Source organism: Streptomyces minutiscleroticus, from assembly GCF_014650875.1.
Classification (GTDB): domain Bacteria; phylum Actinomycetota; class Actinomycetes; order Streptomycetales; family Streptomycetaceae; genus Streptomyces; species Streptomyces minutiscleroticus.
Genome location: NZ_BMVU01000047.1, coordinates 1 through 57671, shown reverse-complemented (window position 1 = coordinate 57671; position 57671 = coordinate 1). Strand labels below are relative to the sequence as shown.

Genomic DNA, 57671 nt, shown 5'->3' with positions numbered 1-57671 from the left:
GAGCCGGCGACCGGGGAAGGTGCGTCCCCGGCCGGCGCACCGGTCGCGGGGACGGCGGCCAGGGCGGCCAGGACCAGGGAGGCGGCGGTTCCGCGGACGGCGACGGCGGCTCTCATCGCGTGGTGGTGTCCCTTCGGTGCGCGGTGGCGACCAGAGGGATGCTCGGGCGGCGGACCGGGCTTGTAAAGCACCGTGCGGCCGGTGTCGGCGCGGTGAACACCAGTGCGCGGGCCGGCGCCTGCCGGGCGGGGGTCCGGGCGGGGGTCCGGGCGGGGGTCCGGGCGGGGCCGGGAAGGGCGGAGGCGGCGGGGGAGGAGGAGAGGCCGGAGCCGGCCGCTCAGTCCCGCTGGTCGCGGTGGGCGAAGGCGGCGCGCAGGTCCGGCTCGCCGATCGCGCGGACGCCGTGCAGGGCCACCGACGCGAGGTACGCGCGGTCGTCGCCGCCGGCCCGCGCGAGCCGCGGCAGGGCGCCGAGCAGCCGCTGCCCGGCCGGCGAGGCCCAGCGGGTGTAGGGGTGCGCCTCGACGCGGGCGATCGCCAGGCAGCTCAGGGCCAGGACGAGCGGGAGCGCGAACCACAGGGCGATCGGGCCCTGCGTGTCGTTGGCCTGATGGGGCATCAGCAGTGCGAGGACGCCCAGGCCCGCCACGGCCACGGCCGCCGCGCGCACCTGCCGGACGGCGCCCGCGACCGTCGTGCGGGCGCCGTCCGGGACGGCGAGGCCCGCGGCGACGAGCCGGTCGGCCAGCGCGCGCACCGCGTCCGCGGTGGCCGCGGCCGTCCGCACCGGCGCGATCCGCGACTGCCCCCCGGGCCCTATCGCCCCCAGTACCGAGCGCTCCATGTCGTCCCGGCCGCGCGGGTCCACCACGGTCGCCCAGCCCGTGTGCGCGAGCAGCAGCCGGCGCTGCCGCGCCATCGCGACGAGCGTCAGGTCCGCGACCCGGGCGGGGCCGCCGGACAGGAACGCCGCCTCGTAGAGCGTGAGATCGCGGGGGCCGGCCGCCCGTCTGCCGGCGGCCGCGGCGCGCACCGCGGCGAGACACAGACGCGTACAGGCCGTACCGGCCACGGCCCAGGCCAGAAGCAGGAGAACCACCCAGAGCATGTCCGTGTTGTATGCGACACCACGCGCGTGCGCCACGGTTCGTCCACGATGCGGACGAAGTGTTGCGAGTACGTGACGTGCCGGTGGACGGCCGCCGTGCGCGGTGCGTCGTCCCTGGTCACCTGCTGCTCAGAGGGCATCGGCCGACTCGTCCGTCACGGCCGGCGGCCGGGACCGCCGGCCGCCGCGGTCCCGCCGGGCGGCCCCGACCCTGGTGGCGCGGGGTGCAGCCCCGGCCGGGCGCCTCAGCGGCGGAGCAGGGTCCGGCGCGCGGCCCGGGCGAACCGTGCGGCCGGGCGCCGGGACAGCGGGGCGGGCCCGGAACGCTCCCGCCACCACGCGTCCAGCCGGCGCCGCACCCTCGCGTCCTCGATCCGCCCCGCGCCCCCGGCGCCGTTCCCCTCCTCGTCGCCGAACAGGAGCCGTTCGGCGAAGGTCAGGGCGTCGCGCCGGTAGCCGCCGGTCATCGGGTGGCTCTGCGCGTACGCGAGGAAGGCCGGCCGGTAGGCGTCCGCGAGGATCTCCGGCAGCTCCGGGGCGACCTTGGCCACGACGTCGGCCCGCTTGCCGGCCAGCGCGCGGGCCTGTACGCGCAGGCGCGCCCGGTCGAAGCCCTCGGGGGCGGGCGCCCCGGCGACCAGCGCGGACAGCAGCGCGGCCTGCGCCAGCCCGAGCCGCTGCCGCGCGGCGGCGGTACCGGCGTCGCCGCCGGCCCCGGACGCACCGGCCGGGCCGCCGTCGGCGGCGGACGTGCCCGCCGGGCCGCCGTCGGCGGCGGGGGACGGACCTGCCTGGTCGTCGCCGGTCACGGGACGCGGAGCCGTCGGGGCGGTGGCCGGCGGCCCGCCCGCCCTGAGGGGCGCCGGTGCGGCGCTGCCGGTCGCGTCGGCGCGGCCGGTCCCCTCGGGACGTGCCCCCGCCAGCGTCTCCCGGATGGCGTTCAGTTCGCCCTCCAGCTCCCGGGGGGAGGGGAAGTTCTCGTCGCGTTCCAGGAGCACGCCGGGCGGGGTCGCCCGGGAGGCCAGGTCCGCGAGGATGCCGAGGACCTGGGGCGGCACCGGGTGGGCGTGGCTGTCGTGCCAGACACCGTCGCGCTCGAAGCCGCCCGCGACGTGGACGTAGGCGATGGCCTCCACGGGGAGTTCGTCGAGCGCCTTCGCGGGGTCCTCGCCGCGGTTGACGTGGTTGGTGTGCAGGTTGGCGACGTCGATGAGCAGCCGTACGCCGGTGCGGTCCACCAGGTCGTACAGGAACTGGCCCTCGGTCATCTCCTCGTCGGGCCACGAGAACAGGGCCGCGATGTTCTCCACCGCGAGCGGCACCGGCAGCGCGTCCTGCGCGACGCGGACGTTCGCGCACAGGACGTCCAGCGCGTCCCGGGTGCGCGGGACGGGCAGCAGGTGGCCCGCCTCCAGCGGCCCGGAGGCGGTGAGCGGGCCGCCCGCGCGTACGAACGCGATGTGCTCGGTGACCAGCGGGGACCCCAGCGCCTCGGCCCGCTCGGCCAGGGCGGCGAGCCGGCCCGCGTCGGGGCGGTCCGCGCCGCCGAGGCCCAGCGACACCCCGTGCGGCACCACCGTGACGCCGCGCTCGCGCAGCCGCAGCAGCGACTCGGGGAGGTGCCCGGGGCACACGTTCTCCGCCACGGCCTCGACCCAGTCGACGCCGGGCATCCGCTCGACCGCCTCGGCGATCTCCGGCCGCCAGCCGATCCCCGTCCCCAGCCGGACGGACCGGTCCGAGGTGTGCGTGTTCCGCATCGTCCCCTCCTTCCGCGCGGCGGTTCCCCCGCCCGCCGCGTGACGGTGTCATCGCCGGTCCGCCGCGCGCCGAACCCACTGCCCGGGACCTTCAGAGCAACATCTGAGGTTCCCGCGGCCCGCTGCGCACCGTGCGCCTCCTGCTCGCCGCTTCCCGGACCCCGCTCACCGCGACGGGGCGGCCGGGTCCCCGCCGGGCCCGGGACGGTCGGTGGCGACCGGGGCCGCGATGGCGAGGGCCGAACCGTCGGCACGCCGCCGCACACGGACCTCCCGGGGAGAACGGACCGCCGCCGGGCCCGGACGACACCGCCGGACCGCCGCCGGAAGATACGCACCCGGCGGCGGTGATGTTCAAACGGCCCGGCCGGAGGCGCGCCCTGGCACGGCACGGGCCGGAGAGGCCGCGCGCCCGGTCCGTCCGCCCGGCCCGGCGGTCAGGCGGCCGCGCCGCGGCGCAGGGCGGGGTGGTCGGCGACCACCGTGCAGGAACCCGGGGCGATCTCGGTGAAGCCCGCGTCGCGGACCACCGGCAGGCCGCTCGCCACCAGCTCGGCCCACCGGCCGGGCTCGGCGGTGCGCACCGCGAGCGGGAAGCCCGCCGCGCGCCAGGCCGCGCGCTCCTCGTCGGACAGCTCCCACCACGCCAGCTGGGCGCCGTGCCCCGCCTGCGCCATGGCCTTGCCCGCCGACATGTCGAGGTCGGGGCTCAGCCAGAGCACCGGCGCGGCCGGGTCGGCGGGCGCGGGCGGCTCCGGGTCGTCGAGGTCGGTGCCGGAGACCTGGAGCCGGGCCAGGTCCTTGGGCCAGCCGTCCAGCGGGACCGGCGGGAAGACCCGCACCTCGGCGGCGTTCTCCGCGCTCCCGGTGACCGTGATGCCGGGCAGGGCCTCCGCGCGCCGCCACTCGGCGCCGCGCGCCCGCCGCACCACCTTGCGGATGCGCGCGTCCTGCCAGTCGCGCATCGCCCGCGCCCACTCGCCCTCGCCCAGCGACCGCTCGTCGCTCAGGACGACCAGGACGGCCCGGGCTGCCGTCTCCAGCGCGTCCGTGCGCGCCGGGGGAGCGGCCCGCTCGATCCGTACGACCAGCGGCAGCACGAACTGCGGCGCCTCGTCGCGCGCGGTGCGCCCGTCGCGGAACGGGCTGTCCTGGGAGGGGCCGTCCTGGGAGGGGCCGTCGCCGGGGGCGGAAGCGGCGCCGGGGGCGTCGACGGCGGGAGTCTGCTCGCTGCTCACCCCTCCAGTCTGCCAGTCGCAAGATCGGTCCGGTCCGCCGCCCGGAGCGCCCGGTCCCCTCACCCGGAGCAGGCGCTGCGCTGGGCCTCCTGCCACGCGCAGGCCGGGCACAGCGTGATGCCCTTGTACGACTCCGGGTACTCGGTGGGCTCGCGGCACAGCACGCACTCGGCGTGGGGCGGCCCGTCGTCCTCCGCCGCCCGGACGGCGCGGGGGGACCCCCACGGCGGCGCCGGGACGCCGGCGGTGCCGCAGTAGTCGTGGTCGCCGCGGGCGTCGCGTCCACCGCGCTCGTCGTGGTCGCGGGTGTCGTGCTCCTCGCTCATGTCTCCAGCGTAGATCCGCCGCCGCGGTACCGGCCGCCGGGCGGAACGGGGCCTCACGACGCCGTGTGACGGCCCCGGCGGTCCCGTCGGTCCCGGTCCGCCGCCCCGATCAGCTCGGACACCTTCACGAACCGGTACCCGCGCTCGCGCAGCTCGGGCACGACCGTCCGCACGGCGCGCTCGGTGGCGGGCGCGGCGCTGCGCGTGCAGTGCATGACGACGACCGAGCCGGGGCGCACCCCGTCCAGCACCTGTTGGGCCACCGCGTCGGCGTCCTTCGCGAACGCGTCCCCGCTGACCACGTCCCACTGCACGGCGGTCACGCCCGCCGTGCCCAGCCTCCGCAGCGCCCGCCGGTCGTAGCAGCCGCCGGGGAAGCGGAAGTACGGCATCGCGTGCTCGACGCCCGCCGCGCGGAAGGCGGCGAAGGCCCGCTCCACCTCCGAGCGCATCCGTCTCCCCGGCACGGTCGGCAGCCCGTGGCAGTCGGCGGTGAAGGCGTAATGGCTGTACGAGTGGTTGGCGACCTCGAAGAGCGGGTCGCGGCCGATGGCGCGGGCCTGCTCCGGGTACTCCTCGGCCCACCGGCCGGTCATGAACACGGTCGAGGCGACCTTCAGCCGCCGCAGGGTCGCGACGAGCCGCGGGTTGTCGAAGCGCTCGCCGGCCGCGGCCCGTGCCCCCTGGCCGGCGGTCATGTCGGCGTCGAAGGTGAGCGCGACGGCCTTCTCCCGGCGGGGGCCGTGGGCGAAGACGGGGGCGAGGCCGGTGGGGCCGGGCGCGAGCGAGGGCGCCGGGCCCGCGGCGGTGGCGCGCCGCTCCGGCCGCTGGGCGGGGGCGGTGGTGCCGTGGCCGCCGCACGCGGCGACCGCGGCACCGAGGAGGCAGGCGGCGGTGACTCTTCGGACGAGACTGTTCACCGAGTGACATTAACCGGACGAAAAGGGATATCCGGGCAGGTCGCGGCTCCGGTGTCGCCCGGCTCCCGTCCTGCCCGCCGTCCCGCCCCCGGCCTCGATCCGCCCCCCCGCCGCGGCCGGGTCCCGCCTCCGTTCGTCCGTCCGTGCCGGTCCCTCGTCCGTGCCGGTCTCCCGGCCGGCTACCTCCGCCAGGGGCCCGTCACCGCGAACGTCGTGCCGGGCTTGTAGCAGTTCACGAACATCGTGTGGCCGTCCGGCGAGAACGTGACGCCCGCGAACTCACCCCACTCCGGGGCCTCCTCGGTGCCGAGGTTCTGCCGGCCGCGGGCCATCGCGTACACCTCGCCGCGCCGGGTCACGCCGAAGACGTGCTGGGCGCCGTTGCCGTCCTCGCAGACCATCAGGCCGCCGCTGGGGGCGAGGCAGATGTTGTCGGGGGACTCGCCGGGCAGTTGCACGTCGGTGTCGGGGCCGAAGACGATCACCAGGGTCAGCCGGCGCCGCCGCGGGTCGTAGCGCCAGATCTGGCCGTAGTGGTCGGCGGCCGAGCCCTCCGCGCTGCGGGCGAAGGAGGAGACGAAGTACACGCACGAGCCGCCCCAGTAGCAGCCCTCCAGCTTCTGCGCGTGCGTGATGCCCTTCGGGCCGAAGTCCTGGAGGCGGATGGGGGTCCCGGCGGCCAGCGGGTCCGGTACGTCCACCCACTCGACGCCCTCGAAGGACGCGCCGGTCTCCTGGATCGAGGACAGGTCGGGCACGTCCGGGACGCGCATGGCCTGCAGCCGGCCGCCCGCCCGCAGCGAACCGGGCCCGCCCCCGGGGCGTTCGGGCAGGAAGCGGTAGAAGAGGCCGAAGGGCCGCTCGAAGGCGTCCTCGGTCTCGTAGACGACGCCGCGCTCGGGGTCGACGGCGATCGCCTCGTGCTGGAAGCGCCCCATCGCGGTCAGCGGTACGGCGCCGCTGCGGCGCGGGTCGACGGGGTCCACCTCGAAGATGAAGCCGTGGTCCTTGGTGTAGCCGTTCGTGCCGGCCTTGTCCTCGGTCTCCTCGCAGGTCAGCCAGGTACCCCACGGGGTGGGGCCGCCCGCGCAGTTGACGGCCGTACCGGCGATCGCGACCCGCTCCCCGAGGACCCTGTTGCGCCCGTCGAGCGTCAGGGCCGTACAGCCGCCCTTGCCCGCCGGGTCGTAGGTGAGGCCCTCGACGGCCGGGACGGGGATCTTCGCGGTGTTGCGGTTCTCGTGGTTGCGCACCAGGTGGACGCGGCCGTGTCTGCCGGCGAAGGCCGCCATGCCGTCGTGGTTGCTCGGGACCGGTCCCTCGCCGGAGCGCAGTGGGTCGCCCTCGCGGGACAGGACCGTGTAGCGGAAACCTTCCGGCAGATCGAGCAGGCCCTTCGGGTCGGTCACCAGGGGGCCGTATCCGGAGCGGCCCAGCGCGCTCGCCGTCCCGGCGAACAGCTCGGACAGGGCTCCGGTGAACGCGATGCCCACTCCCAGGGCGCCGGAGCGGGCGAGCACTTGACGTCGTGTTGTGGACATGGGGCGACCTTCCTGCTGGCGGACAGGACTGTGACCCGGCTGTGTGTATCACGCAGTGGAACTCGGGGGAACCGCGCGCGCAACGCGGCGTCCCCGTCCCCGCGCGGAAACGGGAACGCCCGCGGAGCGCATCGCTCCGCGGGCGTCCCGCGATCCCGCGGTGCTCCGACCGGTGACCGGAGGCCATCCGCGTCCGTCACACGGTCGTCCGCGCCACGGTCACACGGTCGTCCGCACGCCCGTCGCACGGTCGTCCGCACGCCGGTCGCACGGTCGTCCGTGCCACCGGCCGTACGGTCGTCCGCGCACCGGTCACACGGTCATCTTCACCGGTCCCACCTCGGAGCGGCTGTGCCGTTCCGCCCAGTTCTCCAGGGCGGTGCGGCAGGCGTGGTCCAGGTGGTGCAGGCCGGACAGGTCCAGCTCCACCGGGCGGTCCTGCGGCAGGGCCTCCAGGCTGTCCAGGATCTTCGGCAGCCGCAGGAAGGTGGCGTTGCCCGACAGGTGGGCCGTGATCGGGCCGGTACCCTCGTCGGTGACGTCCAGGCGGACGTGCGAGGCATCCCAGGCGGTCTTGACCACCGACAGGGCCAGACCGATCAGGACGCCCTCGAACATGTTGACCGCGACGATGGACACGGCCGTGACGACCAGGATCAGCGCCTCGCCCCGGTGCTCGCGCCACAGCTTGGCGATCGAGCGCAGCGGGATGAGCTTCCAGCCCGCGTGCACCAGGATGCCGGCCAGCGCCGGCAGCGGGATCAGTGCCAGCGCGCTCGGCAGCAGCGCCGCGAACAGCAGCAGCCACACACCGTGCAGCACGCGCGAGGCCTTGGTGCGCGCGCCCGCCGCCACATTGGCCGAGCTGCGCACGATCACCGCGGTCATCGGCAGCGCGCCGAGCATCCCGGACACGGTGTTGCCCGCGCCCTGGGCCATCAGCTCCTTGTCGTACTCGGTGCGCGGACCGTCGTGCAGCCGGTCCACGGCGGCCGCGCTGAACAGGCTCTCCGCCGAGGCGATCAGCGTGAACGCCAGCACGGTCCCGATCACGCCGGGGTTCGCCAGCTCGCCGAAGGCGTCGAGGCCCGGCGGCTGGATGGAGCCGAGGAGGCCCTGCACCTCCACCTTGGCCACCGGCGGGTCCAGCAGCAGCGTGACGAGCGTGGCCAGGACGACCGCCGCGAGTGCGCCGGGGACCGCCCGCCACCTGGCCGGCAGCTTGTTCCACAGCACCATCACGGCGACCGTGCCCGCGCCGATGGCGAGGGACCACAGCGCCTCGCCGCTCCCGGCGGCCTCGACGAGCGCCCCGGGCAGGCCCGTGATCTTGTCGATGCCGGAGGCGGGCGCCTCCATGCCGGCCGCCGAGTACAGCTGCCCGGCGATGAGCACGAGGCCGATGCCGGCCAGCATGCCCTCCACGACCGAGACGGATATGGCCCGGAACCAGCGCCCCAGCCTCAGGGCGCCCATGGCGAGCTGCAGCAGGCCGGTCACCAGGACCAGCACGCCGAGCATGGCCAGGCCGTAGGACTGCACGGCCTCGAAGACGAGCACGGTCAGGCCCGCGGCCGGGCCCGAGACCTGGAGGCTGCTGCCGGGCAGCATGCCGACGACCAGGCCGCCCACGATGCCGGTGACCAGGCCGACCTCGGCCGGGACGCCGGAGGCGACGGCGACGCCCACGCACAGCGGCAGGGCGACGAGGAAGACCACGAGCGAGGCGGCGAAGTCCTGCCGCAGGTGGGGGAACCGCATCTCCCGGCTCACAGCTCGAGGAAGGAGTCGGACGGGCCGTCGTGGGCCAGTACGGAACCGGTGTGGACCTCGTAGAACCAGCCGTGCATGCGCAGCCGGCCGTCGTTCAGGCGCTGTTCGACACAGGGGTAGGAGCGCAGCCGCAGCAGCTGCGTCAGGACGTGGCTCTGCACGGCCTCGGCCACGGCCGGGTCCCCGGGGGCGCCGTCGGGGCGGGGCGCCGCGTGCGCGAGCCAGTCCCGCACGGCGGGGACGGCGGTCAGGTCGTCGCCGCGCACCAGCGCGCCGACGGCGCCGCAGTGCGAGTGGCCGCACACGACGATGTCCTGGACGCCGAGGACCTCCACGGCGTACTCGATGGTCGCGGCCTCGCCGGTGGGCTGCTGCGAACCGTAGGGGGGAACGATGTTGCCCGCGGTGCGCAGTTCGAAGAGCTCACCGGGCCGGGCCCCGGTGATCAGGGCGGGGACGACCCGGGAGTCGGAGCAGGTGATGAAGAGAACCTGCGGGGACTGGCCCTGCGCGAGGCGGGCGAATTCCTCGGGACGCTCTGTGCACTGCTTGCGGAAGGAGCGAGCGTGATCGATGAGGGGCTGCATTGTCAGTTCCTCCTGGCGCGCCTCTGGCGGCGCGTCGGTGTACGAGAACATGGCAGATGCACGGGCACGCGGACACGACTCCACGTCGACGCGCTCGGCTGACGTGGCGTGGTGTGGGGGAGTCAGGTCGGCCTGCCCGGCGAGGGGCAGCTCAGCAGCGGAACACCTGAAGTGCCGCGGGGGTGCGGTCCGTCGACGATCTCGACGGCCGATGGGCGTCGTCGTGGGCGACGAGCGCCAGGGGTACCGGCCCGCACGCCGGATCACGTGTCAGCAGCGGGCGCACCGGCGCGCCGGAGGCCGAGTCGGCCGAGGCGCGGTGCCGGTCACGGGTGCGCAGCGGGCCGTTGGGCCCCGAGTGGTGGCCGCTCTCACCGCAGTTGACGACCTCGCGCCCGGCGTCGGGCGCGGCGGAGTCCGAGGCCGAGGCCACGGGCGGCGCGTGCGCGGACGCGAAGGACGCGGTCGGGGCGAGGAGTTGCAGCGCCAGCAGGACGGCGGCGAGGAAGGGGAACAGGGTCCGGGCCGTCGTGCCGCGTCGCATGCGCCCCCCTCCGGTCGTGTCCGGTCGCTCGTCCGGCGTCACCAGTGTCGCTCATTAAGATAATGCCCTTAGGTGTTTGCAGGGTTAACTTAACGTTTCAGCCTTAAGAGAGCCTGAAGGGAGCGGTCAGTGGCGAAATTCCGCCCATCTGCGGGCATTCCCTCGCACGGGCCGCATCTCCGCGCACCGAACGCAAAGGCCCGTGTACGTAACGCTGCGCCTTTGGCATATGCACAAGCAATGGGGCGAAGGTGACCGGACGGCGGCCCGGGCCGGGCCCCGCCGCCGGGGGTTCCGTCCTCGGTGCGAACGCGGGCAGCCATGGGGAAGCCCTGCTCCGGGGCCGGCGCCGCGCGGGCTCTCCGGGCCTTGAAGCAGGGCTGTGCGCGGGTCTCCCCGGGTTCTAGTGCCGTGACCGGAAAGGTTTGCCGTGGGCTCGCGGCGTCCGGTGCGGTGCATCGCAAGGCGGAGGATCGCCCTCGTACGGGCGTACTCGGGTGGCTCCGACAACGCGGCGAGGTGCCGTGCCGGGCGTCGTGAGCCGGTGAACCCTTCCGGTCACGGCACTAGTCGCCCACCAGGCCCTTGGCGTCGCGGGCCAGGGCGGTGAGGCGGGAGATCGCGCGGAAGTACTTCTTCCGGTAACCGCCGTTGAGCATCTCCTCGCTGAACAGCCGGTCGAAGGGCAGTCCCGAGGCCAGTACCGGCACCTCGCGGTCGTACAGCCGGTCGGCGAGCACGACCAGCCGCAGGGCCGTCGACTGGTCCGGCATCGGCCGGACGTCGGTGAGGCACACGGCCGCGATCCCGTCCGTGAGCGCGCCGTAGCGGCTCGGGTGCACCCGGGCGAGGTGGTCGAGGAGGTGCGGGAAGGCGTCGAGCGAGGCGCCCGCGGTGGCGTGCGCGGCCTTCGTGACCTGCTCGTCGGTGAACGGGGCCGGCGCCTCGGGCAGCCCCCGGTGCCGGTAGTCCTCGCCGTCGATGCGCAGCGTGCGGAAGTGCGCGGACAGCCCCTGTATCTCGCGCAGGAAGTCGGCGGCCGCGAACCGGCCCTCGCCGAGCTTGCCCGGCAGCGTGTTGGACGTGGCCGCGAGCGCCACGCCCGCCTCCACCAGCCGGCCGAGGAGCGTCGACACCAGGACGGTGTCGCCCGGGTCGTCGAGCTCGAACTCGTCGATGCACAGCAGCCGGTGGCCGCTCAGGGTGCGCACCGTCTCCTGGAAGCCCAGCGCGCCGACGAGGTTGGTCAGCTCCACGAAGGTGCCGAACGCCTTCAGCTCCGGCTCGGCCGGGGTCGCGTGCCACAGCGAGGCGAGCAGGTGGGTCTTGCCGACGCCGTACCCGCCGTCGAGGTAGACGCCGCGGGGCCCGGCCGGGGCGGCCGCCTTCCTGCCGCCGCCGAGGCCGAAGAACCTCCGCTTCCCGGAGCCCGCGCCGCGGTGCGCGTCCAGCCCGGCCGCGAAACCCTCGAGGACCCCCACGGCCTCGGTCTGGCTCGGCCGGCCCGGGTCCGGGATGTACGTCGAGAAGCGGACCGAGTCGAAGCGCGGCGGCGGCACCATCTCGGCGACGAGCCGGTCCGCGGGGACGTGCGGCTCGCGGGCGCACAGCGACAGCGGGGCCGCGTCGGCTATCGGGCGGGGGCCTGAGGCGGCGGTGTGGGACGACACACCCCCATGCTAAGCGCCGTGCCACACTGCACCCCATGCGACGCCTGTTCCCTGTGACCGACGAAACAGCAGCCCAGGCCCCGAAGGGCGGTTCCGGGCCGGACGGCGCGGACCGTGCGGCGGACCGCGAGTGGAGCCTGCGCGAACTGGCCGAGGCGTACGCGTACCCCGACGGGCCGGAGCCCTGGCTGCGCGCCAACATGGTCTCCACGCTCGACGGCGCGGCCCAGCACGACGGCCGTTCCCAGCCCCTCTCCGGCGCCGCCGACATGCGGATCTTCGGCGTGCTGCGCGCGCTCGCGGACGTCGTCGTGGTCGGCGCCGAGACCGTGCGCCGGGAGGGGTACCGCCCGGCCCGCGCGCGGGAGGAGTTCGCCGGGGCGCGCGCGGCGGCCGGGCAGGGGCCCGCGCCCGCGATCGCGGTCGTCACCGCCGGTCTGGACCTGGACTTCTCACTGCCGCTGTTCACCTCGCCCCTGGTGCCCACGCTGGTCCTGACGGGGGCCGGCGCGCCGCGCGACCGGGTGGCGGCGGCCGAGGCGGCCGGGGCCGAGGTGGTGGTCGCGGGCGACGGGACCGGCGTGGACCCCGGCCGGATCACCGGCGTCCTGGCCGGCCGGGGCCTGCGCAGGCAGCTGACGGAGGGCGGCCCCCGGCTGCTGGGCCCGCTGATCGGGGCGGACGCCCTGGACGAGATGTGCCTGACGCTCTCCCCGACGCTCACGGCGGGCGACGCCCAGCGGATCGCGGGCGGGCCGCGGGTGGCCGTGCCGCAGCGGTTCGAGCTGGCGGCGCTGCTGGAGGAGGAGGGCTTCCTCTTCGGCCGGTACCGCAGGCGCCGCGCGTGACGCGGCGGCGTCCTGGGCACCCGGGACCACCGGGGTGTCGAGGACGGCCGATGCGCCCAGGACGGCCGGTGCGCTCGGGCCGGACGAGGTGCCCAGGGCGGCCGGTGCGTTCGGGCCGGACGAGGTGCTCGGGGGCGGACGAGGCGTAGCCGCGGCGGTTATGTGGAACTATCCGTTCCGTTTGGTTCCCGCCGGGCACACTGATTCTCGCTGCCTCCGCCCGGTCACGGGGCAGGATGGTTTCCGCAGGGGCCTACCCACGGCCCACGAAGGAGAGAAGGGCGCCTGGTGTCGTGTTCAGAAGCGTATTGATGATCGAGAAGGCCCTGACGTCCGCGGACGTGGAGTTCGTCACCACCCTGCACGGGGACGAGCCGGTCTCCTTCCACGTCCTGCTGCAGCCCCGCGGCGACCAGGCGGACCGGCTGCTGCGGGCCATCGACGACGTGGCGCTCGGCGAGCTCGACGAGGCGGCGCGCGAGCGCGAGCGGCCCGAGGGCGACGAGGCCGCGGCCCCGGCGCAGCGGGCCCTGCAGGTCTCCCTCGCGGCCCTGCGCGCGGCCGGGAGCGAGGCCGAGGGCCGGCTGATCGAGGACCACCCCCTGGACGCGCTGAAGGCGCTCGTCGGCGAGGTCAAGGCCGACGAGGTCATCGTGCTGACCGACCCGCACTACGTGGAGGAGTTCTTCCACCGGGACTGGGCGTCCAGGGCGCGGCACAAGGTGGGGGTGCCGGTGCTGAAACTGTTCTCCCACAGCAAGGCATAGGCTAAGGGCCCGCGCTCCGGCGGGGGCCCCGCCGACGGGCGGGGCCCGCCCGTCGGCGGGGCCCGCCCGCGTACGCCGCACCACCCCGCGGCGGACACGGCGCGGGGGCCGCCCGGACCGGCCGACGACGGGCCCGGCGACGGGGCGCCGTCCACCGGCCGCCCGCGGACGACCGGCACCCGACCACCGTTCACCTCGTACTCCTGGAGACACACGCATGGCACCCGGCCTCCCCACCGCCATGGACCGACCGCACTTCATCGGCATCGGCGGCGCCGGAATGTCGGGCATCGCCAAGATCCTCGCCCAGCGCGGGGCGAAGGTGGCCGGCAGCGACGCCAAGGAGTCCGCGACCGCCGAGGCGCTGCGCACCCTGGGGGCCACGGTGCACATCGGGCACGCGGCCGAGCACCTCGCCGACGACGCCAGCTGCGTCGTCGTCTCCTCCGCCATCCGCGCGGACAACCCGGAGCTGGCCCGCGCCGCCGAGCTGGGCATCCCGGTCGTCCACCGCTCCGACGCGCTCGCCTCCCTGATGGACGGCCTGCGGCCGATCGCGGTGGCCGGCACGCACGGCAAGACCACGACCACGTCGATGCTGGCCGTGTCCCTGTCCGAGCTGGGCCTCGCCCCGTCGTACGCGATCGGCGGCGACCTGGACGCGCCCGGCACCAACGCGCTGCACGGCGACGGCGAGATCTTCGTCGCCGAGGCCGACGAATCGGACCGCAGCTTCCACAAGTACGCGCCCGAGGTGGCGATCGTGCTCAACGTGGAGCTGGACCACCACGCGAACTACGCCTCCATGGACGAGATCCACGAGTCCTTCGAGACGTTCGCCGACCGGATCACCGAGGGCGGCACGCTGGTGGTCTCGGCCGACCACGAGGGCGCCCGCGAGTTCACGCGCCGGGTGCGCGCCCGCGCGGCCGGCCGGGACCTGCGGGTGGTGACGTACGGCGAGGCGCCGGACGCCGACGTGCGGGTCCTGTCGATCGTCCCGCAGGGCCTGCGGAGCGAGGTCACGGTGGTCCTGGACGGCGCCGAGCTGACCTTCGCGGTGTCGGTGCCCGGCCGGCACTACGCGCTCAACGCGGTGGCGGCGCTGACGGCGGGCGCGGCGCTCGGCGTCCCGGCCGCGGAGCTGGCCCCCGCCCTGGCCGCGTACACGGGCGTCAAGCGGCGCCTGCAGCTCAAGGGCGAGGCGGCGGGCGTGCAGGTGATCGACTCCTACGCGCACCACCCGACCGAGATGACCGCGGACCTGGAGGCGATGCGCGGCGCGGTGGGCGACGCGCGCATCCTGGTCGTCTTCCAGCCGCACCTGTTCTCGCGCACCCAGGAGCTGGGCGAGGAGATGGGGCAGGCGCTCGCCCTGGCCGACTCCTCGGTCGTCCTGGACATCTACCCGGCCCGCGAGGACCCGATCCCGGGGGTCACCAGCGAGCTGATCGTCGAGGCCGCCCGGGCGGCGGGCGCGGACGTGCGGGCCGTGCACGACAAGGCCGAGGTCGCGCAGGTCGTGGCGGGAATGTCCGGACCCGGCGATCTGGTTCTCACCATGGGCGCCGGCGACGTCACGGACCTCGGACCCGAGATCCTGGCCCGCCTGGCCCGGTAAGCGAAGCTGTTGGACGAGTAAGGGGTTGAGCTTGATGTCGTACGACGTCGAAAAGCCGGACGAGCAGTGGCGCGCGGAGCTGACCCCGGCGGAATACGCGGTGCTGCGCCAGGCCGCCACCGAGCCGGCGTTCACGGGTGAGTACACGGACACGAAGACCAAGGGCGTGTACTCCTGTCGCGCCTGCGGTGCCGAGCTGTTCACCTCGGACACGAAGTTCGAGTCGCACTGCGGCTGGCCGAGCTTCTACGACCCGAAGGACGCGGACACGGTCGAGCTGATCGAGGACCGCTCGCACGGCATGGTGCGCACGGAGGTGCGGTGCTCCCGGTGCGGTTCGCACCTGGGCCACGTCTTCGAGGGTGAGGGCTACCCCACCCCCACGGACCAGCGGTACTGCATCAACAGCATCTCGCTGCGGCTGACGCCCGCCGAGGGCTGAGACGGGACGGCGCGGACGGCACGAGGTGCCGTCCGCGCCGTTGGCGGGCGTGCTCGGTCCGAGTCCGCTCCGTACGTGCGCCATCGCGCGGGTGTCGCCCCGTACGCGCTCCCGTGGGCGACCCCGTGGGTCTGCCATGCTCGGGGGACGAAGCCGTGAGGGGGCGCCGTGCTGTCGAAGCTGGTCCCGAGCCTGGAGAGGGAACTCGCGCACGCCGTGCCCCTGCGGCGCAGGCTCCACACCTGCCCCGAGCCGGGCGGGCGGGAGTCCGCCACGGCCCGCCTCCTCACCGAGGCGCTGCCCGTGCCGGTCCGGCGGCTGGGGGACAGCACGAACCTGGTGGTACGCGTGGGCGGGGAGGGACCCGGCGTCCTGGTCCGGGCCGAGCTCGACGGGGTGGAGCTGCACGAGGAGACCGGCAGCCCGCACGCTGCCAGGAACGGCCTCATGCACGCCTGCGGCCACGACGTGCACTGCGCGGCTCTCGTCGCGCTGGTCCGGGCGGCTCTTCCGCTGGCGGACGAGCTGCCGGCCCCGCTGGTCGCGGTGTTCCAGGCCAGTGAGGAACGCACACCCTCCGGAGCCGAGACCGTCCTGGCCGACGAGGAGCTGACGCGTACGGTGCGCGCCGCGGTCGGCGTCCATGTGCATCCCGGCATCGTCTGGGGGCGACTCGGGGCGGATCCCGGCACGGTCAACGCGGCCACGTACGGGTTCGAGGTCCTCGTCGAGGGGCGGGCCGGGCACGGGGCCTACCCCCACACCACGCGCGACCCCGTGCTCGCCCTCGCCCAGACGGTCGTCGCCCTGCACACACTGACCGGACGCAGGGCCGATCCGCTGAACCCGTCCGTGCTCAGCGTGTGCGCCCTGTCCGCAGGAGCGGGCGACAACGTCATCCCGGGCACCGCCCGTGCCCTCGGCACGCTGCGCACCATGGACGGGGACGACACCGCCGGACTGCGCGAGGCCGTGCGTGCCACCGTGGAGCAGATCGCCGCGGCCCACGGCTGCGCCGGCACCGTCCGTACCGTCCGGGACGAGCCCGCCCTGGTCAACGACGCCGGACTCACGGCGGCCTTCCGCGCCCTCGCCGACGAGGCGGGGATCGCCCTCGCCGCGCCCTGGCGCTCCTGCGGCGGTGACGACTTCGCGCGCTACGGGACCCGATGGCCGTCCCTGATGGTGTTCCTCGGCCTGGCCGGGGCCCCGGACTTCACCCCGGCCGGGTTGCACAGCCCGCGCTTCCTGCCGCCCGAGGACGCGGTCGGCAGGGTCGCGCTCGCCCAGGCCCTCGGCTACCTCGCGGCCGCCGGGGCCGGGCCGGACGGCGTCACACCTGCACGCGCACGATGGGGAGCGACTTCATCTTCAGACGGGTGAACAAGTTCTCGAAGTGGTGGCACAACTGGCTGCCGGAGGCCCGGTCCTCCATCACCATCACGCCGTGCAGCCCGAGCAGGGCGAACCGGTCTCCCGGCTGGTCGATCCGCGTCGGTATGGTGAACTGCAGCTTCGTGTTGTCCACGAGCAGGATCGACGGGCAGTTGGGCAGGAAGGGGATCAGCCGCATCTGGATGTCGATCCGGTGGTTGGCACCGGCGCGCCGGGCCAGCTCCATGACCCGCACCAGGTGCTCGAACGCCTGCTGATCGCCCTCCATGTCCTCGCGCCGCAACTCGACCCCGTTCAGGGGGGAGCGCCGCGCTATCTCAGCGTAGATCTCGGGCGGCCGCTGGATCAGCCGGTGGTACGAGAGCGTGGCGCTCGGCCCGTTGCGCGAGAGGTGGGAGGCGAGGCAGTCCTCGATGGCTTCGAGGTACTCCGACCGGCTGTCCGGCGGATCGAGGAGTGTGGCGCCCTCGCCCTCGGGCGGGCTGTAGTCGCTGACGACGTAGATGCGCTGGCCTGCCTTGCGTACGGCCTCGGTGGCGACGTTGTAACCGCTTCCGTCGTCCTCGTCGTCCTGGCTGTCCGGTACGAACCGCACGCCCGCGTGCACCAGGTCGATGTGCCGGTCCAACTGGTTGCGCAACCGGATCAGATGCGTCGACACCTGCCCGCTCAGAGCGCTCAGGTCGGTGTGCACCTGCTCCTTGGTCTCCCGCAGGGCGCCGGAGACCTCGTCCTCCGTGGCCAGTCGCAGCCGGTCGATGGCGAACGCCCCGGACGACGCCAGCAGTGACAGTGCCAGTATTCCGACTCCGATCCCGGTGTCCTCCACCAGAAGGGCTATCCCGTATCCGGATGCCAGGGACAGAATGACTTTCAGAAGATCGATCGCGGTGAAGTGGCGCCGCAGGAAGCGCCGCAGGTCGGATTCTGGCATGGCCTCGTTCCCCCTCAGGTCGGCCGGGCCGGACACCTCTTCGGCGGTGGGGCGAAACCGGACGGACCGGCGTACCGTCCGGTCCGCTCCTGCACGTCCTGGAAACGTTCCTGGGTGTGCCCGGCGATCCCGCCGAGCAACCGCCGTTCGATCTCCGCGAGCGGCGGGACGTCCGAGTCCCAGTCGGTGGCGCAGAAGGTCCGCCCGGTGTGCGCATAGGGATCACGCTCCCGTCCGGTCTCCCGCATCCGCGCCACGGTGCGCAACGCGTCCGGCGAACCGGTCAGGCTCCGCGTCCCGGTCCCCGCCCCGCCCAGGTTGGTGCGCGGCAGGTCGACGTGAGCGAGCCGCCACCGGTCGATGTGCAGTCCGATGGTGCGCGCGAGCAGCCCGATCTCCTCGTCCCGGTGCTGCGACGCCCGCGCCAGCGCCGGGTACAGATCCCGCATGAGGTCGTAGTGCAGCCCCACGGAGTGGCTTCCGCTGGTGCGCCCCAGCGCCTTCCGGATCGCGTGGTACTCGTCGGTGGTCAGCCGGTCCACCAGCAGATCGGTCAGCCGCACCACCGCGTCCAGGAGCCGGTCGGCGCGGCCGAGCAGGGGCAGCGCGCGGTCCGCCCGTCCGCCCTCGATCTCCTCGACCGCCCGGCCGATGTGGTCGTTGGCGGCCCGCGCCAGCAGTTCGGGCATTTGATGGGCGGCACGGAACGGAGTGAAAAGGTTCTCCCCCGGCAACCTTTTTTCTCGTACGGCCTCTCGAATGGCGTCCGGGCGCACGAAATCCTCGTACGCCGACGGTGCCCCGCCGACGCAGGTGTACTCGACCCCGATGCGCTGGAGCATGACGTAACGCAGCAGACGGCGTTTCCACTCGCAGGGTTCCGGGTGGTCGGCGAGGGGTTTCAATTCGAGCGCGAGTTCTTTCTCGGCGAGGGTGAGCCGGTGCCAGGACGGGGACGCGGTCACCGCGAGGAGGTGTCCGCCGCCGTCCTCGTCCACCGGGGCGAGATCCCTCACCAGCCAGGCCAGCTCGCTCCACGCGCGGCCGAAGCCCACCATCCACTCCAGGGACCGGACCGCTTCCGCCCCGCGTCCCTGTCGCAGTCTGACGGTCGCCTCGGCCGCCAGTTCCTCCAGGTTGAGCAGGGCCACCTCGGTGGCCTGCAGGAGCGCGCGCAGAGCCTGCCACCGGGTCCCGGGTCCGGGTCCGCCCGAGCCGGCGCGGAAGAGTGCGGGTAACGACTGGAGCTCGTCGTACGACACCGCCACCTCTGGCTCCACCGGCATCACTGTCCCCTCTGTGCCTCGCCCCCTGCGCCCGTGTCGCGCCGACGGGAAAAACTCAGTCTTGCGCATCCCGTGTCATCGGGCAGCCGTTTCACACCTCCATTCGGCGCACATTCTTGCCCGGATTCCGCGTTCTTCACTCCGGCGCTCGGAATAGCAGAGGCGTTTTCTCGGGCTGTGAAGTCCATCCGCCTTTTTGTGCGCCGTGCACTCCCCCTTCCGAGCGCCCTCCGGGCGCCCCGAAAGCCCGTACGGAGCGGGCCCCGGGGAATGCGGAGGAGGGTCCCGGACCGGTCAGGGACTCGCCCCGTCGAAGCCGTAGCGCAGCGGTTCCTCCTCGGTGCGCAGGTCGCGGCGGTAGATGTACAGCGCCTCCGCCCGGACCCCGTCCGCCTGCTCCTCCAGGACGCAGGGATACGTCACCTGCACCACCGGCGGCCGCTCGGCGACCTTCATCCGCAAGCCGTCCGCGGGCCCTCCCACGAGCACCGCGGCCTCCCAACCCCTCGTGCCATGCGTGTTCATGGCTGCACCTTAGAGCGTGCCCTCGTCCGGCATCCGTGCGCGGCGGCCCGCGGGCGCCCGGCAGAGCGCGGGGCGCGCCGACGGCGTGCGGAACGGGCCCGGCGTGGGGGGCGTGCCCAAGCGCGCGGTCACCGGGGAGGGGCTGCCGCTGATGGCGGGCCGCGGCCGGGGCGACGCCCGGTTCGCGCACGAGGCGCAGAACGTCTTCGTGGTCGACCTGGAGCCCGGCGACGTCCTCACCGTCAACGGCCGCAACGTCCTGTGCCTCGACGCGGCCCTCTCGTACGAGATCAGGACGGTGAAGGGGGCAAGCATCACCGGGGCGGCCTGTTCAACAGCGTCTTCACCGGCCACGGCCGCCTCGGCCCGGTCTGCGAGGGCGAACCGCTGGTCGTCCCGGTCTCCCCGCAGCAGCCGGTGTACGTCGACACGGACGCGGTGGTCGGCTGGACCGCGCAGCTGCCGACCTCGCTGCACCGGTCCCAGTCCATCGGCTCGATGTTCCGCGGCGGCTCGGGCGAGGCGGTGCAGCTGATGCTCCAGGGCGAGGGGCACGTGATCGTCCGCCCCGGCGAGGCCACCCCGCAGAAGGCGCAGCAGCACTGACGTTCCCCGCGGCGGCACTGGTGTTCCCCTCGGCGAGCGCCGTGCGCGCCCCGGCGGGGGCGGGCGGGAGCCGGGGGCGTGCGCCTCCGCCGGGCACGGCCCCGCGTCCTTCCCCCTTCCGCGCCCCCCTAGTCGCCGTTCACGCGATGGTGCGGTCCTGTACCGCCGGGCGGATGCGCCCGGAAGGGCCCGGGTAGGGCCGGGCCATGAGCCAGCCGTTCGAACTTCCGCACTTCTACATGCCGTACCCGGCGCGGCTGAACCCGCACCTGGACGAGGCGCGGGCCCACTCCGCGGAGTGGGCGCGCGCCATGGGCATGCTCGAGGGATCAGGCGTGTGGGACCGTGCCGACCTCGACGCGCACGACTACGGCCTGCTGTGCGCGTACACGCACCCCGACTGCGACGGCCCCGCGCTGTCGCTGATCACCGACTGGTACGTGTGGGTCTTCTTCTTCGACGACCACTTCCTGGAGATGTTCAAGCGCACCAACGACCGGGAGGCCGGCAAGGCGCACCTGGAGCGGCTGCCGCTGTTCATGCCCGCCGATCCCGCGGCCCCCGTGCCCGAACCGGAGAACCCGGTCGAGGCGGGCCTGGCCGACCTGTGGGCCCGCACCGTGCCCGCGATGTCCGCGGCCTGGCGGGAGCGCTTCGCCGAATCCACCGAGCACCTGCTCAACGAGTCGCTGTGGGAGCTGTCCAACATCGGTGAGGGGCGGGTCGCCAATCCGGTCGAGTACATCGAGATGCGCCGCAAGGTGGGCGGCGCGCCCTGGTCCGCCGGGCTCGTGGAGTACGCCACCGCCGAGGTGCCCGCGTCCGTGGCGCGCTCCCGTCCGCTGCGGGTGCTGATGGAGACCTTCTCCGACGCCGTGCACCTGCGCAACGACCTGTTCTCCTACCAGCGCGAGGTCGAGGAGGAGGGCGAGTTGAGCAACGGCGTGCTGGTGGTGGAGACCTTCTTCGGCTGCACCACGCAGGAGGCGGCCGACACCGTCAACGACGTGCTGACCTCGCGGCTGCACCAGTTCGAGCACACGGCGCTCACCGAGGTGCCCGCGCTCGCCCTGGACGCCGGACTCGGCCCGGCGGAGGTCGCCGCGATCGCCGCGTACACCAAGGGGCTGCAGGACTGGCAGTCGGGCGGCCACGAGTGGCACCTGCGCTCCAGCCGGTACATGAACGAGCGCGCCCGGCCGGCCGGCGCGCCGGCCGGCCCGGCCGGCCTCGGCACCGCCGGCCAGGACATCAGGGCCCTGCTCACGTCCGCCGGGGGTACGGGGGCGCTCTCCGCGTCACCCGGGCGGGGGGAGAGGCTGCGGGCGTACACCCACGTGCCGTTCCGGAAGGTCGGCCCCTCGCTGCTGCCCGACTTCGACATGCCGTTCGAGCTCCGGCTCAACCCCGCCCTCGACGGGGCCCGCAGGCGCCTGACGCCCTGGGCGCACAGTACGGGCATCCTCCACGAGGGCGTCTGGGACGAGGACAAGCTCCTCGCCTACGACCTGCCGCTGTGCTCGGCCGGCCTCGACCCGGACGGCACGCCCGACGCCCTGGACCTCAGCGCCCGCTGGCTGACCTGGGGCACGTACGGGGACGACTACTACCCCGTGGTCTTCGGGCACCGCCGCGACCTGGCCTCCGCCCGGCTCCTCACCCGGCGGCTCGCCGCCTGCATGCCCCTGGCCGAGGAGCCGGTCCCGCCGCCCGTCACGGCCCTGGAGCGCGGCCTCGCCGACCTGTGGCGGCTCACGACCGCGGGCATGACCCCGGACGCGCGCCGGCCGCTGAAGGAGTCGGTGGTGGTGATGACCGAGAGCTGGCTGTGGGAGCTGGCCAACCAGGCGCAGCACCGTGTCCCGGACCCGGTCGACTACCTGGAGATGCGCCGCGCCACCTTCGGCACCGACCTCACGATGAGCCTGTGCCGCCTCGGCCACGGCCCCGAGGTGCCGCAGGAGGTCTACCGCACCGGGCCCGTGTGCTCCCTGCAGAACGCCGCGGCCGACTACGCGATGCTCCTCAACGACGTCTTCTCGTACCAGAAGGAGATCGAGTACGAGGGCGAGGTGCACAACGGCATCCTCGTGGTGCAGAACTTCTTCGGCTGCGACTACCCGACCGCCCTCGGCGTCGTCCACGACCTGATGAACCAGCGCATGAAGCAGTTCCAGCACGTGGCGTCCCACGAACTGCCCGTGCTGTACGAGGACTTCGGCCTCTCCGGCGAGGTCCGCGCGATCATCGAGGGGCACGTCGTCGAGCTGCAGAACTGGATGGCGGGCATCCTCAACTGGCACCGCGGGTGCCACCGCTACGGCGCCGACGACCTGGCCCGCCGGACGCACCGGTTCGTGCCGGGCAGGATCCCCTCGATGCCGTTCCCCGAGCGGCGCGCGGGAGCCGTCGCCGCCTTCTGACCGCCCTTCCGGCCGCCGTACGCCGCGGGGCCGTCGTACGCAGCGGGGCCGTCGTGCGCGCCGGTCCCGTCGCGGCCGGCGGAGGGGTGCGACGGCCGCCGCGAACGGCGCAGGGGCGCGCTGGGGCGGGCGCGCGCCCGTCTCCCGACCTTTCGCGCCCCTTCGCTCCTTTTCTGCGGAATGGTGCATTCAGGCAACTTCGCCGGTCATCCCCGTGTCCTGTGCGGTGAGAGGAACGCACGAACGGAACAACGGGGGTGTTCGAACCTTGACCGACATCATCGAGAGGACTCCGGAGCGGTCGCCCGAGGAGCCCGCGCCGGCGGCGGCCGACGGACTCACGCCGTACGTCGCGCCGCTGCCCGTCCCGCCGGTCCTGCGGCCCGGCACGTCCGACGTGCTGCGCGAGACCGAGATCGCGGTGCGGCCCGCCTGGGTGCGGCTGCACCCGCAGCTGCCGCCGACCCTGATGTGGGGCTACGACGGCCGGGTGCCGGGCCCGACCGTCGAGGTCCGCCGCGGGCAGCGCGTCCGCATCGCCTGGACCAACCGCGTGCCCAGGGGCAGCGAGTACCCGGTCACGGCGGTCGAGGTGCCGTCGCGGCCCGCGGGCACGCCGCCCGCCACCACCGAGCCGGGCCGCGGCGGCGCGGCGCCCGACCCGGGCGTGGCCGCGCTGCCCGCCTGGACGGTGACCCACCTGCACGGCGCCCAGACCGGCGGCGGCAACGACGGCTGGGCCGACAACGCCGTGGGCTCCGGCGACGCCCAGCTCTCCGAGTACCCGAACGACCACCAGGCGGCGCAGTGGTGGTACCACGACCACGCCATGAACATCACACGGTGGAACGTGTACGCGGGCCTGTACGGCGCCTACCTGGTCCGCGACGACGAGGAGGACGCGCTGGGCCTCCCGGGCGGCGCGCGGGAGATCCCGCTGCTGCTCGCCGACCGCAACCTCGACACGGACGAGGACGGCCGGCTCGACGGCCGCCTGCTGCACAAGACCGTGATCGCCCAGGAGGAGAACCCGGAGACGGGCAAGCGGGTCACCCTGCCCTTCACCGGCCCGTACACCACGGTCAACGGCCGGATCTGGCCGTACGCCGAGGTCGACGCCGCCTGGTACCGCTTCCGCCTGGTCAACGTCTCCAACGCGCGGATCTACGAGCTCGTCCTGATCGACGAGGACGGCACCCCCGTGCCGGGCGCCGTCCACCAGATCGGCAGCGACGGCGGGCTGCTGCCCCGGCCGGTGCCGGTCGACTTCGACACGGCGATGCCCACGCTGAGCGCGGCACCGGCCGAGCGGTTCGACCTGCTGGTGGACTTCCGGGCGTTCGCCGGGCGGCGGCTGCGGCTGGTGAACAAGGGGCGCGGTCAGGCGCCCGGCGTGCCCGACCCGGTGAACGGCGTGCCGTACCCGGCGGTCATGGAGTTCCGGGTGGGCCCGGCCGCGGAGCCGGACGCCTTCGAACCGCCGGAGGTGCTCTCCGGCTCCTTCCGCCGGCTGACGCACGACGTGGAGCACGGCCACCGGTTGATCGTCCTGACCCCGCCGGCCACGAAGGGCGGCGGCGGGCACCCGGAGATCTGGGAGATGACCGAGGTCGAGGACCCCGGCGAGGTGCAGGTGCCCACCGAGGGCGTCATCCGGCTCACCGGCCCCGACGGGACCACGAGGACCTACCGGCGCACGGCCCGGACGTTCAACGACGGGCTCGGCTTCACGGTCGCCGAGGGCGCCCACGAGCAGTGGAGCTTCCTCAACCTGGCCCCGATCGTCCACCCCATGCACGTCCACCTGGCCGACTTCCAGGTGCTGGGCCGGGACGCGTACGACGTGTCGGGCTTCGACCCGGCGCTCGGCGGCACGCGGACGCCGGTCGCCCACGACCCGGACCGGACGATCCCGCTCGCGCCCAACGAGCACGGGTACAAGGACGTCTTCCAGGTGCCGGGGAGCCAGCTGCTGCGGATCATGGGCCGCTTCGACGGGGCGTACGGCCGCTTCATGTACCACTGCCACCTGCTGGAGCACGAGGACATGGGCATGATGCGGCCCTTCGTCGTGCTGCCCGCCGAGGTGCTGAGGTTCGACCACGGGGGAGGGCACGGCGGGCACGACGGGCACGCGGCCCCGGGCGGCCGTCCGGACTGAGGCCACCGCCGCCCGGGAGCGGGTCCGCCGGGCCGGGCCGGGCGGACCGGCCGAACGGCGGGCGGCGGCATCACCCGTTCGAGGATCGTCGCACGTCGGCGCGGGGGGTAGGGCTGTGCCCGGAGGTGGTCGAAGCCATGGAACCGACGGCTTTGCGTCCCAGGCCCATGCCCGGCCGGGAGACGGTCCCGGGCGATCCGTCCCGGTCCGCACGGGGCCCTCGTCCCGCGCCCCGGCGCGGACGGCGGCTGCTGATCGCGCTGCTCGTCCCGGTCGCCGCGGCGGCCCTGGTGCTGGCGGGCGTCGGGCTGGGCACCGTGGGCACCGCGGTGCTCGGCGCGCACGGGCCCGCCGACCCGCGGGCCCGTGCGCAGGCGGGAGGAGAGCGGGAGGGGGCGGAAGGCGCACGGGCGGCGGCCGCCCGGGCCGGCGGCGCGCCGTCCCCGGGCGCGTCCGCGTCCGTGTCGCCGAAGGCGGGACCTGCCGCCCGGGAGGTGCGCGCGACGCTCGGCGTGGAGGCGGTGGACGCCGCCGCGGGGCCGGGCGCGCTCCTCGTCGGCGTGCACGTCCCCGGACCCGGCCACGCGGCGGGGCTGGTCCGCGGGGACGTCCTGCTCACCCTCGGCGGAACCCGGGTCGACTCCGTCGCCGACCTCGTCGGGGCCGTCGCGGCCGCCGAGCCCGGCACCGCGCTGGTCCTGACGGTCCGCCACGCGAGCGGCGTCCACCAGCAGCTGTCGGTGACGCCCGCGGTCGTCACGTGACCGGGGCGGGGGAGGAGGCGGGCCGCTCGGCGGGGGCGGCGGCGGGGCGGTGCCGCCGAAAGGCGTGCCGACCGCTCGCGCGGCCCGTGCCGTACGGGCAGGATGCTGCCCGTAGCCTTCCGACGATCCGACGAACGGAGCCGCGATGACCGCCGCGCCCGCCCCCTTCACCGCCGCCGACCACCGCGCCCGCATGGAGCGCGCCGCGCGGTCGGCGGCCGAGGCGGGACTCGCCGGGCTGCTGGTCGCACCCGGCCCCGACCTGGTCTGGCTCACCGGGTACGCGCCGCCGGCCGACACGGAGCGGCTCACCCTGCTGGTGCTGACGCCCGGACAGGACCCGGTGCTCGTCGTGCCCGCCCTGGAGGCGCCCGACGCCGCCCGGGCGGTGGGCGCCCCGGCGCTGACGCTGCGCGACTGGACCGACGGCAGGGACCCGTACGCCGTCACGGCCCCGCTCCTCGACCCGGACGGCCGCTACGGCGTCAGCGACAACACCTGGGCGATGCACCTGCTGGGCCTGCAGCGGACCCTGCCCGGCACGGCGTACGCCTCCCTCACCGACGCCCTGCCGATGCTGCGGGCCGTGAAGGACCCGGCGGAGCTGGAGCGCCTGGCGGCGGCCGGCGCGGCCGCGGACGCCGCGTACGAGGAGATCCTGCGGGTGCCCTTCGCCGGGCGCCGCGAGACCGACGTCGCCCGCGACCTCGCCGACCTGCTGCGCGCCCACGGCCACTCCCGGGTCGACTTCACGGTCGTCGGCTCCGGGCCCAACGGCGCCGACCCGCACCACGAGGCGGGCGACCGGGTCATCGAGGACGGCGACACGGTCGTCCTGGACTTCGGCGGCCTGAAGCACGGCTACGGCTCCGACACCTCCCGCACCGTGCACGTGGGGGAGCCGGACGCGGAGGAGCGGAAGGTGCACGACGTGGTCCGCGAGGCCCAGGAGGCCGCCTTCCGGGCCGTCCGCCCGGGCATCGCCTGCCAGGAGGTGGACCGGGCCGCCCGGGCGGTCATCACGGAGGCCGGGTACGGGGAGCACTTCATCCACCGCACCGGGCACGGCATAGGCGTCACCACGCACGAGCCGCCCTACATGGTCGAGGGCGAGGAACTGCCCCTCGTACCCGGCATGTGCTTCTCCGTGGAGCCCGGGATCTACCTCCCCGGCCGCTTCGGGGTGCGCATCGAGGACATCGTCACCGTCACCGGGGACGGCGGCCGCCGCCTCAACGACACCCCGCGCGACCTGGCGGTCGTCCACTGACCGCCCCGCACGCGTCCCCCGCCCGGACCACGACCACGGCGCGACCATGACCCAGGCAGCAGCACCCACGGCGGACACGGTACGCAGGCTGGTCCGCTCCCTCCTCCCGGACGGCGGCGCGGTCGAGATCGGGCCCGCCGGCGACGGCGCGCCCTTCACCTGGCTGGTGGGCGCCCGGTACGTCCTCAGGCTCGCCCCGGACCGCGACGCCGGCACCGCGCTCCGGCGCGAGCTGCGGCTGCGCGAGCTGGTGCGGCCGCACGCCGGGGTGGCCGTCCCCGCGACCGTCGCGCACGGCGAGTGGGCGGACGGCCTGCCCTGCGCGCTCGACACCCGGATCCCCGACGGCCCCGGCGAGTACCGCACGGTGTCCGCGCTCGGCGAGGCCGACCTCGCGGGGCTGCTGAGCGGACTGCGCGAGGTGCCCGTGCGCCAGGCGGAGACGCTCGGCGTGCCGCGCGTCCGGCCGCGCTCGCTGGAGTCGCTCAAGGTCGCCGCCGCGGGCGCCGCCGAACGGCTGCGCGTGGCCGACGAGTTCGACCCCGCCCGGCTGCGCCAGCTCACCGGCGCCGCCGCCGTGCAGCTCGGGGGCCGGCCCGACGCCGCCGTCCTGGTCCACCACGGACTGGGGGAGGGACACCTGCTGGTGGGCGCCGACGGGCGGGTGTGCGGGGTCGCCGACTGGACCGGCGCGGTCGTCGGCGACCCGGCGGAGGACATCGCCGGGCTCGCCCTCGCCGTCGGTGCGCCCGCGGCGGTCCGCGCGGCGACCCTCGCCGGGTACGGGGCCCGCCCCTGCCTGCGCGGCCTGTGGCTGGCCCGCTGCGAGGCGGTGGTCCGCCTCGCCGACCGCCTCCGTGGCCGCACCGAGGAGCCCCTCCCGGCGCTGCGCGCCCGGCTCCGGCACGCCTGGGAGGCGATCCTGCTGGAACGCCTGACGGACCTGCCGGACGAAGGGCCGCTCTGACGGCCCCCGCGGCCCGGGCCCGCCTCCCCGGCGGTGGAGGCCGGGCCGGACGGCCCCTCACTGCTGGAGCAGCACCACGCAGGACTCGCCCGGCAGGTGCAGCAGGCCGTCCTCGCCGGGCCCGTCGACCGGCTCCCAGGCGGCCAGGACGCGCACGGACCGGGTGCCCAGCGGGACGGCCGCGGACTCCTTGCCGACGTTGAGCGCCACCCGGACGTCGCCCCGCCGGAAGGCCAGCCAGCGCGCCTCCTCGTCGAAGGCGACCTTGACGTCCGAGAGGTCGGGGTCCGACAGGTCCGCGTACGCGTGCCGCAGTGCGATCAGCCGCCGGTACCAGTCCAGCACGCGCGCGTGGTGGCCGCCCTCCGGCTCGGACCAGTCCAGGCACGAGCGGTCGCGGGTGGCGGGGTCCTGCGGGTCGGGGACGTCCTCCTCGGCCCACCCGTGGGCCGCGAACTCCCGGCGCCTGCCGCGCCGCACGGCCTCCGCGAGCTCCGGGTCCGTGTGGTCCGTGAAGAACTGCCAGGGCGTGCCCGCCGCCCACTCCTCGCCCATGAACAGCATGGGCGTGAACGGCCCGGTGACGGTCAGCGCGGCGGCGCACGCCAGCAGCCCCGGGGACAGCGACATGGACAGCCGGTCGCCCAGGGCGCGGTTGCCGACCTGGTCGTGGGTCTGGGAGTAGCCCAGCAGCCGGTGCGCCGAGACCCGGGTGCGGTCCAGCGGGCGGCCGTGGCCGCGGCCCCGGAAGCTGGAGTACGTGCCGTCGTGGAAGAAGCCGCCGGTGAGCGTCTTGGCGACGGCCGCGAGCGGCGCGCGCGCGAAGTCCGCGTAGTACCCCTGGTCCTCACCGGTCAGCGCGGTGTGCACGGCGTGGTGGAAGTCGTCGTTCCACTGCGCGTGCACCCCGAGGCCGCCCTCCGCGCGCGAGGTGATCACGCGCGGGTCGTTCAGGTCCGACTCGGCGATCAGGAACAGCGGCCGGCCCACCTCCTCCGCGAGCGCGTCCACGGCCGTGGACAGCTCCTCCAGGAAGTGGCACGCGCGCGTGTCCGCCAGCGCGTGCACCGCGTCCAGGCGCAGCCCGTCGATCCGGTAGTCCCGCAGCCAGGCCAGGGCGCTGCCGAGGAAGTAGGCGCGCACCTCGTCCGAGCCGGGGGCGTCCAGGTTCACGGCCGAGCCCCAGGGCGTGTGATGGGTGTCGGTGAAGTACGGCCCGAAGGCGGGCAGGTAGTTGCCGGACGGGCCGAGGTGGTTGTGCACCACGTCGAGGACCACGCCCAGGCCCAGCTCGTGGGCGCGGTCGACGAAGCGTTTCAGCGCCTCGGGCCCGCCGTACGGCTCGTGTACGGCCCACAGCGAGACCCCCTCGTACCCCCAGCCGTGCCGGCCCGGGAACGGGCACAGCGGCATCAGCTCGACGTGCGTGACGCCCAGCTCCACCAGGTGCTCCAGGCGGGCGGCCGCCGCGTCCAGGGTGCCCTCGGGCGTGTACGTGCCCACGTGCAGCTCGTACAGGACCGCGCCCGGCAGTCCGCGCCCCGCCCACTCGGCCCGCCACGCGTACCGGCCGTGGTCGACCACCGCGCTGAGTCCGTCGGGGCCGTCCGGCTGCCGCCGCGAGCGCGGATCGGGCAGCACCGGCCCGTCGTCCACCGCGAACCCGTACCGCGTGCCGTCGCCGGCCTCCGCCCCGCCCGTCCACCACCCCGCCCGGGCGGGGTCGCGCTCCAACGCGTGCGCGGCGCCCGCGCAGTGGAGCGTCATCCGTTCCGCCTCTGGTGCCCACACCTCGAACTGCACGGACCGTTCTCCCTCGTTCGCTCTCCGTGACGTCGCCCGTCCATGGTGCGACAGAAACGATCAATTCGCCGCCGCATCGCGCCGATCGGCGCATCGCGTCCGGAAGTGCCCTGTCGCGACCCGTCCTGGACACCTGTGCCCAAGCTGACCGACAATCACCACTGTGACGTCGTCCTTCCCGTTCCCCGCGCACCCCGTACGGCTCTCCGACGCCGAACGGGACAGGGCCCTGGAGGTGCTCAGGGAGGGCGTCGCCGCGGGCCGGCTCTCGCACGACACGTTCGTGCACCGCATGGAACTGGCGCTCGCCGCCCGCACCGCCGACGAGATCGCGCTGCTCACGGCCGACCTGCGGGCCGAGAAGGGCTGGACGCGGGCGCTGTTCGGCACCGTCGAGGCGGTGTCCGGCTTCACCGCGCGGCTCGGCCGGGCCTGGCGGGCCGAGCGGCTGCCCAAGCTGCTGCTGCCGTCGCCGGGCAGCTCGTACCCGCTGCGCATCGGCCGGGACCCGGCCAGCGGGCTGCGGCTGAGCGACGAGTCCGTGTCGCGGGTCCACGCCGAACTGAGGCACCAGGGCGGCATGTGGGTGCTGCGCGACCTCGGCTCGACCAACGGCACGACGGTCAACGGCCGGCGCGTCGTCGGCGCGGCCGTCGTCCGCGACGGCGACCAGGTGAGCTTCGGCCGGATGGAGTTCCGGCTCGCCTCGGCCTGAACGGACCGCCGGCCACCGGCCGTCGGCCAGCGGCCTGCCCCGGCCACAGGTCCGCACCGGCCGTCGGCCGGCACCGGCCATTGACCATTGACCGTTGGCCATCGGTCCGCATCGGCGCCGGCCCTCGCACCGACCGCGACCCCGCTGTCCGCACCGGCCGCCCCTGCCCGCGCCGGCCGGCACCGGCCTGCGTCGGACCGCCGTTCCCGGTCCGCCGGGGTCCGGTCCGGCGGGGTCCGGTCCGGCGGGCGCCGGAGAGCGACCGTACGGCGGCGGGCGGACGGCCCCCGCCGGGCTCCGGGCCGCGGCGGCGGCGCGCGGGGAAGTATTAACTTCCTTGACACCGGCGGGTGTTGACGAAACGACGCGGCCCATGACTCACTGTGCGTACCGCGTGCACGTCCTGTCCGTCACGGCCCCCTCGCAGCGAAGGGCACGAGTCTGCCGCCACTTCTCCGCTACCCGTCCGTGGACGAGCTGGGCGCCCGGGCGGCCGCGCTCGCAGCCCGCAGCCCCGGGCACGCCCGGCTGCGCCGGGTGGGCGCCTCGCGGGCCGGGACCCCGATGTGGCTGCTCTCCGTCGGGCACGGCGACCGGCAGGTCCTCGTCGTCGCCGGGCCGCACGCCAACGAGCCCGTGGGCGGCGCGACCGCCCTGCACCTCGCCGAACGCCTCCTGGCCGGTCCCGGCACGGCCGGCACCACCTGGAACCTGCTGCTGTGCCTCGATCCGGACGGCGCGCGCCGCAACGAGGGCTGGCTCTCCGGCCCGTACACCCTCGGCCACTACTTCCGGCACTTCTTCCGCCCCGGCTTCCTGGAGCAGCCCGAGTGGCTGCCCGAGGGCGCGGACGGCGCCGTCCTGCCCGAGACCCGCGTCCTGCTCGGGCTCCAGGACGAGCTGAGACCCGTCCTGCAGTGCTCCCTGCACGGCGTCGACGTCGGCGGGGGCTTCGTGGAGCTGACCCGCGACCTGCCGGGACTCGCCCCGCGCCTGGCCCACATCGCCGACGGCCTGGGCGTCCCGCTCGAACTCGGCCCGTACGACACGCTGTACTGGCCCACCCTGGGACCCGGGGTCTACCGCATACCGCCCCCGAGGACGGGCGACCTGGCGGCCGCCATCACCGAGGCCGCGGTCGAGTCGACCTGGTTCCACCCCGACGCGTACGGCACGGTGACCGCCGTCGTCGAGGCGCCCATGTGGGGCGTGCACGCCGTGCAGGACGACGGGCCGCCCGCCGACGCGGACGCGGCCCTGCGGACCGTGAGCCGCGCCCTGCGGCGGGACGCGCGGCGCCTGGAGGAACTGGTCGCCCGCATCCGGCCGCGCCTGGGCGACCTGCCGGACGCCGCCCGGCTGCTCGCACCGGTCGACGACTACCTGCTGGTCTGCCCCGGCATCGCCGACTCCTGGGACCCCGGCGCCCCGGGTGGCGGCCACCGCCTGCCGCCGCTCGGCACCGCCCGTCTGACCGCCCTGGGCATCTCCGGCCGGCGCCTCGCGCTGCGCGCCGCCGGGCTGCTGCACCAGCTCGTCACCGCCGCCGCGCCCGGCCTCACCGGCGTCCTGGCCGACCTCGACCGGCTCCTCGACGCGTGGTGCGCCGAGTACGAGCACGTCTACCGGGCCCGCTGGATCCCGGTCGCGCGGCAGGTCGAGTACCAGACCGGTGTGGTGCTGGCCCTGGCGGACCTGGCCGGGGAGGGCGGGCCGCGGCCGGCCGGGACCGCCCGCGCGGTGCCCTCCTGCCGGGCTACGGCGGACGTGCCGTTCGAGTGAGGCGGGCTGCGCCGCGGGCCCCGTGTGCCGATGTATATGACATGACGAACACGACCCACGAGATGAGAACGGCACGAGCGAGGAGACCGGGGAGGGTGCCGGTCCTGCTGCGCGCCGGGCTGTCCGCCGTCTGCGTCCTGTTCGCCGCGGGCGCGGTCCCGGCGCAGGCGGCGCCCCGCGACCCGGTCTCCGGCGACTGGCTCTACGTCACGGTCAGCCGCGGCGACGCGCACGTCCGCGAGACCCGGGGCACGCTGCTGACCTGCGACCCGCCCCGGGGCCACGCGCACGCCGCCCAGGCCTGCGACGAACTGCGGGCGGCGGACGGCCGTGTCGACCGGGTCGCTCTCAAGGACACGCCCTGCCCGATGGTCCACGCCCCGGTCTCGGTGACCGCGCGCGGGCGGTGGAACGGACGCGCGGTCGACTACCGGCAGACGTTCTCCAGCCCGTGCGTGATGGCGTCGCGGACGGGTTCGGTGTTCGCGCTGACCGCCGACCGGGCCCCCGCCGACCGGGAGCCCCAGGGCCACGGGCCCGCCGGCGGGGCCTCCCCGGAAGAGGCGTCCTCCGGCCGGAAGCCCTCCGGTGAGGCGTCCTCCGGAAAGACGTCCTCCGGCGGTGCGCCCGAGGCCGGCGGTGCGCCCGAGGCCGGCGGTGGGCCCGAGGCCGGCCGTGGGCCCGAGGCCGGCAGGCGACCGCACGCGGCGCCCCGGGCCTAGTGCCGTGACCGGAAGGGTTCACCGGCTCACGGCGCCCGGCACGGCACTTCCCCAGCTCTTCGAGCAGGGGGACCCCCACGCCGCGTTGCCGGAGTCACCCGGGTACGTCCGGTACGAGGGCGGCCCTCCGCCTCGCGGCGCACCGCACCGGACGCCGCGAGCCCACGGCGGACCCTTCCGCTCACGGCGCTGGCGCACCCCGCCCCGCCCCCGGACGGCGTCGTCGCGGCCCGGAACACGCCGGTGCCGTGCGCCCGGAGGGCCGCCCTCCCCTGTGACGGGGACTCAGACCGCCTGCTCGCGCGCGTGGCGTGCCGCCGCGAGCACCGTCCGGGACTGGTGCTCGACCTGGTGCTCCAAGGGCACCCAGCGGGCTCGGAACCGCTCGGCGAAGGCCTCGCTCCAGTCGGTCACGAGCCGTTCGAGCCGCGGCGCCGCCCGGTCGTCGGCCTCCCGCAGGACCCGCAGCAGCATCGCCGCGGCGCGCAGCGGGAGCCGGCGGCCGAAGGCGTCCACGCTCCCGACGTACGCCATCGACGGGTCCGCCGGCGGTCCCTGGACCCAGTCGCCGGCCAGCCCCGGCACCAGCTCCAGCGCCCACCGGGCGGCCCGCAGCAGCGGCCCCTCGGGCGCGGGCAGTCGCGGCAGCGCCTCGGCCAGCACCGACTCCACCTCGCGCGCGTCGCTCAGCAGCCGCCGCGCCAGCCGCCGCATCGCGGCCGCGGGGGACGGGTGCGGCGCCGGGTCGTCCACGAGGTCGCTCGCCCACATCGGGACCTCGACGACCGCGGTCAGCCCGCCGTACCGGTGGGCGTGGTACCAGGTGGAGTGCCGGGCGTCGTCCGGCATGCTCGGGAACGCCGTGTCGAGGCCGGGCGCCGGCATGACGTGCACCCCGGGGCCCGAGGCCGGCCACCCGGCGGCGTCCGAGGCGCCGGTCTCCACCGGTATGTGCAGCTCCGCCGCCGACTTGGCGAACGGTTCCGCGAGCCCCGGTACGTCCTTCGTCAGCTGCACCCAGCTGCCGCCCAGGTCCGTGCCGTGCAGGGTGACCTGGAGGTAGGGCCGCACCTCGTCGATCACCCGCAGCAGGGCGCGCGTCTCGGGCGGCAGCCGGTCGGGCGGCAGCACGGAGGGCGCCCACTCCGGCTGCTCCGGACCGGCCGGCCGGAAGAAGCCCAGGTGGTAGTCGAGCAGGGTGCGCGGCGCCGGTGCGGCGTACAGGCCGGCGCCGTCCGGGTCCGCGCACAGCAGGAAGTGCCAGGAGGTGTCGGCCCGCAGGCCGGGCTCCTCGGCCACCCGGCGGGCCAGCGACAGCAGGGTCGAACCGCCGACCGGTTCGTTGGCGTGGGCGCCCGCCACCACGAGCACCGCGCGCGCGGCGCCGCCCACGGAGAGCAGATGCAGCGGGCGGCCGCCGCGTGAGACACCGACCTGTCTGAGCACGCACAGGCCCGGCCGGTCGGTCACCAGCGTCCGTGCGGACGAGAACAGTTCCCTCACAGTGGGGTAGCGCTGCTCCGACAGGAGTCTCACCCCCGAGTTGTCCGCCCGGCGTCGCCTTCCGCAGCAGCCCGTGGACCGCGGGGCCTGTCGAGGCGCGGAAGGAGCGGTGCCGGGACCAGGGCACCTTGGACGGACGGCAGGCGGCCGTCGGCCCGGGGGAGCGGTCGCCTTCCGGCCGGTTCGCACCGGCGTAGGGACCGATTCCCCCGGGCTCCCGGACTACTCGTCCCGCGCACCGTCCGCGTCGGTCCGCTCCAGGAGAGCCACCGGGAGCCTGCCGAACAGGTCTGCCGCGCGCACATGCCCCTCGAAGCCCCGCTCCGGAGCGAGCACGTCCGCCCACCGCCCGGGCGGCAGCGGCAGCACGGTGTCGCCCCAGCCGCCCGCCTCCTCCAGGCGCAGCGCCAGCCGCGTGACAGCCGTGACGACCTGCCCGGAGCGCGCGAAGGCCACGCAGTGCGCGGCGGCGGGCCCCTCGGCGGCCAGGGGCGTGTACGACGCCGACGCGCCGAAGGCGCCGGGCCGCCGCCCGCGCAGCGCCAGCGCCGCCCGCGTCACCCCGGTCTTCTCCGGTGTCCCGGCCTCCTCGGGCGGGAACGCCGCGGGCCGCCGGTTGTCCGGGTCGACCAGCGCCCGGTACTCGGCCTCCGTGCCCTGGTAGAGGTCGGGCACCCCCGGCATCGTCAGCTGGAGCAGGACGGCCCCCAGGACGTTGGCCCGCGTGTACGGCTCCAGGGTGCTCCGGAAGCGGGCCACGCGCTCCGCGGGCGCCCCGCCCGGGCCCGCCGCCACGAACGCCGCCACGGCCTCCTCGTACGCCGGGTCCTGCTCGGTCCACGACGTGCTCAGACCGGCCTCCCGGACGTGCTTCAGCAGCGCCTCCCGGAGCCGCTCCGGGTCGGCCGGGCCGAGGCCGAGCGCGGTCTGCCAGGCGGCCCAGGCCACCTGCCCGTCGGGCGCGCCGGGGCCGCCGGCGTCCCGGCCGGCCAGGTCGTCCAGCAGCTCCGCCCAGCGCCCGGGGCACTGCGAGAGCACCGAGATCGCGGCGCGGACGTCGGCGCTGCGCTTGGTGTCGTGCGTGGAGAGCACGGTGCCGGAGGCGGGCCAGTCGCGCTGGATCCGCGCGCAGTACGCGTGGAAGTCCTCCGGGGAGACCGCGGGGGCGCCCGGGTCGCCGCCGACCTCGTTGGCCGACAGCAGCGGCACGTAGCGGTAGAACGCCGTGTCCTCCGTGGACTTGGCCCGCAGCGCCGACGCCACCTGCGCGAACCGCGCCCGGAACGCCTCGTGCTCCGGCCGGTCCCCGGCGCGCCCGAGCACCAGGTCCCGCACCGTGTCCACGGCGTGGGCCTCCTCGGGGACCGCGAAGGCCCGCCGGGCCTCGGCCGCGGCCCGCTCCGTCAGGACGGCGGAGGCGTCCGTGGAGGAGTACGGCCGGTACACCTCCAGGCGCACCAGCAGCTCCTGCAGCGCGGTGCGCAGGGCCCACGGCGCGTGGTCGCGCAGCGCGAGCTCCGGCGAGGTGCGGCACAGCCGGTCCGCCTCGCGCGTCAGGCGCTCGACCTCGGTCGCCAGCTCGTGCTGGACCACCTTGTACGCGGCCCGCCGCGCCGTCGCCCCCCACACGCCCCCGCGGTCGGCCTGCGGGGCCGCGAACCGCCGGTAGTGCTCCGCGAGCTCCTCCGCGCCCGCCGGGTCCGTGAGCACCCCGTCCACGTGCCGCAGCGCGTCGTAGCCCGTGGTGCCCGCGACCGGCCAGGCGGCGGGCAGGGCCTCGCCGTCGGCGAGGATCTTCTCGACGACCGTCCAGCGCCCGCCGGTCGCCTCGTTCAGCCGCCGCAGGTACGCGTCGGGGTCCGCGAGGCCGTCGGGGTGGTCGATCCGCAGCCCGTCGACGACGCCGTCGCGCAGCAGCTGGAGGATCTTGGCGTGGGTGGCCTCGAAGACCTCCGGGTCCTCCACGCGCACCCCGATCAGCTCGGAGATGCTGAAGAACCGCCGGTAGTTCAGGTCGGTGCGGGCCAGCCGCCACCACGCCAGGCGGTACCACTGGGCGTCGAGCAGCTGCGGCAGCGGCAGCTTCCCGGTGTCCGCGCGCAGCGGGAAGGCGTGGTCGTAGTAGCGCAGGACGTCCCCGTCGACCTCCAGGTGCTCCGCCTCGTCGCCGAGGCGCCCGCCCAGCACCGGTAGCAGCAGCCGCCCGTCCTGGGCGTCCCAGTCGACGTCGAACCAGCGCGCGTACGGCGACTCGGGGCCCTCGCGCAGCACCTCCCACAGCGGCCGGTTGTGGCGCGGGGAGGCCGCCATGTGGTTGGGCACGATGTCCACCACGAGCCCGAGGCCGTGCTCGCGCGCGGTGCGGGACAGGGCCCTGAGCCCCTCCTCGCCGCCCAGTTCGGCGCGTACGCGGGAGTGGTCGACGACGTCGTAGCCGTGCAGCGAGCCGGGCACGGCCTCCAGGACGGGGGACAGGTGCAGGTGCGAGACGCCGAGCGAGGCCAGGTGGGGCACGGCGGCCTCGGCGGCGGAGAACGGGAACTCCGGCTGCAGCTGGAGCCGGTAGGTGGCGGTCGGCACGGCGGGGATCGCCGGGGCGGGGCGGTCGGCAGTCATGGACATCTACGTACCCGCCCGGCCGCCGTTCGTGTCACCCCCCGCACGGACGGCCGTACGCCCCGCACGACGAGGGCGTCTTCCGGCCTCCCGGAGGGCCGGGGGCCGGCCCTGCGCGGGCCGGGAAAGGCCGCGCGGACCGGTGGGCGGGCACGGCCGGCGGCCCTGCGCGCGCGGCCGCGGAGGCCGGCCGGCGCCGCCGGGCCCGCGACCGGACCTGCGGCCCGCCGCGCGCGGAGCGCGGAAGCGTCCTGCGGGCGTGGGCCGCGGACCCGCCGGCGCCGCCGGACCTCGGCCGGGCCCGCGGCCCCGCCGGCCGTCGCGGAGCGCGGAAGCGTCCCGCGCGCGGGACGCGGCTCAGGGGCCCGTCCCCTGTGCGCGCGGGGCACGGGACCGCCTCGCGCCCACGTCTCCGGAGGGCGGGCCCGCGGCTCGCGCGAACCCGCCCTCCGGCCCCGCCCCGTGCGGCCCTACGCGGGCCGCTGCAGCACCATGATGCTCCGGTCCACCAGCGCCAGCCGGTCACCGGCCTGGACCTTCGCGCCCGTGCCGGGCGCCACGCCCTCGTCCGAGGCGGTGTCGACGATCACCTGCCACTGCCGGCCGTGGTCGACCGGCACCACGAACTCGATCGTCTCCGGGGAGGCGTTGAACATCAGCAGGAACGAGTCGTCCGTGATGCGCTCGCCGCGCGGACCCGGCTCCGAGATCGCGTGGCCGTTGAGGAACACGGTCAGCGCCCGGGCGTGCGAGGAGTCCCAGTCCTCCTGGGTCATCTCCTCGCCCGAGGGGGTGAACCAGGCGATGTCCGACAGCTCGTCGTGCGTGCCCTCCACGGGCCGCCCGTGGAAGAAGCGCCGCCGCCGGAACACCGGGTGGTCGCGCCGCAGCCAGACCATCGCGCGCGTGAAGTCCAGCAGCTCGCTGCCGTCCTTCGGCCAGGGCACGTAGGAGATCTCGTTGTCCTGGCAGTACGCGTTGTTGTTGCCGCCCTGGGAGCGGGCGAACTCGTCGCCGTGCGCGAGCATCGGCACGCCCTGGGAGAGCATCAGCGTGGCGATGAAGTTGCGCCGCTGGCGCGCCCGCAGCGCGAGCACGTCCTCGTCGTCGGTCTCGCCCTCGGCCCCGCAGTTCCAGGACCGGTTGTGGCTCTCGCCGTCGCGGTTGTCCTCGCCGTTGGCCTCGTTGTGCTTCTCGTTGTACGACACGAGGTCGTTCAGCGTGAAGCCGTCGTGGCAGGTGACGAAGTTGATGGAGGCGAGCGGGCGTCGGCCGTCGTCCTGGTAGAGGTCGGAGGAGCCGGTCAGCCGGCCCGCGAACTCCGCCAGCGTGCGCGGCTCGCCGCGCCACAGGTCCCGCACCGTGTCGCGGTACTTGCCGTTCCACTCCGTCCACAGCGGCGGGAAGTTGCCCACCTGGTAGCCGCCCTCGCCGACGTCCCAGGGCTCGGCGATCAGCTTCACCTGGGAGACGACCGGGTCCTGCTGCACCAGGTCGAAGAACGACGACAGCCGGTCCACCTCGTGGAACTGGCGGGCCAGGGTGGCCGCCAGGTCGAAGCGGAACCCGTCCACGTGCATCTCGGTCACCCAGTACCGCAGGGAGTCCATGATGAGCTGCAGGACGTGCGGGGACCGCATGAGCAGCGAGTTGCCCGTCCCCGTGGTGTCCATGTAGTACCGGGGGTCGTCGGTCAGCCGGTAGTACGAGGGGTTGTCGATGCCCTTGAAGGACAGGGTCGGGCCGAGGTGGTTGCCCTCGGCCGTGTGGTTGTAGACCACGTCGAGGATGACCTCGATCCCGGCCTCGTGCAGCGCCTTCACCGCCGACTTGAACTCCAGCACCTGCTGGCCGCGGTCGCCCCAGGAGGCGTACGCGTTGTGCGGGGCGAAGAAGCCGATGGTGTTGTAGCCCCAGTAGTTGTTGAGGCCCATGTCCACCAGACGGTGGTCGTTCACGAACTGGTGTACGGGCATCAGTTCGAGCGCCGTCACCCCCAGTTTCGTCAGGTGTTCGATGATCGCCGGGTGGGCGAGCGCCGCGTAGGTGCCGCGCAGCTCGTCCGGCAGCGCCGGGTGGCGCATGGTCAGGCCCTTGACGTGGGCCTCGTAGATGACGGTGTGGTGGTATTCGGTGCGCGGTGCGCGGTCGTCGCCCCAGTCGAAGTACGGGTTCACCACGACCGAGGTCATCGTGTGGGGGGCCGAGTCCAGGTCGTTGCGCTTCTCGGGCGATTCGAAGTGATAGCCGTACACCTCCTCGCCCCATTTGATGCTGCCGCTGATGGCGCGCGCGTACGGGTCGAGCAGCAGTTTCGCCGAGTTCGACCGTAGGCCGCGCTCGGGCGCGTACGGACCGTGCACGCGGAAGCCGTAGCGCTGTCCCGGCATGATGCCGGGCAGGTACGCGTGCCGCACAAAAGCGTCGGTCTCGCGGAGTTCGACCGCCGTCTCCGAACCGTCGTCGTGCAGCAAGCACAGCTCGATCCGGTCGGCGGCCTCCGAGAAGACCGCGAAGTTGGTGCCCGCGCCGTCGTACGTGGCGCCGAGCGGATACGCCTCTCCAGGCCAGACCTGCATGGATACGACTCTTTCAGTTGTGTTGCGCCACTGAGGGCGACTCCGAGCCGAGTGTCCCCGAAAGTGATGGAACCACCTAGGACTTACGTCCCTCTTACCGGTCGTTCCCCGCATACGCGGTATGCGGGCCGACGCCTCGCGGAGCGCGTCCGCGGGGCGGGGGGCCTTCGGGGGAAGAGCGTGCGGGACGGTCCACCGCCACCCGGGCGGGGCGGTGGCGGACGAGGCGCCGGTGCCGGCCGGCACCGCCGTGGCGGCGCCCGCCGGGGCCGGCGGGAGGGCCGGTCGGGGACCGGGCGGCGACACGCCGGGAGCGGGTCGCCGCCGTCCGCCCGGGCGTCGTCGTGGAGGAGACCTCCGACGAGGGGGAGAGGGGCCGGGGACGCGCCCCCCTGACCGGCGTCGGGGCCGGGCGTGTCGCGGCGCGGTCCTCCGCGCCCCCGCCGGTTCGGCGGGCGCCCCGGACGAGGGCGGCGGACGCCGCGGTCCGCGCCTGTTCCCGAGGACCGGGAGCGGCCCCCGGACCGGCGGCCGCTCCGCGGCCGTCGGCCTGAGCGCCCGCGCGGTCCGGGAGACGGGCCGAGCCCTCCGGGCGGGCCGCACTCCCCGGGAGAGCCGCTTCCCGCGCCCGGGCCGGCCACGGCGCCCGCCCCCTCGCCGCACGGCTTCCCGTCCTCCCCGGCAAGGGAGCCGCCTCCTCGTGCCCGGCGACGGGTGCGGCCGTGCCCGCATCCGGGCGTCGGACCCCACGGCGGCCGCACGCACGGCGGGGACGGCCCCGGCCGCCGGACCCGCCGCCGCGAGTGCCGCCTCCTGCGCCACCGGCCGCGGCCGCGGCGTCTTCCGGCGGTTGGACTTCGGTCTCGACGGCTCCTCCAGGAACAGGGTCGGGCGGCACGACTCGGTCGTCGGCCCGCCGGGGCGGGGCGGGACGGCGCCGCGCCGGCACCGGGACCACCCGGAGCCGGGTGACCGTGGAGCAGGCGGGCGGCGCGGGGAACGTGCGCCGGTGGCGCGTGGTGAGCACGGCGGGCAGGGGCAGGGACGGGCGTCCGCGGCCGTACGAGATCGTCCCCGGACCCTCCGCCAAGTACCCCGGCCGGAGCTTCGCGAAGCACGGCATCTGCTTCACCGAGTACGGGAAGTGCGAACAGTTCGCGAGAGACGACCCGCGCACCTGCGGGAGCGGGACCGGCCGGTCCGTCGACGGGCGGGTCGACGGGCGGACCCCGGTCCACCACGCCACCTGGACCGACGCCGGGTCCCGCCGCGTCGCCCGGGACGAGGACCGGCGGCCCGTGCCGGTCCGCCGGCGGGGATTCCCGGGCCTCCCACGCGGCGCCACCGCCCCGGATCCGCCCGCGCCGCGGCGGCCGGCGGGCCGGAACGGGCGGCCCGAAGGCGGTGGTTGGGAAACGACCTGTCCATCCGGCTGCATCGTCCGCCGCTCCCGGAGTACCCTTCCTTGATCGTTGGGCGGGGCAGTGCTCGGGGGAGCGGAAGGCGGTGCGCGGGTGGGCTCGGGAGGGCTGGAGCTGCCCCCTGGTGACAGTGGTCACGAGGGAGACTCCACGGAGGCCCCGCCCGGGGCGGTGTCCCTGGCACGGCCGATGGAGATCGGGGCGGAGCTGGACTGGGACGCCGACGCCTGGCGGGAGGTCCGCACGCGCGCGCAGCGGGCCGGACGCGCCTACATCTGGCTGAACCTGGTCGAGCAGCGGCTGCGCGCGGTGGTCTGCGCCGTGCTGCGGCCCGTGTACGAGCCCGTGCACGGCGAGGACGACTGGGTGGTCGCCGCGGCCGGTCCGGCGGGCCAGGAGTGGGTGCAGCGGGCCGTCGCCGTGCGCGAGGTGAGCCGCCGCAAGGGCTATCTGCTCGACCCGGCCGACGACAACGTGATCAGCTTCCTGACGCTGCCGCAGCTGCGCGAGCTGATGGTGCAGCACTGGCCGTGCTTCGAGCCGTACTTCGACGACCGGCGCGAGGTCGAGCTGGCCCTCGACGAGCTGGAGGTCACCCGCAACGTCGTCTCCCGCAACCGGGCGCTGTCCGAGGCCGTCCTCGCACAGGCCGAACGGGCCGCCGCGCGCCTGCTGGAGATGCTCGGCGCGGGCGGCGACGTGCCGTCCGCGCGGCGCCTGCCCGTCGACGCGGTCGAGAACCTGGTCGGCGACCGGTACGCCGACGTGGTCGCCGTCCACCCGGACCGGGTGCGGCTGCTGCGGCAGTTCCCGGCCGAGGACATCTTCGGCGGCGCCCGCCGCCTGGACGCCCTCGGCATAGGGCTGAACCTGCTGGTGCAGAACTTCTCCGGGCGGCGCCTGGTGCGCCTGGCCGAGGCCGGCACCCGGGTGCGGCTGCTCTTCCTCAACCCGGCCTCCAGCGCGGTGAAGCGGCGCGAGCGCGAGCTGGGGCTCAAGCGCGGCGAGCTGAGCCGCTCGGTCGAGATGAACATCCTGCACATGCGGCGGGTGCGGGCCCGGCTGCGCGACCCGGGCGCCTTCGAGATCCAGGTCTACGACGAGACGCCCCGCTTCACGGCGTACCTCGTGGACGGGGACGGCTCCGACGGCGTCGCGGTCGTGCAGTCCTACCTGCGACGCTCCCGGGGGATGGAGGCGCCGGTGCTCGTGCTGCGCGGCGGCGGGCGGGTCCTCAAGGCGGACGAGACGGGCGAGGGCGGACTCTTCGAGACGTACCGGGAGGAGTTCGAACATGCCTGGGCGGACTCGCGGCCGGTGTCCTGAGGCGGTCCTGAGCCGGTCCCGGGGGCGGCGCCCCGTAGAGGTGTCCGTGGCTTGCGCCCTGACGGGCCGTCGGCTCCCCGAGGCGGTCCGGGGCGGCCGTGTGCGGCCGGGCGCCCGTCCGGACGGCGGTGCGCGGTGCCGGCCGACGGGCGGAACGCGGGCGCGGGCTTGTCAGTGGCCCGTGCGATGGTGGTGACCAATGGGGGAACGCACCACATGAGAAGGGGGCCGCCATGGGCTGGCACCAGGAGCTGCTGATCGGCTTCGACCTGGAGACGACCGGGACCGACCCGCGCGAGGCGCGCATCGTCTCGGGCGCGGTGATCGAGGTCCGCGACGGGGAGCCGCAGCGGCGGCTGGAGTGGCTGGCCGCCCCGGGCGTGGAGATACCGGCGGACGCGGTGGCGGTGCACGGGATCAGCAGCGAGCGGGCTGCGGCCGAGGGCCGGCCCGCCGCCGAGGTCGCCGACGAGATGGCCGCGGCCCTGGCCGCCGCCTGGCGCTCGGGCGTGCCGGTCGTCGCGTACAACGCCTCCTTCGACCTGACCCTGCTCGCGGCGGAGCTGCGGCGGCACGGCCTGCCGTCGCTGCAGGACAGACTCGGCGGCGAGGCCCCGGCCCCGGTCGTCGACCCGTACGCGATCGACCGCTCCGTGGACCGCTACCGGCGCGGCAAGCGCACCCTCGAAGCGGTGTGCGCGGAGTACGGCGTGGTGCTCGACGCCGCCCACGAGGCCGCCGCCGACGCGCTCGCCGCGGCCCGGCTCGCCCGCGCGATAGCCGGCCGCCACCCGCAGGTCGCCGCGCTCGACCCGGCGGAGCTGCACCGCCGCCAGATCGGCTGGTGCGCCGCGTGGGCGGCCGACTTCCAGGACTTCCTGCGCCGCAAGGGCGACGCGACGGCGGTGGTGGACGGCACGTGGCCGCTGCGCGAGCTCGCGGACGAACGGGTCTGACGGCCGCCCCCGGCCACGGCGGGGACCCTCACCGGCCGAGGGCGGGCGCCCCTGGAGGCGGGCGCCTTCCGGGCGGAGTCCCCTTCGGGCCGGGCGCCGGGCGCCTTCCGCACCGCACGCCCTTCGCGGCCGGGCGTCCTCCGGGGCCGCCGTGGCGCCGGACCGGGACGGCCGGCGGTCCTCCGGGGCCGCCGTGGGGTTGTACCGGGGCGGCCGGGGGTCAGAACGGGTGCCACCGCACCGTCTCGTCGCCCTCCCGCAGCGACGCCACCCGGCGCTCGAACTCCGCCAGCGCCTTCGGGTTGCCCGGCGCGTGCTGGGCGACCCAGGCGCAGCTCGCGGTCTCGCGCGCACCGCGCAGGACACCGCAGCCCTCCCACTCCCGCACGTCCCAGCCGTACGCGTCCGTGAAGTCCGCGTAGGACCCGGGCGGCAGCCCGTAGCGGTCGCGGGAGAGGAGCATGACCACCAGGTCGTGCTCGCGGAAGTCGGCGGAGAAGGTCTCCAGGTCGACCAGGACCGGCCCGTGGGGACCGACGTGCACGTTGCGCGGCAGCGCGTCACCGTGGATCGGGCCCGGCGGCAGGTGCGGCTCCAGCGCGGCGGCGGCCGCGGCGAAGCCGTCGCGGCGCTCGCGCAGGTACGCGGCGTCGGCCGGGTCGATCGCGTCCCCGGCCAGCCGCAGCCAGCGCTCGACGCCGCCCAGCAGCTCGCGGCGCGGCAGCAGCAGGCCGTCGGGGACGGTCAGGGCGTGCACCGCCCGCAGCAGGACGGCCAGGTCGCGCGGACCGGCCGCCCGCACGGCGTCGGGCAGCCGCCGCCACGCGGAGACCGGATGACCGTCCACGAGCCGCGCCTCGGGTTCGGCGGCGCGCACCGCGGGGACACCTTCGCCTGCCAGCCAGTCCGCCACCGCCAGCTCCCGGCGCGCGCGGTCGAGGAGTTCGGCGTCGCGCCCCACCTTGACCACCACGTCGCCGACCGCGAACACGGCGTTCTCACCGAGGGCCAGCAGCGGGGCCTGTCGGTCGTACCCGGCCCCGGCGAGCACCGCCCGCGCCCGTGCCTCGTCCATCGCGTCTCTCCCGCTTCTCCCGTGCCCGCCGCGGTCCGCGCCGCCCACGGCGCCCCATACGCGGCCCAGTGTCGCATTCGCACTGGTCGGAGCCGCGACAAGGGCGTGCGCGACGCCTTGACGCGCCGGGGGACCGTCAGCACCATGACGGAGGCCGCCCGGACGGCCGCCCCCCCACGAGCCGCCCGAAGGAGCCGATCCGTGACCTTGGCGACCGCGACGAAGCGGTCGGCGCGGCGTGCGCCGGACGGGCCCGGCGGCGGCCGGACCGCCGAGCGCGGCGCGTGGTTCCTGGTGCTGCCCGCGCTGATCCCGATCCTGGTGCTGAGCGTCGGCCCGCTGCTCTACGGCGTCGCCCTGGCCTTCACCGACGCGCAGTCGGGCCGTACGGCGCCCACCCGGTGGATCGGCGCCCTCAACTTCCGCGACCTGCTGCACGACACGCTGTTCTGGGACTCGTTCCGGATCGGCCTGCTGTGGGCGGTGGGCGTGACGGTGCCCCAGTTCCTGCTCGCGCTCGGCCTCGCCCTGCTCCTGAACCAGGAGCTGCGGCTGCGCGGATTCGCCCGGGCGCTCGCGATCGTCCCCTGGGCCATGCCCGAGGTCGTGGTCGGCATCATGTGGCGGCTCGTCTACAACCCGGACGCGGGCGTCCTCAACGAGACCCTGCGCGACCTCGGCCTCGGCGACGGCCGCGACTGGCTGAGCGGACTGGCCACCGCCCTGCCCGCGGTGATCGTCGTCGGCGTCTGGGCGGGCATGCCGCAGACGACGGTGACCCTGCTCGCCGGACTCCAGAACACCCCTCGCGAACTGCACGAGGCCGCCGCGATGGACGGCGCGGGCGCCTGGCGCCGCTTCCGCGCGGTCACCTGGCCCGCCCTCAGACCGGTCGCCCTGGCCGTCACCGCGCTCAACCTCATCTGGAACTTCAACTCCTTCGCCCTGGTCTACGTCCTGACCAGCGGCGGTCCCGGCGGCCGTACGCGGCTGCCGATGCTCTTCGCCTACGAGGAGGCGTTCCGCTACGGCCAGTACGGCTACGCGGCCGCGATGGGCTGCGTGATGGTCGCCGTGATCTCGGTCGTCCTCGCCTGCTTCCTCGCCGGCCGGCTGAGGGGAGGCCAGGACGCATGAACCTGCGACCGGAGAGGGCGGGACGCGCGGGCCCGCGGCCGGGAAGGGCGGGCGCGTGAACCTGCGACCGGGGAGAGCCGCCCGCGGCGGACAGTACGCCGCGCTGCTCGCCTACCTCCTCTTCCTCGCCTTCCCCTTCCTCTGGCTCCTCTCCACGGCCTTCAAGCCGCCGCGCGAGCTGGCGAGCCTGCACCCCACCTGGATCCCGAAGGACCCGACGCTCGCCAACTTCCGGCAGGCCTTCGACGAGCAGCCCCTGCTGCACGCCGCGCTCAACTCCCTGGCCGTCGCGGCCGGCGCCGCCGTGATCGCCGTACTGGTCGCGACCCCGGCGGCGTACGTGACGGCGCGGCTGCGCACCCGGCTCTCCCGGGCGGCCACCGGCTGGGTGGTGGTCGGCCAGGCCTTCCCGTTCGTCCTGGTGATCATCCCGCTGTTCCTGGTCCTGAAGAACCTGCGGCTGGTCGACTCCGTCCCCGGCCTGGTCATGGTGTACGTGGTGTGGGCGCTGCCCTTCGCGCTGTGGATGCTCGCCGGCTACGTCCGGGCCGTGCCCGCGGAGCTGGAGGAGGCCGCCGCGGTCGACGGGGCCGGCCGGCTGCGGACGCTGGTGTCGGTCACGGCGCCGCTGCTCGCGCCGGGCGTCGTGGCGACGGGACTGTTCGCGTTCATCAGCGCCTGGAACGAGTTCTTCTTCGCCCTCGTGCTGCTCAAGACCCCGCAGAAGCAGACCCTGCCGGTCGTGCTCACCCACTTCGTCGGGGCGGAGGGGGTGGCCGACCTGGGGCCGCTGGCCGCCGCCGCCCTCCTCGCCACCCTGCCGTCGCTGGTGGTCTTCGCGATCGTCCAGAGACGGATCACGAGCGGACTGCTCGCCGGGGCGGTGAAGAGCTGATGCGCGCCAGGACGCCGGTGCTCTGCGCGGTCCTCGCGCTCCTCGGCACGCTGCTGACCGCCTGCTCCGGCGGCGGGGAGGCGGACGACGGCCGGGTCACGCTCCGCTTCCAGTCCCTGGCCTGGCAGCAGGAGTCGGTGGCGGCCACCGAGGAGCTGGTGGCGGAGTGGAACGCCGCGCACCCGGACGTCCGCGTGGAGTACGTGCAGGGCAGCTGGGACAGCGTGCACGACCAGCTGCTCACCTCCTTCGAGGGCGGCGAGGCGCCGGACGTGATCCACGACGCCTCGGACGACCTGGCCGACTTCGCGTACGGCGGTTACCTGGCCGATCTGCGCGGCCTGCTGTCCGAGCGGCTGACGGCGGACATCCCGGAGCGCACCTGGCGTACGGCGACCTTCGGGGACGGCGTCTACGGCGTGCCCTTCCTCCAGGAGCCGCGCGTACTGATCGCCAACACCGCCCTGCTGCGCGCGGCGGACGTCCGCGTCCCGACGGTGGCGGAGCCCTGGACGTGGGAGGAGTTCCGGCGCGTCACCAGGAGGCTCAGCGGCGACGGCGTCCACGGTGTCGCCTGGCCGCTCAAGGAGCCGGTCTCCGCCACGCTGAACCTCTCCCTCTCGGCCGGCGGGCGCCTCTTCCACCGGGACGCGGACGGCAGGGCGCGCATCCGCTTCGGCCCGGCCGACCAGGTGGTGCCGGAGACGATCCGGGCCCAGACCGGCACGGACGGCAGCGCCTCGCGCACGACGCTCGGCAGCGGCGGCTCCGACACGCTGCCCGGCTTCTTCGCCGGGAGGTACGCGATGGTCCCGCTCGGCTTCTCCTACCGCCAGCAGATCGTCCAGCAGGCGCCCGAGGGCTTCGAGTGGCAGGTCCTGCCCGCCCCGGCGGGCGCCGCCGGGCTCAGCCAGGGCGTCAGCCCGCAGACGCTGTCGATCGCCGAGGACAGCCCGCACAAGGAGGAGGCGGCCGCCTTCCTCGACTTCCTGCTGCGGCCCGCGAACATGGTCCGCCTGGCGCTCGGCGACTGGATGCTGCCCACGGGCACCGAGGCGCTGCGCGACCCGGCGCTGCACACCGACGAGGACGGCTGGGCGACGGGCACCGCGCTCGCCGGGCACCTGCGCCCGGCGCCCGCGCAGTCCGTACGCGGCTACCCGGAGTGGAAGGACAAGATCGCCACCCCCGCGTTCCAGGAGTACTACAGCGGCGCGATCGGCCTCGGTGAGCTGCGCAGGCGCCTGGAGGATGACGGCAACCTGGTGCTGGCGCGCTACCAGCGCTGAACGCGGTGCGGCGCGGACCGTGCCGCACCGCACCGTGCCGCCCGGGGAAAACCCGTTTGCGCGAGACGAAACGTCTCGTACAGGATGACGGCATGACCTCACACCGTCCCGCGCACATCGCCATGTTCTCCATCGCCGCCCACGGGCACGTGAACCCCCACCTCGAAGTGGTCCGCGAGCTGGTCGCGCGCGGGCACCGGGTGACGTACGCGATCCCGCCCGCGCTCGCGGACAAGGTCGCGGAGACCGGCGCGGAGCTCAAGCTCTGGAACTCGACGCTGCCCGCCCCGGACGCCGACCCCGAGGACTGGGGGGACACGCTCCTAGACAACGTGGAGCCCTTCCTGGACGACGCGATCCAGGCCCTTCCCCAGCTGATCGAGGCGTACGAGGGCGACGAACCGGACCTCGTGCTGTACGACACCACCTCCTATCCGGGCGCCGTCCTCGCCCGCCGCTGGGGCGTCGGGGCGATCTCCCTCTCGACGCACATGGTCGCCTGGGAGGGGTACGAGGAGGAGGTCGCCGAGCCGATGTGGCGGGAGCCGAAGCGGACCGAGCGCGGCAAGGCGTACTTCGCCCGCTTCCGCGCCTGGCTGGAGGAGAACGGGATCACCGAGGACCCCGACGACTTCTACGGCCGCCCCGGCCGCTCCCTCGTCCTCGTCCCCAGGGCGCTCCAGCCGAACGCCGACCGGGTCGACGGACGCGTGTACACCTTCGTCGGCGCCTGTCAGGGCGACCGTACGGCCGAGGGGGACTGGCGGCGTCCCGCCGGCGCCGAGAAGGTGCTGCTCGTGTCGCTCGGCTCGGCCTTCACCAAGCAGCCCGGCTTCTACCGCGAGTGCGTCAAGGCCTTCGGCGACCTGCCCGGCTGGCACATGGTGCTGCAGATCGGCAAACGCGTCGACCCGGCCGAACTGGGCGACGTACCGGCCAACGTGGAGGTGCGCGACTGGGTGCCGCAGCTCGCGATCCTCAAGCAGGCCGACGCGTTCATCACGCACGCGGGCGCCGGCGGCAGCCAGGAGGGCCTCGCCACGGCCACGCCGATGGTCGCCGTGCCCCAGGCCGTGGACCAGTTCGGGAACGCGGACATGCTCCAGGCGCTCGGCGTCGCCCGCCACGTGCCGATGGAGGAGGCGAGCGCCGAGACCCTCCGGGAGGCGGTGCTGGCCCTGGCCGGCGACCCCGAGGTGGCGCGCCGGCTGGCCGCGATCCGGGCGCAGATGGCCGAGGAGGGCGGCACGCGCCGGGCGGCCGACCTCATCGAGGCGGAGCTGCGCGGCTGAGGGCGCGGGGCGGGGCCCGCGCGGCCGTCCGGGTCACGCTGCGCGGACCACGCGTTCCCGCAGCGTCGTGGAGGCGGCGGCCGGACCGGATGCGGCGCCGCAGCCCGCGCCCGCCGCGAGGGCCGCACCGGCCGCGCCCGCCTCGGAAGCGGCGTCGAGTTCCGGACGGGCGTCTTCATCGTCGGCCCGCTCCTGGACGCGGTGACCGAGGCGACGATCGTCTCCGGCGCCCTGCCGCTGGTCGTCGAACTCGCCGTCATCCACAAGCCGCTGCTGTCCACGCGCCCCTTCACCCGCACGCTCGACTCCTTCGACCGGGAGACCGTGGCCGAGGCGGCCTGATCCCCGAGGGGCACGCACGACGGGGCCGGGGCGCGCACCCCGGCCCCGTACGCTCCGCCGGAGGACCGCCGCTCTAGGGTGTGCGCATGACGACGACGTACGGGGCGCTGCTGCGCGGCGTCAACGTGGGGGGCAGGAGGAAGGTCCCGATGGCCGGGTTGAGGGAGGTGCTGCGGGGCCTCGGCCACGGCGGTGTGCGCACGCACCTGCAGAGCGGCAACGCCGTCTTCACCACCGGCCGCGACGACGGCGAGGAGGCGCTCGCCGCCGAGCTCGCCGGGGCGGTCGGGGAGCGCTTCGGCTTCGCCGTCGACGTCCTCGTACGCGATCACACCTACCTGGCCTCGGTCGTCGACGACTGTCCCTTTCCGGCCGCCGAGCTGGAGGGCAGGCAGTTGCACGCCGTCTACTTCTCCGAGCCGGTCGGCCCGGAGCGGTTCGCCTCCCTCGACCGCGAGTCCTTCCTGCCCGAGGAGTTCCGCCTCGGCGACCGCGTGCTCTACCTGTACGCCCCCGACGGCCTCGGCCGCTCGAAGCTCGCCGATGCCCTCTCCCGCCCCCGGCTGCTGCGCAACACCGTCGCCACCACCCGCAACTGGAACACCGCCGTGAAACTCGCGGAACTGACCCGTGGCTGACTTCTCCCTCGCCGGTGACCCCGCCGTCGCCGCGGCCGTCGAGCGCGAACTGCGGCTGCTCGACCCCGAGGTGCGCCGTTCGCCCGGGCTCGTGGACGCGCTGCTGCACCCCGGCTTCCACGAGATCGGCGCCTCGGGGCGGCTCTGGGACCGTCCGTCGGTCATCGCCTCCCTGGCCGCGGAGACCGGCGCCGGGGCCCCGGTCGCCGTCTCGGGGATGCGCGGCGTCCGGCTCGCCCCCGACCTGGTGCACCTCACCTTCGACACCGAGCACGACGGCCGCCGCGCCCACCGCAGCTCGCTGTGGCGGCGGGCGGCGGGGGAGTGGCTGCTCTACTTCCACCAGGGCACGCCGTCCGCGCCGGAGGGCTCCTGACGGGACGTCGGCGGCAGGGGCTCGCGACGGCCCCACCCCGCCCCCGCCGCATGATCCCCCTGTGCGAGGCTCGGGGCATGCGCTACATCATCATCGGAGCAGGGGCGGTCGGCGGTGCCGTGGGCGGGCGGCTCGCCGGGGCCGGGCGCGAGGTGGTCCTCGTCGCTCGCGGCGCCCAGTACGAGGCCCTGCGCACGCACGGACTGCGCCTGGTGACCCCCGACGGCACGCACGTCCACCGCCTGCCGGCGGTCGACGGCCCGGCCGCCCTCGGCACGCTGCGCGAGGACGACGTGCTCGTCCTCGCGGTCAAGACCCAGGACAGCGTGGCGGCGCTGGACGCCTGGGGCCCCGCACCGGTCGAGGGCGGCGGCACCGCCGCCGAACGGCTGCCCCTGGTCTGCGCGCAGAACGGGGTGGAGAGCCAGCGCATCGCGCTGCGCCGCTTCTCCCGCGTGTACGGCGTGTGCGTCTGGCTGCCCGCCACGTTCGTCGAACCGGGCGTGGTCTCCGCCGCGGGCGCTCCGCTCACCGGCCTCCTGCACCTCGGCCGCTACCCGTCCGGCACCGACGACACCGCCCGCCGCATCGCCGCCGACCTGGAGGAGTCCCGCTTCGAGGCGCCGGTCGTGGCCGACGTGACGCGCTGGCAGTACGCCAAGCTCCTCGACAACCTCGCCAACGCCGTCGAGGCGGTCAGCGGAGTGATCGACGGCGACGAGGGGCGGGCGCTGTACCGCAGGGTCCGCGCGGAGGGCGAGGCGGTCCTCACCGCGGCGGGCCTGCCGTACGCCGGCGGGGACGAGCAGAGGGCGGTGCGCGGCGACAAGGTGAGACTGCGGCCGCCGGACGGCGTGGCGCGCGGCGGCGGCTCCTCCTGGCAGTCCCTGAGCCGGGGCACCGGCACCATCGAGGCCGACTACCTCAACGGCGAGATCTGCCTGCTGGGCCGGCTGCACGGCGTGCCGACCCCGCTGAACGACCTGCTCCGGCGGCTGGCGAACACCTTCGCGCGCGAGCGCCGGGCGGCCGGCTCGCTGCCCGTCGCCGAGCTGGCGCGCCTGGCCGACGAGGCTGTCGCGTTTGTTCAAGAGCCCGGGGCCGCCCGTCCCTAGCGTGCGGTGCATGAGCACTCACGAACGGCACCAGCACCGGCACACGACCGAGGAACTGCACGCGTACATGGGCGAGTGCGCCGCCGAGGCGGCGCGCGTCGCCCGCGGCGTCCCGGCGGAGCGCCTCGCCGACCCCACCCACTGCCCCGGCTGGGACGTCCGGGCCCTGGTGAACCACTGGGTTCTCTACACCGCGTACGGCCTGGAGCACCGCGCCTCGCGCACGCCGCTGCCGGACGAGCTGACGGCCCGCGACTTCACCGCGGACCCGGACTGGGCGCGGGCCTACGCCGCGCAGCTCGACCGCGCGGTCGCCGCCTGGGCGGACCCGGCGGTGTGGGAGGGCGACATCGACCTCGGCATGGGCCCCTTCCCCGCCCGCGACCTCGCCTGCATGGTCATCAAGGAGATGGCGGTGCACGGCTGGGACGTCGCGGTGGCGACGGGACAGCGGTACGAGGTGTCCGAGGACGCCGCCCGGCTCGTCCTGGACGTGGTCCGGGAGCACGGCGAGCTCTACCGGAAGTACGACGGCTTCGCCGACCCGGTGCCGGTCCCGGACGACGCCCCCGTGTTCGACCGGGCGCTGGCCCTCAGCGGACGGGACCCGCGGACCACCGCGGCACGCGGCCAGTGACGTGACCGGAAGGGTCTGCCGTGGGCTCGCGGCGTCCGGTGCGGTGCGCCGCGAGGCGGAGGGCCGCCCTCGTACCGGACGTACCCGGGTGGCTCCGGCAACGCGGCGTGGGGGTCCCCCTGCTCGAAGAGCTGGGGAAGTGCCGTGCCGGGCGTCGCGAGCCGGTGGGCCTCTCCGGTCACGGCACCGGCCACCGGCCGTTAGGCGCCCAGCGCCGCCAGTGCCGGCCGCCGCGCCCCGTCGTACCGCTCCAGCAGCACCCGGGCCACCTCGGGCGCGGGACCCAGGACGCCGGCCAGGACGTCCGCCCCGGCCGCGCCGGCCGCGATGCGGTCCGGCAGCCGGCCGGGGGCCAGGACGTACGGGGCGACGGCCACCCGCTCGCAGCCGAGGGCGCGCAGTTCGCGCACGGCGTCCTCGGTGCGGGGAAGGGATGCGGAGGCGAACGCAGGCCGCACGGCGCACCAACCGGTGTGCCGCCACTCCCGCGCGATTTCTGCGATCACTGCGATCGCCTCCGGGTCGGTGGACCCCGCCGAGGCCAGCACGACCCCGGTCGAGGGCTTGTCGCCGGGGGTGAGCCCGGCCTCGTACAGGCGCCGTTCCAGCGCCGCCGTCAGCAGCGGCGACGGGCCGAGGACCTCGGCCTGGCGCACCCGCAGCCGCGGCGGCGCCTCGCGCAGCACCGCCGGGATGTCCGACTTGGCGTGGAAGGCGCGGGTGAGCAGCAGCGGGAGGGCGACGACGTCGCGCACGCCCTCCGCTGCCAGGGACTCCAGGACGGCGCCCACGGAGGGGACGTTGAAGTCCAGGAAGCCGGTCTCCACGCGCAGACCGGGCCGCAGGGCGCGCACCCGGCGCACCAGGGCGTGCACGGTCGCGGCGTGCCGCGGGTCGCGGCTGCCGTGGGCGACGAGGAGGAGGACCGGATCACGCATGGGAATCAGCTCTTCACCAGCAGGCCGCGGCTGCGCAGCACCCACCGCTCCAGCGGACTGAAGATCAGCAGGTCGATGGCGATGCCGACGATCAGGATGAGGAAGATGGCGAGGAAGACCATCGACATGGAACTGGTGTTGCGGCCGTTCTCCAGCAGCTGGCCGAGGCCCACGCCCAGGTCGGGCGAGGAGGCGATGATCTCGGCGGCCATCAGCGAGCGCCAGGAGAACGCCCAGCCCTGCTTCAGGCCCGCCAGGTAGCCCGGCAGGGCGGCCGGCATCACGATGTGCCAGGTGCCGCGCAGCCCGGTGGCGCCGAGCGTGCGGCCCGCGCGCAGGAACAGCGGCGGCACCTGGTCGACGCCGGAGACCAGGCCGTTGGCGATCGACGGGACCGCGCCGAGCAGGATGACCGCGTACATCATCGAGTCGTTCAGACCCAGCCAGATCACCGCGGGCGGCACCCAGGCCACCGACGGCAGCGACTGCAGCCCGGACAGGATCGGGCCGATCGCCGCGCGCACGAACCGCACCCGCGCCACCAGCAGCCCCAGCGGGGTGCCGATCACCAGCGCGAGCAGGAACCCGAGCAGGCCGCGCGAGACGCTGGTCCAGATGTAGCCGAGCAGCGTGCCCTGCAGCCAGGCGTCCTCGATCTCGCCCCACACGTCGGCCGGCGTGGGCAGCTTGGTCGGGTCGTCGACGACGCCGAAGGAGACCAGCGCCTGCCACACCACCAGGACCAGCACGACGGCGGTCACCGGCGGCAGGACCTTGCGGACGAGGGTCTCGCGCAGCGGAGGACGGCCCGGCTGCACGGTCTCCAGCGCGTCGAGCCCGGCCTCCAGGCCGGCGAGGTCGCCCGCCTTGCCGGGCCCGGCCGCGCCCGCCTCGACGGCCGTCGTGGTGTCAGTGCTGGCCATGGCGGCGGATCTCCCCACGGAGTTGTTCGGTGATCTCTACGGACAGTTCCGCCACGGCGGTGTCCTCGATGCGGCGCGGATGCGGGATGTCCACCGTCCACTCGTGCGCGATCCGCCCGGGGCGGGAGGACAGCAGCACGACGCGCTGGGCGAGCCGCACGGCCTCGCGCACGTTGTGCGTCACGAAGAGGACGGACAGGTTCGTCTCGCGCCAGATGCGGGTCAGCTCGTCGTGCAGCACGTCCCGCGTGATGGCGTCGAGCGCCGCGAACGGCTCGTCCATCAGCAGCAGCCCGCTGTCCTGCGCCAGCGCGCGGGCCATCGCGACCCGCTGCCGCATGCCGCCGGACAGCTCGTGCACGCGCTTGCCGTACGCGCCGCCGAGCCGCACCAGTTCGAGCAGTTCCTCCGCCCGGGCGCGGCGCTCGGACTTGGGCACGCCCCGCAGCCTCAGGGCCAGCTCGATGTTCTTGCCGGCGGTCAGCCACGGGAAGAGCGCGTGCTCCTGGAACATCAGCGCCGGCCGGCCGTCGGTCGTGATGCTGCCCGCGGTCGGGGCGTCCAGGCCCGCGACCAGGTTGAGCAGCGTGGACTTGCCGCAGCCGGAGGCCCCCAGGAGGGTGACGAACTCGCCCGGCGCGACATCGAGGGTGATGTCGTCGAGGACGAGCTGCCGCCCGGTGGGGCCGGCGAAGGACTTCGAGACGTGCTCGATGCGCGCGGCGTGCTCCACGGCCGCGGTGCCGTCGGCGGCCTTGGCGAGCGCGGTGGCCATGGTCGTCACCTCCTGGGGACTCGTGGTCGTCTTCGTGTCGGTCGGGGGACGGTCGGTGCTACTTCGCGCCGAGCCCGGCGTCGTCGACCGTCGCGCCGCCCTCGTCCTCGAGGATCTTGTTGAGCGGCGTGAGGTCGTAGATGCCCTTCAGGTCGGGCTTCTCCAGCAGACCGGCCTGGACCGCGTGCTCCGCCTCGGCGTCGAGGGTGGCGGCCAGCGGGTCGTCGGTGATGCGGATGGACTCCCACGCCGGGTCGAGGACCTTGTCCGGCAGGGCCTTGCCGGAGTCCTTCCTCAGCTGCTCGTTGGCCGCGGCCTTGGCCTCGTCGGGGTTGTCGTTGATCCAGGCGTTGGTCCTCACCGACGCCCTGAGCACGGCCTCGACGGCCTTCGGGTGCTCCTTCAGGAACTTCTGCGACACGATGACGTTCGTGATCACGAACTTCTTGTCCGGCCACAGGTCCGCCTCGTCGAGCAGCACCTTCGCGCCCTCGGCGACCAGCTTGGACGCGGTCGGCTCCGGCACCCAGGCGCCGTCGATCGAGCCGGACCTGTAGGCGTCCGGGGTGATCTTGTTGTCGGTGCGGACGACGGAGACGTCGCCCTTGCCGCTCTCCGCGTCGACCTTCCAGCCGCGCTCCGCGATCCAGTTGAGGAACGCCACGTCCTGCGTGTTGCCCAGCTGCGGGGTGGCGATCTTCTTGCCCTTGACGCCGTCCAGGGACTTGATCTTCTTCGGGTCGACCACGAGCTTCACGCCGCCGGACGCCGAGCCGCTGACGATGCGCAGGCTCTTGCCGTCCGACTTGGTGTAGCCGTTGATCGCCGGGGAGGGGCCGATCCAGCCGATGTCGATGGAACCGGCGTTCAGCGCCTCGATCTCGGAGGGGCCCGCGTTGAAGACGGAGTACTTGGCCCGCGTGCCGCCGAGCTCCTTCTGGAAGAAGCCCTTCTGGTTGCCGACCAGCGCGGTCGCGTGCGTCAGGTTGCCGAAGTAGCCGATCTTGACGGAGTCGAGGCCGTCGATCTTCTCGGCGCCCGCGGAGACGTTCGACGTGGTGTCCTCGTCGTCGTTCGCGGAGCCGTAACCGCAGGCGGCCGGCGCCAGCAGGGGGAGCGCGGCCAGCGCCGCGAGGCCGCGGCGCAGGGCTGTGGAGCGGGAGGTGGCAGGCACGGGAGGTGTTCCTCTCGTTGGCCCGGCGGTCACGGTCTCTCAGGTCGTGGCCGGGAGGTCGGCAGGTCTTCGTCTCACTGCGTGGGGGGTGCGGGCGCGCGGGCAGTGCGCGTACGTCAGCGCACACATCGCGCCACCCCGCCCTGCCCGCTGCCGAGGGCACCGCTGCCCACCCGTCCGCCCTCCTTGGCGAACGTGGAGAAGACCTCCGTGAGGGCCGACATGGTCAGAAGTCCCACCCGTCGTCGTCCGTCTCCGCCCTGACCGGCTCCGGAGCGGCGAAGGACTCGCCGACCATGCCCGCGGTCAGCGTGGTGCCGTCGGCGGGGTCGATCAGGATGAAGGAACCGGTGCGCCGCGAGTCCGCGTAGGAGTCGACCGGCAGCGGCTCGGCGGCACGGATCTTCACCCGGCCGATGTCGTTGGCGACCAGGCGGCCCGGGTGCGGGTGCAGCGACAGGTCGTCGAGGGTCAGCCGGGAGGGGATGTCCTTGACGAGGGCCTTGACCGTGCGGGTGCCGTGCTTGAGCAGCACCCGGTGGCCCACGGTCAGCGGCGCGTCGGCGACGTGGCAGACGGTCGCCTCGATGTCCTGCGTCGTCGCGGGCGCGTCCGCGGACGGCACGATCAGGTCGCCGCGCGAGATGTCGATGTCGTCCTCCAGCAGGAGGGTCACCGACTGGCTCGTCCAGGCCACGTCGACGGGCTCGCCCAGCAGGTCGATCCCGGAGATCCGCGAGGTGCGGCCCGAGGGCAGCACGGTGACCTCCTCGCCGACGCGGAAGGCGCCGGCCGCGATCTGGCCCGCGTAGCCGCGGTAGTCGGGGTGCTCGGCGGTCCGCGGGCGGATCACGTACTGCACGGGCAGGCGCGCGTGGCAGGTGGCGAGGTCGTGGCTGACCGGCACCGTCTCCAGGTGCTCGAGGACGGTCGGGCCGCCGTACCAGTCCATGGTGGCGGAGGGCTCCACCACGTTGTCGCCGGCCAGCGCGGAGATCGGGATCGCGGTGATCTCGGGGATGCCCAGCTCGGTCGCGTACGCCGTGAACTCCTCGGCGATCGCCGCGAAGACCGGCTCCTCGTAGTCGACGAGGTCCATCTTGTTGACGGCGAGGACGACGTGGGGGACGCGCAGGAGGGCGGCGATGGCGGCGTGGCGGCGGGTCTGTTCGACGACGCCGTTGCGGGCGTCGACGAGGATCACCGTCAGTTCGGCGGTGGAGGCGCCGGTGACCATGTTGCGGGTGTACTGCACGTGGCCGGGGGTGTCGGCCAGGATGAAGCGGCGCCGTGGTGTGGCGAAGTAGCGGTAGGCCACGTCGATGGTGATGCCCTGTTCGCGTTCGGCGCGCAGGCCGTCGGTCAGCAGGGCGAGGTCGGGTGCGTCCTGGCCGCGGCTCGCGGAGGCGCGTTGCACGGCTTCGAGCTGGTCGGCCAGGACCGACTTGGAGTCGTGCAGCAGCCGGCCGACGAGGGTGGACTTGCCGTCGTCGACGGAGCCCGCGGTGGCGAAGCGCAGCAGGGTCGTGGCGGACAGCTGCTCGGCCGGCAGCGGCTGGGTGGGGCCGGTGGTGCTGGTCATGTCTAGAAGTACCCCTCGCGCTTGCGGTCTTCCATCGCGGCCTCGGAGAGTTTGTCGTCGGCGCGGGTGGCGCCGCGTTCGGTGAGGCGGGAGGCGGCGATCTCGGCGATGACGGCGTCCAGGGTGGTGGCGTCGGAGTCGACGGCGCCGGTGCAGGACATGTCGCCGACGGTGCGGTAGCGCACCAGGCGTGTCTCGACGCGCTCGCCGTCGCCCGGGCCGCCCCAGGCGCCGGCGGTCAGCCACATGCCGTCGCGTTGGAAGACCTCGCGGTGGTGGGCGAAGTAGATGGCGGGCAGGTCGATGTGTTCGCGGGCGATGTACTGCCACACGTCCAGTTCGGTCCAGTTGGACAGGGGGAAGACGCGGACGTGTTCGCCGGGGGCGTGGCGGCCGTTGTAGAGGTTCCACAGTTCGGGGCGCTGGCGGCGGGGGTCCCACTGGGAGAACTCGTCGCGCAGGGAGAAGACGCGTTCCTTGGCGCGGGCCTTCTCCTCGTCGCGGCGGCCGCCGCCGAAGACCGCGTCGAACCTCTCGTGCTGGATGGTCTCGGTCAGGGGCAGGGTCTGCAGCGGGTTGCGGGT

At 74.9% G+C, this 57671-nt stretch carries 49 protein-coding genes and 1 pseudogene (1 of these 50 running past the window's edge); 25 read left to right on the top strand and 25 right to left on the bottom strand.

Annotation, left to right across the window (positions count from 1 at the left end; translation table 11 throughout):
• The 11 genes from IE271_RS31795 to zapE all read right to left on the bottom strand — a co-directional run.
• On the bottom strand, positions 1-116 hold the start of the coding sequence (locus IE271_RS31795; protein ID WP_190193950.1) for an alpha/beta hydrolase. It extends 1645 nt beyond the left edge of the window; only the first 116 of its 1761 coding nucleotides appear in the window; the start codon lies at positions 114-116; its stop codon lies beyond the left edge, outside the window.
• 221 nt (positions 117-337) lie between these two features.
• Positions 338-1108: a TIGR04222 domain-containing membrane protein gene (locus IE271_RS31790; RefSeq protein WP_190193949.1), complete on the bottom strand. Its 771-nt coding sequence runs from the start codon at positions 1106-1108 to the stop codon at positions 338-340.
• A 245-nt stretch (positions 1109-1353) separates the two neighbouring features.
• Positions 1354-2868 (bottom strand): MbnB/TglH/ChrH family RiPP precursor modification enzyme, encoded by a 1515-nt coding sequence (locus tag IE271_RS31785; RefSeq protein WP_190193948.1) that lies wholly within the window; start codon positions 2866-2868, stop codon positions 1354-1356.
• A gap of 437 nt (positions 2869-3305) precedes the next feature.
• The gene (locus tag IE271_RS31780; protein WP_190193947.1) at positions 3306-4106 is read right to left on the bottom strand and encodes an aminoacyl-tRNA hydrolase; all 801 of its coding nucleotides are present in this window, start codon (positions 4104-4106) and stop codon (positions 3306-3308) included.
• Between the two features lie 59 nt (positions 4107-4165).
• Positions 4166-4432 carry a hypothetical protein gene (locus tag IE271_RS31775; RefSeq protein WP_190193946.1) on the bottom strand — a complete coding sequence of 89 codons (267 nt, stop codon included), beginning with the start codon at positions 4430-4432 and terminating at the stop codon, positions 4166-4168.
• 53 nt (positions 4433-4485) lie between these two features.
• Positions 4486-5352, bottom strand: coding sequence for a polysaccharide deacetylase family protein (locus tag IE271_RS31770; protein WP_190193945.1), 867 nt, complete (start codon positions 5350-5352; stop codon positions 4486-4488).
• Positions 5353-5531: 179 nt separating this feature from the next.
• Positions 5532-6893, bottom strand: a complete 1362-nt coding sequence (locus IE271_RS31765) for a PhoX family protein (protein ID WP_190193944.1) — start codon at positions 6891-6893, stop codon at positions 5532-5534.
• 312 nt (positions 6894-7205) lie between these two features.
• Positions 7206-8654 carry a SulP family inorganic anion transporter gene (locus tag IE271_RS31760; protein WP_190193954.1) on the bottom strand — a complete coding sequence of 483 codons (1449 nt, stop codon included), beginning with the start codon at positions 8652-8654 and terminating at the stop codon, positions 7206-7208.
• An 8-nt stretch (positions 8655-8662) separates the two neighbouring features.
• Positions 8663-9253 (bottom strand): carbonic anhydrase, encoded by a 591-nt coding sequence (locus IE271_RS31755; protein WP_190193943.1) that lies wholly within the window; start codon positions 9251-9253, stop codon positions 8663-8665.
• 151 nt (positions 9254-9404) lie between these two features.
• Complete coding sequence (locus IE271_RS31750; protein WP_190193942.1) at positions 9405-9797, bottom strand: hypothetical protein; 393 nt, start codon at positions 9795-9797, stop codon at positions 9405-9407.
• 566 nt (positions 9798-10363) lie between these two features.
• Positions 10364-11467, bottom strand: coding sequence for a cell division protein ZapE (gene zapE, locus IE271_RS31745; RefSeq protein WP_190193941.1), 1104 nt, complete (start codon positions 11465-11467; stop codon positions 10364-10366).
• 35 nt (positions 11468-11502) lie between these two features.
• On the opposite strand from zapE, the gene IE271_RS31740 reads away from it, so the two are divergent.
• The 5 genes from IE271_RS31740 (at position 11503) to IE271_RS31720 (ending at position 16528) form a co-directional block, all read left to right on the top strand.
• Entirely contained in the window at positions 11503-12315 is an 813-nt protein-coding gene (locus IE271_RS31740; protein ID WP_190193940.1) for a pyrimidine reductase family protein, read from the top strand.
• A gap of 311 nt (positions 12316-12626) precedes the next feature.
• A complete protein-coding gene (locus IE271_RS31735; RefSeq protein ID WP_190193939.1) occupies positions 12627-13082 on the top strand; it encodes an indole-3-glycerol phosphate synthase in 456 nt (151 codons plus the stop codon).
• Between the two features lie 217 nt (positions 13083-13299).
• A complete protein-coding gene (gene murC, locus IE271_RS31730; RefSeq protein ID WP_190193938.1) occupies positions 13300-14703 on the top strand; it encodes a UDP-N-acetylmuramate--L-alanine ligase in 1404 nt (467 codons plus the stop codon).
• Positions 14704-14737: 34 nt separating this feature from the next.
• Positions 14738-15145, top strand: a complete 408-nt coding sequence (msrB, locus tag IE271_RS31725) for a peptide-methionine (R)-S-oxide reductase MsrB (RefSeq protein ID WP_190193953.1) — start codon at positions 14738-14740, stop codon at positions 15143-15145.
• Between the two features lie 168 nt (positions 15146-15313).
• Positions 15314-16528, top strand: a complete 1215-nt coding sequence (locus IE271_RS31720; RefSeq protein ID WP_190193937.1) for a M20 metallopeptidase family protein — start codon at positions 15314-15316, stop codon at positions 16526-16528.
• Here the strand turns inward: IE271_RS31720 and IE271_RS31715 are convergent.
• From IE271_RS31715 to IE271_RS31705, 3 genes are all read right to left on the bottom strand, one after another.
• Complete coding sequence (locus IE271_RS31715; protein WP_190193936.1) at positions 16479-17474, bottom strand: hypothetical protein; 996 nt, start codon at positions 17472-17474, stop codon at positions 16479-16481. The two genes, IE271_RS31720 and IE271_RS31715, sit on opposite strands and share 50 nt — an antisense overlap.
• A 14-nt stretch (positions 17475-17488) precedes the next feature.
• Positions 17489-18760 (bottom strand): hypothetical protein, encoded by a 1272-nt coding sequence (locus IE271_RS31710; RefSeq protein ID WP_190193935.1) that lies wholly within the window; start codon positions 18758-18760, stop codon positions 17489-17491.
• A gap of 294 nt (positions 18761-19054) precedes the next feature.
• Complete coding sequence (locus IE271_RS31705; protein ID WP_190193934.1) at positions 19055-19285, bottom strand: hypothetical protein; 231 nt, start codon at positions 19283-19285, stop codon at positions 19055-19057.
• An 88-nt stretch (positions 19286-19373) separates the two neighbouring features.
• Here IE271_RS31705 and IE271_RS31700 point away from each other — a divergent pair.
• The 6 genes and pseudogenes from IE271_RS31700 to IE271_RS31675 all read left to right on the top strand — a co-directional run.
• Positions 19374-19891, top strand: a pseudogene (locus IE271_RS31700) (AIM24 family protein); the annotation flags it as partial.
• Between the two features lie 206 nt (positions 19892-20097).
• A complete protein-coding gene (gene cyc2, locus IE271_RS31695; protein ID WP_190193933.1) occupies positions 20098-22314 on the top strand; it encodes a germacradienol/geosmin synthase Cyc2 in 2217 nt (738 codons plus the stop codon).
• A gap of 268 nt (positions 22315-22582) precedes the next feature.
• Positions 22583-24475 carry an O-aminophenol oxidase PhsA gene (phsA, locus tag IE271_RS31690; RefSeq protein WP_190193932.1) on the top strand — a complete coding sequence of 631 codons (1893 nt, stop codon included), beginning with the start codon at positions 22583-22585 and terminating at the stop codon, positions 24473-24475.
• Between the two features lie 137 nt (positions 24476-24612).
• Positions 24613-25239: a PDZ domain-containing protein gene (locus tag IE271_RS31685; RefSeq protein ID WP_190193931.1), complete on the top strand. Its 627-nt coding sequence runs from the start codon at positions 24613-24615 to the stop codon at positions 25237-25239.
• A 145-nt stretch (positions 25240-25384) separates the two neighbouring features.
• Entirely contained in the window at positions 25385-26509 is a 1125-nt protein-coding gene (locus IE271_RS31680; RefSeq protein ID WP_190193930.1) for an aminopeptidase P family protein, read from the top strand.
• Between the two features lie 46 nt (positions 26510-26555).
• Complete coding sequence (locus IE271_RS31675; RefSeq protein WP_190193929.1) at positions 26556-27476, top strand: phosphotransferase family protein; 921 nt, start codon at positions 26556-26558, stop codon at positions 27474-27476.
• 57 nt (positions 27477-27533) lie between these two features.
• On the opposite strand, the gene treZ is transcribed toward IE271_RS31675, so the two are convergent.
• The gene (treZ, locus tag IE271_RS31670; RefSeq protein WP_190193928.1) at positions 27534-29279 is read right to left on the bottom strand and encodes a malto-oligosyltrehalose trehalohydrolase; all 1746 of its coding nucleotides are present in this window, start codon (positions 29277-29279) and stop codon (positions 27534-27536) included.
• A 163-nt stretch (positions 29280-29442) separates the two neighbouring features.
• Here treZ and IE271_RS31665 point away from each other — a divergent pair, with 163 nt between their 5' ends.
• The 3 genes from IE271_RS31665 to IE271_RS43640 all read left to right on the top strand — a co-directional run bounded on the left by IE271_RS31665 (position 29443) and on the right by IE271_RS43640 (position 32498).
• Positions 29443-29994, top strand: coding sequence for an FHA domain-containing protein (locus IE271_RS31665; RefSeq protein WP_190193927.1), 552 nt, complete (start codon positions 29443-29445; stop codon positions 29992-29994).
• A gap of 468 nt (positions 29995-30462) precedes the next feature.
• Positions 30463-31776 (top strand): M14 family zinc carboxypeptidase, encoded by a 1314-nt coding sequence (locus IE271_RS31660; protein ID WP_190193926.1) that lies wholly within the window; start codon positions 30463-30465, stop codon positions 31774-31776.
• A gap of 41 nt (positions 31777-31817) precedes the next feature.
• On the top strand, positions 31818-32498 hold the full coding sequence (locus IE271_RS43640; RefSeq protein ID WP_308435227.1) for an SSI family serine proteinase inhibitor: 681 nt from the start codon (positions 31818-31820) through the stop codon (positions 32496-32498).
• A 285-nt stretch (positions 32499-32783) separates the two neighbouring features.
• Here IE271_RS43640 and IE271_RS31650 read toward each other — a convergent pair whose 3' ends face one another.
• The 3 genes from IE271_RS31650 to glgX all read right to left on the bottom strand — a co-directional run bounded on the left by IE271_RS31650 (position 32784) and on the right by glgX (position 39196).
• Positions 32784-34034, bottom strand: a complete 1251-nt coding sequence (locus IE271_RS31650; RefSeq protein ID WP_190193925.1) for a M14 family zinc carboxypeptidase — start codon at positions 34032-34034, stop codon at positions 32784-32786.
• 189 nt (positions 34035-34223) lie between these two features.
• Positions 34224-36617, bottom strand: a complete 2394-nt coding sequence (treY, locus tag IE271_RS31645; protein WP_190193924.1) for a malto-oligosyltrehalose synthase — start codon at positions 36615-36617, stop codon at positions 34224-34226.
• 470 nt (positions 36618-37087) lie between these two features.
• Positions 37088-39196, bottom strand: coding sequence for a glycogen debranching protein GlgX (gene glgX / locus IE271_RS31640; RefSeq protein WP_190193923.1), 2109 nt, complete (start codon positions 39194-39196; stop codon positions 37088-37090).
• 1514 nt (positions 39197-40710) lie between these two features.
• Here glgX and IE271_RS31635 point away from each other — a divergent pair.
• Complete coding sequence (locus IE271_RS31635; protein ID WP_229919678.1) at positions 40711-41943, top strand: DUF5919 domain-containing protein; 1233 nt, start codon at positions 40711-40713, stop codon at positions 41941-41943.
• Positions 41944-42176: 233 nt separating this feature from the next.
• Positions 42177-42899, top strand: coding sequence for a 3'-5' exonuclease (locus IE271_RS31630; protein ID WP_190193922.1), 723 nt, complete (start codon positions 42177-42179; stop codon positions 42897-42899).
• A 220-nt stretch (positions 42900-43119) separates the two neighbouring features.
• Here IE271_RS31630 and IE271_RS31625 read toward each other — a convergent pair whose 3' ends face one another.
• Positions 43120-43974: a phosphotransferase enzyme family protein gene (locus tag IE271_RS31625; protein WP_190193921.1), complete on the bottom strand. Its 855-nt coding sequence runs from the start codon at positions 43972-43974 to the stop codon at positions 43120-43122.
• 201 nt (positions 43975-44175) lie between these two features.
• On the opposite strand from IE271_RS31625, the gene IE271_RS31620 reads away from it, so the two are divergent.
• The 9 genes from IE271_RS31620 (at position 44176) to IE271_RS31580 (ending at position 51695) form a co-directional block, all read left to right on the top strand.
• Entirely contained in the window at positions 44176-45111 is a 936-nt protein-coding gene (locus tag IE271_RS31620) for a carbohydrate ABC transporter permease (protein WP_190193920.1), read from the top strand.
• Positions 45112-45172: 61 nt separating this feature from the next.
• Entirely contained in the window at positions 45173-46006 is an 834-nt protein-coding gene (locus IE271_RS31615; RefSeq protein WP_190193951.1) for a carbohydrate ABC transporter permease, read from the top strand.
• Entirely contained in the window at positions 46006-47295 is a 1290-nt protein-coding gene (locus IE271_RS31610; RefSeq protein WP_190193919.1) for an ABC transporter substrate-binding protein, read from the top strand. Before IE271_RS31615 ends, IE271_RS31610 begins: the two co-directional genes overlap by 1 nt.
• A gap of 92 nt (positions 47296-47387) precedes the next feature.
• On the top strand, positions 47388-48587 hold the full coding sequence (mgt, locus tag IE271_RS31605; protein WP_190193918.1) for a macrolide-inactivating glycosyltransferase: 1200 nt from the start codon (positions 47388-47390) through the stop codon (positions 48585-48587).
• Between the two features lie 201 nt (positions 48588-48788).
• Positions 48789-48929 (top strand): hypothetical protein, encoded by a 141-nt coding sequence (locus tag IE271_RS31600; RefSeq protein ID WP_190193917.1) that lies wholly within the window; start codon positions 48789-48791, stop codon positions 48927-48929.
• 86 nt (positions 48930-49015) lie between these two features.
• Positions 49016-49567: a DUF1697 domain-containing protein gene (locus IE271_RS31595; protein ID WP_190193916.1), complete on the top strand. Its 552-nt coding sequence runs from the start codon at positions 49016-49018 to the stop codon at positions 49565-49567.
• Complete coding sequence (locus IE271_RS31590; RefSeq protein WP_190193915.1) at positions 49560-49943, top strand: nuclear transport factor 2 family protein; 384 nt, start codon at positions 49560-49562, stop codon at positions 49941-49943. The genes IE271_RS31595 and IE271_RS31590 overlap by 8 nt, the downstream gene beginning before the upstream one ends.
• A 77-nt stretch (positions 49944-50020) precedes the next feature.
• Positions 50021-51058, top strand: a complete 1038-nt coding sequence (locus IE271_RS31585; RefSeq protein WP_190193914.1) for a ketopantoate reductase family protein — start codon at positions 50021-50023, stop codon at positions 51056-51058.
• A 10-nt stretch (positions 51059-51068) separates the two neighbouring features.
• On the top strand, positions 51069-51695 hold the full coding sequence (locus IE271_RS31580; protein ID WP_190193913.1) for a TIGR03086 family metal-binding protein: 627 nt from the start codon (positions 51069-51071) through the stop codon (positions 51693-51695).
• 200 nt (positions 51696-51895) lie between these two features.
• Here the strand turns inward: IE271_RS31580 and IE271_RS31575 are convergent, their stop codons facing one another.
• From IE271_RS31575 to cysD, 6 genes are all read right to left on the bottom strand, one after another.
• Positions 51896-52633, bottom strand: a complete 738-nt coding sequence (locus IE271_RS31575; RefSeq protein ID WP_190193912.1) for a sirohydrochlorin chelatase — start codon at positions 52631-52633, stop codon at positions 51896-51898.
• Between the two features lie 5 nt (positions 52634-52638).
• On the bottom strand, positions 52639-53556 hold the full coding sequence (locus IE271_RS31570) for an ABC transporter permease (RefSeq protein WP_190193911.1): 918 nt from the start codon (positions 53554-53556) through the stop codon (positions 52639-52641).
• The gene (locus tag IE271_RS31565) at positions 53543-54331 is read right to left on the bottom strand and encodes an ABC transporter ATP-binding protein (protein WP_190193910.1); all 789 of its coding nucleotides are present in this window, start codon (positions 54329-54331) and stop codon (positions 53543-53545) included. The genes IE271_RS31570 and IE271_RS31565 overlap by 14 nt, the downstream gene beginning before the upstream one ends.
• Positions 54332-54389: 58 nt before the next feature.
• Positions 54390-55505: an aliphatic sulfonate ABC transporter substrate-binding protein gene (locus IE271_RS31560; RefSeq protein ID WP_190193909.1), complete on the bottom strand. Its 1116-nt coding sequence runs from the start codon at positions 55503-55505 to the stop codon at positions 54390-54392.
• Positions 55506-55731: 226 nt separating this feature from the next.
• Entirely contained in the window at positions 55732-57087 is a 1356-nt protein-coding gene (locus IE271_RS31555; RefSeq protein ID WP_190193908.1) for a sulfate adenylyltransferase subunit 1, read from the bottom strand.
• Between the two features lie 2 nt (positions 57088-57089).
• Positions 57090-57671, bottom strand: a 582-nt coding sequence (gene cysD, locus IE271_RS31550) for a sulfate adenylyltransferase subunit CysD (protein WP_190193907.1), incomplete at its 5' end; no start/stop codon positions are given.

What these genes read in the sequence shown, in the direction of transcription:
- treY (WP_190193924.1), bottom strand. Translation starts at nt 36,617, where the DNA reads ATGACTGCCGACCGCCCCGCCCCGGCGATCCCCGCCGTGCCGACCGCC.
- IE271_RS31585 (WP_190193914.1), top strand. Translation starts at nt 50,021, where the DNA reads ATGCGCTACATCATCATCGGAGCAGGGGCGGTCGGCGGTGCCGTGGGC.
- IE271_RS31710 (WP_190193935.1), bottom strand. Translation starts at nt 18,760, where the DNA reads ATGCCGGTGGAGCCAGAGGTGGCGGTGTCGTACGACGAGCTCCAGTCG.
- IE271_RS31750 (WP_190193942.1), bottom strand. Translation starts at nt 9,797, where the DNA reads ATGCGACGCGGCACGACGGCCCGGACCCTGTTCCCCTTCCTCGCCGCC.
- IE271_RS31740 (WP_190193940.1), top strand. Translation starts at nt 11,503, where the DNA reads ATGCGACGCCTGTTCCCTGTGACCGACGAAACAGCAGCCCAGGCCCCG.
- IE271_RS31575 (WP_190193912.1), bottom strand. Translation starts at nt 52,633, where the DNA reads ATGCGTGATCCGGTCCTCCTCCTCGTCGCCCACGGCAGCCGCGACCCG.
- murC (WP_190193938.1), top strand. Translation starts at nt 13,300, where the DNA reads ATGGCACCCGGCCTCCCCACCGCCATGGACCGACCGCACTTCATCGGC.
- IE271_RS31565 (WP_190193910.1), bottom strand. Translation starts at nt 54,331, where the DNA reads ATGGCCACCGCGCTCGCCAAGGCCGCCGACGGCACCGCGGCCGTGGAG.
- IE271_RS31680 (WP_190193930.1), top strand. Translation starts at nt 25,385, where the DNA reads ATGACCGCCGCGCCCGCCCCCTTCACCGCCGCCGACCACCGCGCCCGC.
- glgX (WP_190193923.1), bottom strand. Translation starts at nt 39,196, where the DNA reads ATGCAGGTCTGGCCTGGAGAGGCGTATCCGCTCGGCGCCACGTACGAC.
- IE271_RS31675 (WP_190193929.1), top strand. Translation starts at nt 26,556, where the DNA reads ATGACCCAGGCAGCAGCACCCACGGCGGACACGGTACGCAGGCTGGTC.
- IE271_RS31570 (WP_190193911.1), bottom strand. Translation starts at nt 53,556, where the DNA reads ATGGCCAGCACTGACACCACGACGGCCGTCGAGGCGGGCGCGGCCGGG.
- IE271_RS31735 (WP_190193939.1), top strand. Translation starts at nt 12,627, where the DNA reads ATGATCGAGAAGGCCCTGACGTCCGCGGACGTGGAGTTCGTCACCACC.
- IE271_RS31685 (WP_190193931.1), top strand. Translation starts at nt 24,613, where the DNA reads ATGGAACCGACGGCTTTGCGTCCCAGGCCCATGCCCGGCCGGGAGACG.
- IE271_RS31630 (WP_190193922.1), top strand. Translation starts at nt 42,177, where the DNA reads ATGGGCTGGCACCAGGAGCTGCTGATCGGCTTCGACCTGGAGACGACC.
- IE271_RS31715 (WP_190193936.1), bottom strand. Translation starts at nt 17,474, where the DNA reads ATGCCAGAATCCGACCTGCGGCGCTTCCTGCGGCGCCACTTCACCGCG.
- IE271_RS31625 (WP_190193921.1), bottom strand. Translation starts at nt 43,974, where the DNA reads ATGGACGAGGCACGGGCGCGGGCGGTGCTCGCCGGGGCCGGGTACGAC.
- IE271_RS31775 (WP_190193946.1), bottom strand. Translation starts at nt 4,432, where the DNA reads ATGAGCGAGGAGCACGACACCCGCGACCACGACGAGCGCGGTGGACGC.
- IE271_RS31580 (WP_190193913.1), top strand. Translation starts at nt 51,069, where the DNA reads ATGAGCACTCACGAACGGCACCAGCACCGGCACACGACCGAGGAACTG.
- IE271_RS31765 (WP_190193944.1), bottom strand. Translation starts at nt 6,893, where the DNA reads ATGTCCACAACACGACGTCAAGTGCTCGCCCGCTCCGGCGCCCTGGGA.
- IE271_RS31760 (WP_190193954.1), bottom strand. Translation starts at nt 8,654, where the DNA reads ATGCGGTTCCCCCACCTGCGGCAGGACTTCGCCGCCTCGCTCGTGGTC.
- cyc2 (WP_190193933.1), top strand. Translation starts at nt 20,098, where the DNA reads ATGAGCCAGCCGTTCGAACTTCCGCACTTCTACATGCCGTACCCGGCG.
- IE271_RS31790 (WP_190193949.1), bottom strand. Translation starts at nt 1,108, where the DNA reads ATGCTCTGGGTGGTTCTCCTGCTTCTGGCCTGGGCCGTGGCCGGTACG.
- msrB (WP_190193953.1), top strand. Translation starts at nt 14,738, where the DNA reads ATGTCGTACGACGTCGAAAAGCCGGACGAGCAGTGGCGCGCGGAGCTG.
- IE271_RS31610 (WP_190193919.1), top strand. Translation starts at nt 46,006, where the DNA reads ATGCGCGCCAGGACGCCGGTGCTCTGCGCGGTCCTCGCGCTCCTCGGC.
- IE271_RS31755 (WP_190193943.1), bottom strand. Translation starts at nt 9,253, where the DNA reads ATGCAGCCCCTCATCGATCACGCTCGCTCCTTCCGCAAGCAGTGCACA.
- IE271_RS43640 (WP_308435227.1), top strand. Translation starts at nt 31,818, where the DNA reads ATGACGAACACGACCCACGAGATGAGAACGGCACGAGCGAGGAGACCG.
- mgt (WP_190193918.1), top strand. Translation starts at nt 47,388, where the DNA reads ATGACCTCACACCGTCCCGCGCACATCGCCATGTTCTCCATCGCCGCC.
- IE271_RS31785 (WP_190193948.1), bottom strand. Translation starts at nt 2,868, where the DNA reads ATGCGGAACACGCACACCTCGGACCGGTCCGTCCGGCTGGGGACGGGG.
- IE271_RS31705 (WP_190193934.1), bottom strand. Translation starts at nt 19,285, where the DNA reads ATGAACACGCATGGCACGAGGGGTTGGGAGGCCGCGGTGCTCGTGGGA.
- IE271_RS31595 (WP_190193916.1), top strand. Translation starts at nt 49,016, where the DNA reads ATGACGACGACGTACGGGGCGCTGCTGCGCGGCGTCAACGTGGGGGGC.
- IE271_RS31555 (WP_190193908.1), bottom strand. Translation starts at nt 57,087, where the DNA reads ATGACCAGCACCACCGGCCCCACCCAGCCGCTGCCGGCCGAGCAGCTG.